59 protein-coding genes are annotated in these 47424 nt (G+C 67.7%); 8 read left to right on the top strand and 51 right to left on the bottom strand.

All coding sequences use genetic code 11. The features are described 5' to 3' along the window. Nucleotides 1-234: 234 nt before the first annotated feature. The 37 genes from truA to rpsL all read right to left on the bottom strand — a co-directional run bounded on the left by truA (nt 235) and on the right by rpsL (nt 23588). The gene (truA, locus tag ACFWGZ_RS11485) at nt 235-1026 is read right to left on the bottom strand and encodes a tRNA pseudouridine(38-40) synthase TruA (protein WP_382451382.1); all 792 of its coding nucleotides are present in this window, start codon (nt 1024-1026) and stop codon (nt 235-237) included. Nucleotides 1027-1085: 59 nt separating this feature from the next. Then, nucleotides 1086-1658, bottom strand: a complete 573-nt coding sequence (rplQ, locus tag ACFWGZ_RS11480) for a 50S ribosomal protein L17 (protein WP_382451381.1) — start codon at nt 1656-1658, stop codon at nt 1086-1088. A gap of 48 nt (nt 1659-1706) precedes the next feature. Further along, complete coding sequence (locus ACFWGZ_RS11475; RefSeq protein ID WP_382409890.1) at nt 1707-2765, bottom strand: DNA-directed RNA polymerase subunit alpha; 1059 nt, start codon at nt 2763-2765, stop codon at nt 1707-1709. A 151-nt stretch (nt 2766-2916) separates the two neighbouring features. Further along, nucleotides 2917-3522, bottom strand: a complete 606-nt coding sequence (gene rpsD, locus ACFWGZ_RS11470) for a 30S ribosomal protein S4 (RefSeq protein WP_382451380.1) — start codon at nt 3520-3522, stop codon at nt 2917-2919. Nucleotides 3523-3545: 23 nt separating this feature from the next. After that, nucleotides 3546-3953, bottom strand: a complete 408-nt coding sequence (gene rpsK / locus ACFWGZ_RS11465) for a 30S ribosomal protein S11 (RefSeq protein WP_033436732.1) — start codon at nt 3951-3953, stop codon at nt 3546-3548. A 37-nt stretch (nt 3954-3990) separates the two neighbouring features. Beyond that, the gene (gene rpsM, locus ACFWGZ_RS11460; protein ID WP_030478319.1) at nt 3991-4371 is read right to left on the bottom strand and encodes a 30S ribosomal protein S13; all 381 of its coding nucleotides are present in this window, start codon (nt 4369-4371) and stop codon (nt 3991-3993) included. A gap of 221 nt (nt 4372-4592) precedes the next feature. Further along, nucleotides 4593-4706, bottom strand: a complete 114-nt coding sequence (rpmJ, locus tag ACFWGZ_RS11455) for a 50S ribosomal protein L36 (RefSeq protein ID WP_010148647.1) — start codon at nt 4704-4706, stop codon at nt 4593-4595. Nucleotides 4707-4731: 25 nt separating this feature from the next. Next, nucleotides 4732-4953, bottom strand: a complete 222-nt coding sequence (infA, locus tag ACFWGZ_RS11450) for a translation initiation factor IF-1 (RefSeq protein ID WP_005166804.1) — start codon at nt 4951-4953, stop codon at nt 4732-4734. A gap of 122 nt (nt 4954-5075) precedes the next feature. Beyond that, on the bottom strand, nt 5076-5750 hold the full coding sequence (locus tag ACFWGZ_RS11445; RefSeq protein WP_382451379.1) for a hypothetical protein: 675 nt from the start codon (nt 5748-5750) through the stop codon (nt 5076-5078). 115 nt (nt 5751-5865) lie between these two features. Continuing rightward, nucleotides 5866-6648 carry a type I methionyl aminopeptidase gene (gene map, locus ACFWGZ_RS11440; RefSeq protein WP_382451378.1) on the bottom strand — a complete coding sequence of 261 codons (783 nt, stop codon included), beginning with the start codon at nt 6646-6648 and terminating at the stop codon, nt 5866-5868. Nucleotides 6649-6701: 53 nt separating this feature from the next. Further along, nucleotides 6702-7262, bottom strand: coding sequence for an adenylate kinase (locus tag ACFWGZ_RS11435; protein ID WP_382451377.1), 561 nt, complete (start codon nt 7260-7262; stop codon nt 6702-6704). Continuing rightward, nucleotides 7263-8573, bottom strand: a complete 1311-nt coding sequence (secY, locus tag ACFWGZ_RS11430) for a preprotein translocase subunit SecY (RefSeq protein ID WP_382451376.1) — start codon at nt 8571-8573, stop codon at nt 7263-7265. Nucleotides 8574-9048: 475 nt separating this feature from the next. After that, nucleotides 9049-9489, bottom strand: coding sequence for a 50S ribosomal protein L15 (gene rplO, locus ACFWGZ_RS11425; protein WP_382451375.1), 441 nt, complete (start codon nt 9487-9489; stop codon nt 9049-9051). Continuing rightward, on the bottom strand, nt 9486-9671 hold the full coding sequence (gene rpmD, locus ACFWGZ_RS11420) for a 50S ribosomal protein L30 (protein ID WP_045309828.1): 186 nt from the start codon (nt 9669-9671) through the stop codon (nt 9486-9488). The genes rplO and rpmD overlap by 4 nt, the downstream gene beginning before the upstream one ends. 2 nt (nt 9672-9673) lie before the next feature. Continuing rightward, nucleotides 9674-10282, bottom strand: coding sequence for a 30S ribosomal protein S5 (rpsE, locus tag ACFWGZ_RS11415; RefSeq protein WP_030473451.1), 609 nt, complete (start codon nt 10280-10282; stop codon nt 9674-9676). Nucleotides 10283-10316: 34 nt separating this feature from the next. Then, on the bottom strand, nt 10317-10718 hold the full coding sequence (gene rplR, locus ACFWGZ_RS11410) for a 50S ribosomal protein L18 (protein ID WP_166044654.1): 402 nt from the start codon (nt 10716-10718) through the stop codon (nt 10317-10319). Nucleotide 10719: 1 nt separating this feature from the next. Then, complete coding sequence (gene rplF, locus ACFWGZ_RS11405; protein WP_330854396.1) at nt 10720-11259, bottom strand: 50S ribosomal protein L6; 540 nt, start codon at nt 11257-11259, stop codon at nt 10720-10722. Between the two features lie 12 nt (nt 11260-11271). Beyond that, entirely contained in the window at nt 11272-11670 is a 399-nt protein-coding gene (rpsH, locus tag ACFWGZ_RS11400; RefSeq protein WP_030478309.1) for a 30S ribosomal protein S8, read from the bottom strand. A 122-nt stretch (nt 11671-11792) separates the two neighbouring features. Further along, nucleotides 11793-11978, bottom strand: coding sequence for a type Z 30S ribosomal protein S14 (locus ACFWGZ_RS11395; protein ID WP_030473455.1), 186 nt, complete (start codon nt 11976-11978; stop codon nt 11793-11795). Nucleotides 11979-11982: 4 nt separating this feature from the next. Then, the gene (rplE, locus tag ACFWGZ_RS11390) at nt 11983-12546 is read right to left on the bottom strand and encodes a 50S ribosomal protein L5 (protein WP_330854395.1); all 564 of its coding nucleotides are present in this window, start codon (nt 12544-12546) and stop codon (nt 11983-11985) included. Nucleotides 12547-12548: 2 nt separating this feature from the next. Then, nucleotides 12549-12863 (bottom strand): 50S ribosomal protein L24, encoded by a 315-nt coding sequence (rplX, locus tag ACFWGZ_RS11385; RefSeq protein ID WP_382451374.1) that lies wholly within the window; start codon nt 12861-12863, stop codon nt 12549-12551. 2 nt (nt 12864-12865) lie between these two features. Beyond that, nucleotides 12866-13234 carry a 50S ribosomal protein L14 gene (gene rplN, locus ACFWGZ_RS11380; protein ID WP_030473458.1) on the bottom strand — a complete coding sequence of 123 codons (369 nt, stop codon included), beginning with the start codon at nt 13232-13234 and terminating at the stop codon, nt 12866-12868. 71 nt (nt 13235-13305) lie between these two features. Then, nucleotides 13306-13587 (bottom strand): 30S ribosomal protein S17, encoded by a 282-nt coding sequence (gene rpsQ, locus ACFWGZ_RS11375; protein WP_030473459.1) that lies wholly within the window; start codon nt 13585-13587, stop codon nt 13306-13308. After that, on the bottom strand, nt 13584-13826 hold the full coding sequence (gene rpmC / locus ACFWGZ_RS11370; RefSeq protein ID WP_090094705.1) for a 50S ribosomal protein L29: 243 nt from the start codon (nt 13824-13826) through the stop codon (nt 13584-13586). The genes rpsQ and rpmC overlap by 4 nt, the downstream gene beginning before the upstream one ends. Next, a complete protein-coding gene (gene rplP / locus ACFWGZ_RS11365; RefSeq protein WP_030473461.1) occupies nt 13826-14245 on the bottom strand; it encodes a 50S ribosomal protein L16 in 420 nt (139 codons plus the stop codon). The genes rpmC and rplP overlap by 1 nt, the downstream gene beginning before the upstream one ends. A gap of 3 nt (nt 14246-14248) precedes the next feature. Further along, entirely contained in the window at nt 14249-15082 is an 834-nt protein-coding gene (gene rpsC, locus ACFWGZ_RS11360) for a 30S ribosomal protein S3 (RefSeq protein WP_330854394.1), read from the bottom strand. Continuing rightward, nucleotides 15082-15480: a 50S ribosomal protein L22 gene (gene rplV / locus ACFWGZ_RS11355; protein ID WP_089915295.1), complete on the bottom strand. Its 399-nt coding sequence runs from the start codon at nt 15478-15480 to the stop codon at nt 15082-15084. Before rplV ends, rpsC begins: the two co-directional genes overlap by 1 nt. A 35-nt stretch (nt 15481-15515) precedes the next feature. Then, nucleotides 15516-15797, bottom strand: coding sequence for a 30S ribosomal protein S19 (gene rpsS / locus ACFWGZ_RS11350; protein WP_030478300.1), 282 nt, complete (start codon nt 15795-15797; stop codon nt 15516-15518). 18 nt (nt 15798-15815) lie between these two features. Beyond that, a complete protein-coding gene (gene rplB, locus ACFWGZ_RS11345) occupies nt 15816-16649 on the bottom strand; it encodes a 50S ribosomal protein L2 (protein ID WP_030473464.1) in 834 nt (277 codons plus the stop codon). Between the two features lie 19 nt (nt 16650-16668). Beyond that, nucleotides 16669-16968: a 50S ribosomal protein L23 gene (gene rplW / locus ACFWGZ_RS11340; protein ID WP_030473465.1), complete on the bottom strand. Its 300-nt coding sequence runs from the start codon at nt 16966-16968 to the stop codon at nt 16669-16671. Continuing rightward, nucleotides 16965-17651: a 50S ribosomal protein L4 gene (rplD, locus tag ACFWGZ_RS11335; RefSeq protein ID WP_330854393.1), complete on the bottom strand. Its 687-nt coding sequence runs from the start codon at nt 17649-17651 to the stop codon at nt 16965-16967. The genes rplW and rplD overlap by 4 nt, the downstream gene beginning before the upstream one ends. Continuing rightward, nucleotides 17651-18301, bottom strand: a complete 651-nt coding sequence (gene rplC, locus ACFWGZ_RS11330) for a 50S ribosomal protein L3 (RefSeq protein WP_382451373.1) — start codon at nt 18299-18301, stop codon at nt 17651-17653. The genes rplD and rplC overlap by 1 nt, the downstream gene beginning before the upstream one ends. Before the next feature lie 27 nt (nt 18302-18328). After that, on the bottom strand, nt 18329-18634 hold the full coding sequence (gene rpsJ, locus ACFWGZ_RS11325; protein ID WP_003938093.1) for a 30S ribosomal protein S10: 306 nt from the start codon (nt 18632-18634) through the stop codon (nt 18329-18331). Nucleotides 18635-19221: 587 nt separating this feature from the next. Beyond that, the gene (gene tuf / locus ACFWGZ_RS11320; protein ID WP_330854392.1) at nt 19222-20415 is read right to left on the bottom strand and encodes an elongation factor Tu; all 1194 of its coding nucleotides are present in this window, start codon (nt 20413-20415) and stop codon (nt 19222-19224) included. A gap of 147 nt (nt 20416-20562) precedes the next feature. Continuing rightward, entirely contained in the window at nt 20563-22665 is a 2103-nt protein-coding gene (gene fusA / locus ACFWGZ_RS11315; RefSeq protein ID WP_382451372.1) for an elongation factor G, read from the bottom strand. A 78-nt stretch (nt 22666-22743) separates the two neighbouring features. Continuing rightward, complete coding sequence (gene rpsG / locus ACFWGZ_RS11310) at nt 22744-23214, bottom strand: 30S ribosomal protein S7 (RefSeq protein ID WP_330854390.1); 471 nt, start codon at nt 23212-23214, stop codon at nt 22744-22746. Next, nucleotides 23214-23588: a 30S ribosomal protein S12 gene (rpsL, locus tag ACFWGZ_RS11305; RefSeq protein ID WP_030473471.1), complete on the bottom strand. Its 375-nt coding sequence runs from the start codon at nt 23586-23588 to the stop codon at nt 23214-23216. The genes rpsG and rpsL overlap by 1 nt, the downstream gene beginning before the upstream one ends. A 309-nt stretch (nt 23589-23897) precedes the next feature. Here rpsL and ACFWGZ_RS11300 point away from each other — a divergent pair, with 309 nt between their 5' ends. The 7 genes from ACFWGZ_RS11300 (at nt 23898) to ACFWGZ_RS11270 (ending at nt 27493) form a co-directional block, all read left to right on the top strand. Beyond that, nucleotides 23898-24386, top strand: a complete 489-nt coding sequence (locus ACFWGZ_RS11300) for a hypothetical protein (RefSeq protein WP_382451371.1) — start codon at nt 23898-23900, stop codon at nt 24384-24386. 35 nt (nt 24387-24421) lie between these two features. Then, complete coding sequence (locus tag ACFWGZ_RS11295; RefSeq protein ID WP_382451370.1) at nt 24422-24889, top strand: hypothetical protein; 468 nt, start codon at nt 24422-24424, stop codon at nt 24887-24889. Next, nucleotides 24886-25335, top strand: a complete 450-nt coding sequence (locus ACFWGZ_RS11290) for a hypothetical protein (RefSeq protein WP_382451369.1) — start codon at nt 24886-24888, stop codon at nt 25333-25335. The genes ACFWGZ_RS11295 and ACFWGZ_RS11290 overlap by 4 nt, the downstream gene beginning before the upstream one ends. 22 nt (nt 25336-25357) lie before the next feature. Next, complete coding sequence (locus ACFWGZ_RS11285; RefSeq protein ID WP_382451368.1) at nt 25358-26182, top strand: phosphotransferase family protein; 825 nt, start codon at nt 25358-25360, stop codon at nt 26180-26182. 39 nt (nt 26183-26221) lie between these two features. Next, a complete protein-coding gene (locus ACFWGZ_RS11280; RefSeq protein ID WP_382451367.1) occupies nt 26222-26521 on the top strand; it encodes a zf-TFIIB domain-containing protein in 300 nt (99 codons plus the stop codon). Between the two features lie 91 nt (nt 26522-26612). Continuing rightward, nucleotides 26613-27059, top strand: coding sequence for a hypothetical protein (locus ACFWGZ_RS11275; protein WP_382451366.1), 447 nt, complete (start codon nt 26613-26615; stop codon nt 27057-27059). Further along, nucleotides 27056-27493: a hypothetical protein gene (locus ACFWGZ_RS11270; RefSeq protein ID WP_382451365.1), complete on the top strand. Its 438-nt coding sequence runs from the start codon at nt 27056-27058 to the stop codon at nt 27491-27493. The genes ACFWGZ_RS11275 and ACFWGZ_RS11270 overlap by 4 nt, the downstream gene beginning before the upstream one ends. Here ACFWGZ_RS11270 and ACFWGZ_RS11265 read toward each other — a convergent pair. Further along, nucleotides 27490-27660 carry a hypothetical protein gene (locus ACFWGZ_RS11265; protein WP_382451364.1) on the bottom strand — a complete coding sequence of 57 codons (171 nt, stop codon included), beginning with the start codon at nt 27658-27660 and terminating at the stop codon, nt 27490-27492. The genes ACFWGZ_RS11270 and ACFWGZ_RS11265 overlap by 4 nt on opposite strands. A gap of 95 nt (nt 27661-27755) precedes the next feature. Between ACFWGZ_RS11265 and ACFWGZ_RS11260 the strand changes: the two genes are divergently transcribed. After that, nucleotides 27756-28037: a DUF4287 domain-containing protein gene (locus tag ACFWGZ_RS11260; protein WP_382451363.1), complete on the top strand. Its 282-nt coding sequence runs from the start codon at nt 27756-27758 to the stop codon at nt 28035-28037. 139 nt (nt 28038-28176) lie between these two features. Here ACFWGZ_RS11260 and ACFWGZ_RS11255 read toward each other — a convergent pair whose 3' ends face one another. The 13 genes from ACFWGZ_RS11255 to ACFWGZ_RS11195 all read right to left on the bottom strand — a co-directional run bounded on the left by ACFWGZ_RS11255 (nt 28177) and on the right by ACFWGZ_RS11195 (nt 47245). Next, on the bottom strand, nt 28177-32073 hold the full coding sequence (locus ACFWGZ_RS11255; protein WP_382451362.1) for a DNA-directed RNA polymerase subunit beta': 3897 nt from the start codon (nt 32071-32073) through the stop codon (nt 28177-28179). 105 nt (nt 32074-32178) lie between these two features. Next, nucleotides 32179-35664 (bottom strand): DNA-directed RNA polymerase subunit beta, encoded by a 3486-nt coding sequence (locus ACFWGZ_RS11250; protein WP_382451361.1) that lies wholly within the window; start codon nt 35662-35664, stop codon nt 32179-32181. Between the two features lie 506 nt (nt 35665-36170). Next, on the bottom strand, nt 36171-37187 hold the full coding sequence (locus ACFWGZ_RS11245) for a hypothetical protein (protein WP_382451360.1): 1017 nt from the start codon (nt 37185-37187) through the stop codon (nt 36171-36173). 29 nt (nt 37188-37216) lie between these two features. Next, on the bottom strand, nt 37217-37717 hold the full coding sequence (locus ACFWGZ_RS11240) for a nuclear transport factor 2 family protein (protein WP_382451359.1): 501 nt from the start codon (nt 37715-37717) through the stop codon (nt 37217-37219). Continuing rightward, nucleotides 37717-38946 (bottom strand): MCE family protein, encoded by a 1230-nt coding sequence (locus tag ACFWGZ_RS11235; RefSeq protein WP_382451358.1) that lies wholly within the window; start codon nt 38944-38946, stop codon nt 37717-37719. Before ACFWGZ_RS11235 ends, ACFWGZ_RS11240 begins: the two co-directional genes overlap by 1 nt. Beyond that, a complete protein-coding gene (locus tag ACFWGZ_RS11230; protein ID WP_382451357.1) occupies nt 38943-40097 on the bottom strand; it encodes an MCE family protein in 1155 nt (384 codons plus the stop codon). Before ACFWGZ_RS11230 ends, ACFWGZ_RS11235 begins: the two co-directional genes overlap by 4 nt. Beyond that, nucleotides 40094-41260, bottom strand: coding sequence for an MCE family protein (locus ACFWGZ_RS11225; protein ID WP_382451356.1), 1167 nt, complete (start codon nt 41258-41260; stop codon nt 40094-40096). Before ACFWGZ_RS11225 ends, ACFWGZ_RS11230 begins: the two co-directional genes overlap by 4 nt. Further along, entirely contained in the window at nt 41257-42258 is a 1002-nt protein-coding gene (locus ACFWGZ_RS11220) for an MCE family protein (RefSeq protein ID WP_382451355.1), read from the bottom strand. Before ACFWGZ_RS11220 ends, ACFWGZ_RS11225 begins: the two co-directional genes overlap by 4 nt. Then, a complete protein-coding gene (locus ACFWGZ_RS11215; protein WP_382451354.1) occupies nt 42255-43286 on the bottom strand; it encodes an MCE family protein in 1032 nt (343 codons plus the stop codon). Before ACFWGZ_RS11215 ends, ACFWGZ_RS11220 begins: the two co-directional genes overlap by 4 nt. Further along, a complete protein-coding gene (locus tag ACFWGZ_RS11210) occupies nt 43283-44590 on the bottom strand; it encodes an MCE family protein (protein WP_382451353.1) in 1308 nt (435 codons plus the stop codon). Before ACFWGZ_RS11210 ends, ACFWGZ_RS11215 begins: the two co-directional genes overlap by 4 nt. Further along, entirely contained in the window at nt 44587-45396 is an 810-nt protein-coding gene (locus tag ACFWGZ_RS11205) for an MlaE family ABC transporter permease (protein WP_382451352.1), read from the bottom strand. The genes ACFWGZ_RS11210 and ACFWGZ_RS11205 overlap by 4 nt, the downstream gene beginning before the upstream one ends. Continuing rightward, a complete protein-coding gene (locus ACFWGZ_RS11200) occupies nt 45396-46181 on the bottom strand; it encodes an MlaE family ABC transporter permease (RefSeq protein WP_382451351.1) in 786 nt (261 codons plus the stop codon). The genes ACFWGZ_RS11205 and ACFWGZ_RS11200 overlap by 1 nt, the downstream gene beginning before the upstream one ends. Beyond that, nucleotides 46178-47245, bottom strand: coding sequence for an ABC transporter ATP-binding protein (locus ACFWGZ_RS11195; protein WP_382451350.1), 1068 nt, complete (start codon nt 47243-47245; stop codon nt 46178-46180). The genes ACFWGZ_RS11200 and ACFWGZ_RS11195 overlap by 4 nt, the downstream gene beginning before the upstream one ends. Between the last annotated feature and the right edge of the window lie 179 nt (nt 47246-47424).

Genomic DNA, 47424 nt, shown 5'->3' with positions numbered 1-47424 from the left:
GTCACGAGCAGTGCTGACACCCCTCCTCGCGCGTGGCTGCCTTGAGCACTGCTCGTGACGGGACCACCCCACACCGCAACCCAACTACGCAACGCGCAGCCGCCCAAAGCAACCGGCGTGCCATCAACCCGCAGACGGCGCTGCCCGGTCTTTGATCAGCTGGCGGGGTCCGGGGCGGAGCCCCGAGCAGTAAACCGGAACCCGAACACAAAACCCGAACACCAAACCAAAGAATCAAGACAAAGTACGAACCCGCCGCGTCACCTCAGCCCGAGCCCCCAACTCGGAATCGGCGGGAAAATCAACCCGAACCAGGCTCAACCCGTGAGCAGGAGCAACAGCCACCCCACTGGCCCGAGCACTCAACGACAACAGAGAAGCAGGCCAGGAAACATCCTTGCGCCCCTCCCCCACAGCCAACAACGCCCCGACGAGCGACCGAACCATGGAATGGCAGAAAGCATCGGCGGACACGAAAGCGGTGACCACCCCGTCATCGGAAGACCGCACCAGCTCGAGACGCTGCAGCTCCCGAATGGTGGTGGCACCCTCCCGCCGCTTGCAGAAAGCACAGAAGTCCCGCTCCCCCAGCAACAGGGCAGCGGCGGCGTTCATGGCGGACACGTCCAGGGGACGGGGCCAGGCGAGCGTGTCCCACCGCCGCATCGGTGAGGCCCCGAAGTCGGCGTCGGCGACCCGGTACTCGTAATGCCGCCGCAAAGCGGAGAACCGGGCGTCGAAAGCACCGGGAACGACCCGGGCCGAGAACACCCGGACGTCGGCGGGCAGCACCCGGGCCAACCGCCGGGCGAGTCCGGGCACGTCGACGGACGCCGGCAGGTCGACGTGGGCGACCTGGCCGGAGGCGTGCACGCCGGCGTCGGTCCGGCCGGCCACGGTCAGGACGACGTCCTCCCGCAGCACCATCGACATGGTGTCCTCGAGGACGCCGCACACGGTCCGGCGGGACGGCTGACGCGCCCAGCCGGAGAACTCGGTGCCGTCGTAGCCGAGGTCCAGGCGCACACGAACGAGCCCGCCGCCCTCAGGGAGAGGAACGACGGGCTCGTCAGCTGGAGAACCGCTCAGGACTCGTCCTTCTTGTCCTTGGCCTCTTCCGCCTTGACGTCCTCGGCCGACGGCTCGCCGTCGACCTCGACAGCGCCCTCGGCGGGCTCGTCGGCAGCGTCCTTCGTCGCGGACTCGGGCGCGTCGGCGTCCTGGTCGGCGACCGGGGCGGCCGGCTTCTCGTCCTTGGCGAACTTGGTCTTGCGCGCAGCCTCGGCCTCGGTGGAGACGAGCTTCTGCTGCACCAGCTCGATGATGGCCATGGGGGCGTTGTCGCCCTTGCGCGCCAGCGTCTTGGTGATGCGGGTGTAGCCACCGGAGCGGTCGCTGAAGAACGGACCGATCTCGGCGATCAGCTTGTGCACGACGTCCTTGTCGCGGATCACCTTCATGATCTCGCGGCGGTTGTGCAGGTCGCCGGCCTTCGCCTTGCTGATGATCTTCTCGGCGTACGGACGCAGCCGCTTCGCCTTGGCCTCAGTGGTCTTGATCCGGCCGTGCTGGAACAGCGCCGTCGCCAGGTTGGCGAGCAGCAGCCGCTCGTGCGCCGGAGACCCACCGAGCCGTGGGCCCTTGGTAGGGGTGGGCATCGCTTACTCCTGTAACTGAAAGAGATCCTCTAGCTCTGAGTCAGAGCGTCAGAGCTGCTCGGTCTCCGCGTAGTCCTGGCCGTCGTCGTGCGGGTCCAGGCCGGCGCCGGCACCCCAGCCGGTGTCACCGGCGTGGTAGTCGGACGCGGCCGCGGACGGGTCGAACCCAGGAGGCGAGTCCTTCAGGGCGAGGCCGAGGCCGACGAGCTTCATCTTGACCTCGTCGATCGACTTCGCACCGAAGTTGCGGATGTCCAGCAGGTCCGCCTCGCTGCGCGACACGAGCTCGCCGACGGTGTGGATGCCTTCCCGCTTCAAGCAGTTGTAGGACCGGACCGTGAGGTCGAGGTCCTCGATCGGCATCGCGAACGCGGCGATGGTGTCGGCCTCGGCCGGCGACGGGCCGATCTCGATGCCCTCGGCGTCGATGTTCAGCTCGCGAGCGAGGCCGAACAGCTCCACCAGGGTCTTGCCCGCGGAGGCAACCGCGTCCCTCGGGGTGATCGAGGGCTTGGTCTCCACGTCGAGGATCAGCTTGTCGAAGTCCGTCCGCTGCTCGACACGCGTCGCTTCGACCTTGTACGTCACCTTGAGAACCGGCGAGTAGATCGAGTCGACGGGGATGCGGCCGATCTCGGCGCCCGCCTGCTTGTTCTGGACAGCCGGGACGTAGCCGCGACCGCGCTCGACGACGAGCTCGATCTCCAGCTTCCCCTTGCCGTTCAGGGTCGCGATGTGCAGGTCGGGGTTGTGCACGGTGACACCGGCCGGAGGCACGATGTCGCCCGCGGTCACCACACCGGGGCCCTGCTTGCGCAGGTACATGGTCACCGGCTCGTCCTCCTCGGACGAGACGACGAGCTCCTTCAGGTTCAGGATGACGTCGGTGACGTCCTCCTTCACCCCGGGAACCGTGGTGAACTCGTGCAGCACGCCGTCGATGCGGATGCTCGTGACAGCAGCACCGGGGATCGACGAGAGCAGCGTGCGGCGGATCGAGTTGCCGAGCGTGTAGCCGAAGCCCGGCTCCAGCGGTTCGATGACGAACCGGGAACGGGTCTCGGAGACCGCTTCCTCGCCGAGCGAGGGGCGCTGGGAAATCAGCACTGGGTTCAACCTTTCTGCAACGACGCCCGCTATTTGACGCCGCCAACTTCAGCCAGTCGCGGAGACCGGCATGCGCACTCGGCGCACCCTTCGCGCCGATGCGGGACCCGACCCGAGCGACCGTCCGCAGTGGACGGCCGCTCGGAGAGGATCACTTCGAGTAGAGCTCGACGATGAGCTGCTCGGTGACAGGCGTGTCGATCTGCGCGCGCTCGGGCAGCTGGTGCACGAGGATGCGCAGGTTCGAGGGAACGACCTGCAGCCAAGCGGGAATCGGGCGGTCACCGAACGACGCGCGCGCGGCCTCGAAGGGCAGCGTCGGCATCGACTTCGGCTTCACGTCGATGATGTCGAACTTCGACACCTGGTAGCTCGGGATGTTCACCTTCTGGCCGTTGACGATGAAGTGGCCGTGGGCAACCAGCTGGCGAGCCTGGCGACGCGTGCGGGCGAGGCCCGCGCGGTACACCACGTTGTCGAGGCGGGCCTCGAGGATCTGGAGCAGGTTCTCGCCGGTCTTGCCCGGACGGCGAACCGCTTCCTTGTAGTAGCGGACGAACTGCCGCTCGAGGACGCCGTAGGTGTAGCGAGCCTTCTGCTTCTCCTGGAGCTGCAGCAGGTACTCGGACTCCTTGACCCGGCCCCGGCCGTGCTGGCCGGGCGGGTACGGACGGCGCTCGAACGCCTGGTCCCCACCAACGAGGTCGACCTTGAGGCGACGCGAGATGCGCGTCGCGGGTCCCGTGTAACGAGCCATTAGTTCTTACTCCTCCCCGTGCCTCAGACCCGGCGCCGCTTGGGCGGGCGGCAGCCGTTGTGGGGCTGCGGGGTCACGTCCTGGATGGTGCCGACCTCGAGACCGGCGGCCTGCAGCGAACGGATCGCGGTCTCACGGCCGGAGCCGGGACCCTTCACGAACACGTCCACCTTGCGCATGCCGTGCTCGGCGGCCTTGCGGGCGGCGTTCTCGGCAGCCATCTGCGCCGCGAACGGCGTGGACTTGCGCGAGCCCTTGAAGCCCACGTGGCCGGCGGACGCCCAGCTGATCACGTTGCCCATCGGGTCCGTGATGGACACGATGGTGTTGTTGAACGTGCTCTTGATGTGCGCCTGGCCGTGCGAGACGTTCTTCTTCTCCTTGCGCCGGACCTTCTTGACCCCGGCGCCCGTACGGGACTTGGGTGGCAAAACGAACTCCTAAGTTGAGGGCAGTAGACGCGAGGTCTTACTTCTTGCCGGCCTTCTTCTTGCCGGCCACGGTCTTCTTCGGACCCTTGCGGGTACGGGCGTTCGTCTTCGTGCGCTGTCCGCGAACGGGCAGGCCGCGACGGTGCCGAAGACCCTCGTAGCAACCGATCTCCATCTTGCGACGGATGTCGGCCGCGACCTCACGGCGAAGGTCACCCTCGACCTTGTAGTTCGTCTCGATGTGGTCCCGCAGCTTGGCGAGGTCGTCGTCCGTCAGATCCTTCACCCGGAGGTCCGGGGAGATCTCCGTGGCGGTGAGCAGCTCCTTGGAGCGCGTACGACCGATGCCGAAGATGTAGGTGAGCGCGATCTCCATCCGCTTCTCGCGGGGGAGGTCGACGCCAGCGAGTCGTGCCATGTGGCGGTTAACTCCTGTCGATTACTTCCAGGTCTGCTCCTCGTCCAGTTCCGGTGACTGACTCGCTGTGTGTCGTTCCGGCTGCTCTCACAGCCGGTGTCCCGGCCCCGGCCTGGAATCCGGGGGTGTCCGCACGCGGGAATGCACTGCGTGCGGCAGGTACGAGGAGGCTTCTCGTTACTGCGTCATCGAACGATCTCGACGAGCGCGAGTGGAACTGCTCAGCCCTGACGCTGCTTGTGGCGCAGGTTCTCGCAGATCACCATGACCCGGCCGTGACGGCGGATCACCTTGCACTTGTCGCAGATCTTCTTGACGCTCGGCTGAACCTTCACGCCTGAGATCTCCTGCTACTGGAGGTCACTTGTAGCGGTAGACGATGCGCCCGCGGGACAGGTCGTAGGGCGAGAGCTCCACGACGACCCGGTCCTCAGGGAGGATGCGGATGTAGTGCTGTCGCATCTTGCCGCTGATGTGCGCGAGTACCTTGTGACCGTTCTCCAACTCGACCCTGAACATCGCGTTGGGGAGCGGCTCGACTACGCGGCCCTCGACCTCAATGGCCCCGTCCTTCTTGCCCATGTCCTCCGCGTTTCGTGACGGTGATGAATACCTTCGGACGCGCGCCTGCCTGGTTCGATCTCACCTGCGAGGGCATGACAGAACCGGCGCGACAGATGCGCCACCTGACCAGTGTACGCAGTTCACTCGGGCAACCCAAATCGGGTCCGGTCCGGGCCGTCTCCCGGCCGCGCGCACCTCTCCAGCACGATCCGCAGCTTGGCGATCTCGCTGATCTCGGCCTCGTGGGCGCCGAGCACCGACTTGAGCGTCCGCACGCGCTGCGCGGCGACCGCGGTGCCGTAGCCGGTGTCGTCAGAACACCGCTGAGCTGCGTTTTCGAGCGCGACGTCCCCGTTGCCGACGCCGTAGCTGCGCAGACTCGGGTCGCCGGGCCCGCGCTGGGTGAACCCGGCCCGGTCGAGGCAGTGCAGCAGGATCGCGTCCACGGCCCTGCGCTGGGCGGCCTCGGGCCCGGAGGACAGCCGCCGCTCCCACTCGCGGACGACGGTGGTGTGCAGCGCCGTGATGCGGTTCACGGCGCCGGCGTACTCGGGCCCGGCAGCGGCACGGGCCGCACCCCCGCACCCTCCGTCGACGGACGGCGGCGGACCGGTGAAGTCGGGCCGCACGACCACCACGTCGCCGAACGGCGGATCGCAGTGCTCGACGGCGGCGATGGAGTCGGCCAGGAAGATCCGGTCGGCGATCTTGTCGGCCGGGACGTCCTGGTAGGTGAGATCGGTGGCCGGCTTCGCGGCAGCACAGCCCGAGACGGAGATCAGGAGAGCGGACAGGACGAAACGGGTTACCCCCACAATGCCCCCAAGCATTGGACTCGTTCGTCTGCCTCGACGGTATCGGCGGTGACAAACGAAATAACCCCGCCCGCCTCGGAAGGCGAACGGGGTCGGTCCGTGCGAGCGGTGGGGCTCAGTCCTCCTCGGGCGCGGTGAGCACCCAGGGGCCGTTCTCGGTGATCGCGACGCTGTGCTCCCAGTGCGCGGCACGCGTGCCGTCGAGCGTGATGACGGTCCAGCCGTCCTCGAGCTCCTGGGAGTCGTCGGTGCCCAGCGTCAGCATCGGCTCGATCGCGATGGCCATGCCGACCTTGAGCCGCGGGCCCTTGCCCGGCTTGCCGTAGTTCGGCAGGAACGGGTCCATGTGCATCTTGGAACCGATGCCGTGGCCGCCGTAGTCCGCGACGATGCCGTACTCGATGCCGTCGCGCTCCCCCGACTCGATCGCGGAGGACTCGATGGCGAACGAGATGTCCGTGAGGCGCCCGCCGGGCACCGCGGCCTCGATGCCCGCGAGCATCGACAGCCTGGTGGCCTCGGAGAGCTTGTGGTCGGCGGGCGAGAGCTCGCCGACGCCGACGGTGACGGCGGAGTCGCCGTGCCAGTCGTCGAGGATCGCGCCGCAGTCGATGGAGATCAGGTCGCCCTCGGCCAGCACCTGCTGCTTGCTGGGGATGCCGTGGACGATCTGGTCGTTGACCGAGGCGCAGATGCTCGCCGGGAAGCCGTGGTAGCCCTTGAACGACGGGACGGCGCCGGCGTCGCGGATGGTCTGCTCGGCGATCTCGTCGAGCTCCCACGTGGACACACCGGGCTTCACCGCCGCGACGACGTTCTGGAGCGCCCTCGCCACGACCAGGCCGGAGGCGCGCATCGCCTCCAGCTGGCCGGGCGTCTTGATCTCGATCTTGCTCATGCTGTCGCCGCCACCGGTGACGACAGTGCGGAGCCGGTCAAGCAGTCCACCTGTCACTTCTCGTCGCGCAACGAGTGCAGCGCCGCCAGCGCGCGCTCGCTGATCTCGTCGATCTCGCCGACCGCGTCGATGGAGACGACCTTCTCCGCGTAGTAGCTCAGCAGCGGGGCGGTCTCGTTGCGGTACACCTGCTGGCGGTGCCGGATGACGTCTTCCTTGTCGTCCGTGCGCCCGCGCGCGAGCAGCCGCTCCACCACGACGTCCTCGTCGACCCGGAACTCCAGCACCGCGTCGAGCTTGTGCCCGCCGACGGCCAGGAACTCACCCAGCTTGTCCGCCTGGGCGACGTTGCGCGGGAACCCGTCGAGCAGGAACCCGTCCGTCGCGTCGGACTCGGCCAGACGCTTGCGGACCATCTCGTTCGTGATGGAGTCCGGCACGAGCGCGCCCTCGTCGAGGATGCTCTGCACCTCGAGGCCGAGCTCGGTCTGGTTGCTGATGTGTGACCGGAAGAGGTCGCCCGTCGAGATGTGCGGCACACCGAGCTTGCGGCTCAGCACTTCGGCCTGGGTGCCCTTGCCCGCACCCGGCGGGCCAACGAGAACGAGTCGCATCTAGCGGAGGAACCCTTCGTAATTGCGCTGCATGAGCTGGCTCTCGATCTGCTTCACGGTGTCGAGTCCGACACCGACCATGATCAGAACCGCGGTGCCGCCGAACGGGAAGTTCTGGTTCTGGCCGTCGCCGGTCAGGTCCAGGAACAGGTTCGGCAGGATCGCCACGATGCCGAGGTAGAGCGAGCCGGGGAGCGTGATGCGCCCCAGGACGAACTTGAGGTACTCGGCGGTCGGGCGACCGGGTCGGATGCCGGGGATGAAGCCACCGAACTTCTTCATCTCGTCAGCGCGCTCGTCCGGGTTGAACGTGATGCCGACGTAGAAGTACGTGAAGAAGACGATCAGCAGGAAGTACGTGGCGATGTGCACCCAGCTCGACTGCTTGACCAGGTAGGTCTGGACGAACGTCGAGAACCAGTTGGGCTCGGTGGAGGAACCCTGGGTGAGGCGCACGATCAGGTCCGGCAGGTAGAGCAGCGACGAGGCGAAGATGACCGGGATGACGCCGGCCTGGTTCACCTTGAGGGGGAGGTACGTCGACGTACCGCCGTACATGCGGCGGCCGATCATGCGCTTGGCGTACTGCACCGGGATGCGGCGCTGGGCCTGCTCGACGTAGATGACGCTCGCGATGATGATGAGAGCGGCCACGATCACGAGCGCGAAGGTGATGCCGCTCTTGTCGAGGATGTTCTTGCCCTCGGCCGGGATGCGGGCGGCGATACCGGTGAAGATCAGCAACGACATGCCGTTGCCGATGCCCTTCTCGGTGATGAGCTCGCCCAGCCACATGATGACCGAGGTGCCGGCGGTCATGGTGATGACCAGCACGATGAGGGTGAAGATGCTGTCCTTGCCGGGAATGACGTCCTGGTCGCACTCACCGAACAGCTGCCCGCGCACCGCCAGGGCGACGAGACCGGTGGACTGCAGGATCGCGAGCCCGATGGTCAGGTAGCGCGTGTACTGCGTCAGCTTGCCCTGACCGGCCTGTCCTTCCTTCTTCAACTGCTCGAACCGCGGGATGACCACGGTGAGCAGCTGGATGATGATGCTCGCGGTGATGTAGGGCATGATCCCCAGCGCGAACACCGACAGGTTGAGCAGAGCACCGCCGCTGAACAGGTTGATCAGCGAGTAGATGTTCTGGCCTTCGAGCTGCTCGGCACACGCCCGCACGTTCTTGAAGGACACGCCCGGCGCGGGCATGGTCGCACCAAGCCGGTACACAATGATGATCCCGAGCGTGAACAGGATCTTCTTGCGTAGATCCGGCGTCGCGAGAGCCGAGCGGAATGCGCCGAGCACGCGAACCTCCTGAGCGTTGCCGACCCCCAGGGACCGGCACATGCGGTAGTTGGCAGGCCGCAGCAGGCAGCCACGACCAAGCAACCCGGAGGACATCCGGGTTCAGCCCGCGACTCTAACAGTCTCCCACGACCCCGCCGTACCCAGTGGCCAATCACAGGTTCCAACTCGTTGATCTCTCACCACACCACTAGGCCATCCGGGGTAGAAACTCCTTCATTTCCGTGCTACGAGCAGCCAAGACGTCACTCGCGAACGTTTGCGCCCACCCCGCTGTTCCCACCTACGGGGTCAATCTTTCAGCTGACCGCAGAACCCACCTGGAGCCTCACTCGCACGGGCGACAGACCCCGGCCGGTGGAAACACGACCCGGCGGCACCCACCCCGGAACCCGGCCGCCACCCAGCCACAGCGAGCCCCGAGAACGCCGAAGGGCCCCGAGCCAGAAGCCCGGGGCCCTTCAGACCAAAAGCATCACGCCACGGTGGAGGACCCACCAGCAGCAGCCAACTTCTCCGCAGCGGACTTGGAGAACTTGTCGGCGGTGACGTCGAGCTTGACGCTGACCTCACCATCGCCCAGCACCTTGACGAGCGAGCCCTTGCGGACCAGCCCGGCCAGCACCAGCGCGGCGACGTCGACCGAACCACCCTCGGGGAACGAGGCGGCGATGTCGGAGACGTTCACGACCTGGTACTCGGTGCGGAACGGGTTCTTGAAGCCCTTGAGCTTCGGGAGCCGCATGTGCAGCGGCATCTGGCCACCTTCGAAGCGCGGCGAGACGTTCTTGCGAGCGCCCGTGCCCTTCGTACCGCGGCCGGCCGTCTTGCCCTTGGAGCCCTCACCGCGACCGACGCGGGTCTTGGCGGTCTTGGCTCCGGGGGCGGGACGCAGGTCGTGGATCTTGATGGTCACGACTGGACCTCCTCAACAACCACCAGGTGACGCACGGCGTGGATCAGGCCGAGCACCTGGGGGGTGTCCTCACGCACGACCGACTGGCGGATCTTGCGCAGCCCGAGGGTGCGCATCGACTCGCGGTGGTTGTGCTTGGTACCGATGGTGCTGCGCACCTGGGTGATCTTGAGCTGAGCCATGATCACACCCCCTGGCCCGCGCGAGCGCGGATCATGCCGGCGGGAGCGACGTCCTCGAGGGGCAGGCCACGACGGGCCGCGACCTCTTCGGGACGCTGCAGGCCCTTGAGGGCCGCCACGGTCGCGTGCACGATGTTGATCGCGTTGTCGGAGCCGAGCGACTTCGACAGCACGTCGTGCACGCCGGCGCACTCGAGGACGGCGCGGACAGCGCCACCCGCGATGACACCGGTACCGGCCGAGGCCGGACGCAGCAGGACCACACCAGCGGCCTTCTCACCCTGGACCGGGTGGGGGATGGTGCCGGCGATGCGAGGAACGCGGAAGAAGTTCTTCTTCGCCTCCTCGACACCCTTGGCGATGGCCGCGGGAACTTCCTTGGCCTTGCCGTAGCCGACGCCGACCATGCCGTCGCCGTCACCCACCACGACGAGCGCGGTGAAGCTGAACCGACGACCACCCTTGACCACCTTGGAGACGCGGTTGATGGCAACCACGCGCTCGAGGTGGGGGGTCTTCTCCTGGGCCGCGCCGCCGCGGCCGCCGTCACGACGGTCGCGGCGCTCTCCGCGCTCGCCCCCGCCGCCTTCGCGACGCGTACGTCCTGGCATCAGGCGTCCCTCTCAATTCCGGTGTTGATCATTGTCAGAACTCCAGCCCCGCCTCGCGAGCGGCGTCCGCCAGAGCGGCGATCCGGCCGTGGTACGCGTTGCCACCGCGGTCGAACACGACCGCCGTGATGCCGGCGTCCTTGGCACGGGCCGCGGCCAGCTGGCCGACCTTGGCCGCACGGGCCTTCTTGTCGCCGTCCATACCGCGGACGTCGGCCTCCATGGAGGACGCGGACGCGACGGTGTGGCCCTTCAGGTCGTCGATGATCTGCACGGTGATGTGCTTCGACGACCGGTGCACGACCAGGCGCGGGCGCTCGGCGGTGCCGCTGACCTTCTTGCGGAGGCGGAAGTGGCGACGGGCCTTGGCAACACGACGCCTGGTGGAGATGTCCTTGCCCACCGGCTTGCGCTTCGTAACAGTCGACTCGCTCATGTCACTTACCCGTCTTTCCGACCTTGCGACGGATCTTCTCGCCCGAGTAGCGGACGCCCTTGCCCTTGTACGGGTCGGGCTTGCGCAGCTTGCGGATGTTGGCGGCGACCTCACCGACCAGCTGCTTGTCGATACCCGAGACGGAGAAGCGGGTCGGGGTCTCGACCGCGAAGGTGATGCCCGCGGGGGCCTCCACCTTGACGGGGTGCGAGTAACCGAGCGCGAACTCGAGCTCAGAGCCCTTGAGCGCGACGCGGTAACCGACGCCGTGGATCTCCATCTTCTTTTCGTAACCCTGGGTCACGCCGACGACCATGTTGTGCACGAGCGTGCGCGACAGGCCGTGGAGCGCGCGGTTGCGGCGCTCGTCGTTCGGGCGCTTGACCTCGAGAGTGCCGTCCTCGGCCTTCTCGACGACGATCGGCTCAGCGAGCGTCAGCGTCAGGAGACCCTTGGGGCCCTTGATGCTCACGTCCTGGCCGGCGATGTTCACGTCGACCCCGGAGGGGACAATGATCGGCTGCTTACCGATGCGCGACATGTCTACTCCCCCTTACCAAACGTAGGCGAGGACTTCTCCGCCCACGCCTGCCTTGTTGGCCTGGCGGTCGGTCATGAGACCGCCAGAGGTCGAAATGATCGCCACGCCGAGGCCACCGAGGACTCGGGGCAGGCCGGTCGACTTCGCGTACACGCGCAGACCGGGCTTGGACACGCGGCGGAGGCCGGCGATGCTGCGCTCGCGGTTCGGGCCGTACTTCAGCTCGACGACCAGGTTCTTGGCCACCTCGCCGTCCTCGTCGCGGTACGAGGCGATGTAGCCCTCGCGCTTGAGGATCTCGGCGATGTTCGCCTTGATCTTGGAGTGCGGCATCACGACCTTGTCGTGGTAAGCCGAGTTCGCGTTCCGCAGACGAGTGAGCATGTCTGCGATGGGATCGGTCATCGTCATGGTGACCTGGTCAACCTTTCTCGCTGCGGTTCACCGGCTCAGGGTCCAGACCCGCCCTCCCCCGTGCGGAGGAGGACAGGACGGTCGTGTGCGGGCCTACAGCGAAGTAATGAAGCTTGGAATTACCAGCTGGACTTGCTCACGCCAGGCAGCTCACCGCGGTGAGCCATCTCGCGCAGGCAGATCCGGCAGAGGCCGAACTTGCGGAACACCGCGTGGGGGCGGCCGCAACGCTGGCACCGGGTGTAGCCCCGGACCTTGAACTTCGGCTTCTTCGCGGCCTTGTTGATCAACGCCTTCTTGGCCATCGACTCAGTTCTCCTTGAACGGGAAGCCCAGGTGCTTCAGCAGCGCCCGGCCCTCCTCGTCGTTCGTGGCGGTGGTGACGACGGTGATGTCCATGCCGCGAGGCCGGTCGATAGCGTCCGGGTCGATCTCGTGGAACATCGACTGCTCGTTCAGACCGAACGTGTAGTTGCCGTTGCCGTCGAACTGCTTGCCCGAGAGGCCGCGGAAGTCGCGGATACGGGGCAGCGCGATCGTCAGCAGGCGGTCGAGGAACTCCCACATGCGGTCGCCGCGCAGCGTGACGCGCGCACCGATCGGCATGCCCTCGCGCAGCTTGAACTGCGCGATCGACTTGCGGGCCCGACGGACCTCGGGACGCTGGCCGGTGATGATCGAGAGGTCCTTGACGGCACCCTCGATCAGCTTGCCGTCACGGGCGGCGTCGCCGACACCCATGTTGACGACGACCTTCACGACGCCCGGGATCTGCATGACGTTGGCGAAGGAGAACTGCTTCTGCAGCTCGCCCTTGACCTCGTCGCGGTAGCGCGTCTTGAGCCGAGGGATGATCTTCTCTGCGGTGGTCATGATCAGATGTCCTTCCCGTTACGACGGGAAATGCGGACCCGCTTGCCCTCGTCGTTCGTCCGGTAACCAACACGGGTCGGCTTGCCGTCCGAGTCGACCACCATCACGTTGGAGACGTTGATCGGGGCTTCCTGGGTCACGATGCCACCAGACTGCGCGCCCCGCTGGGTCTGCGTGATCTTGGTGTGCTTCTTGATCCGGTTCACGCCCTCGACCAGGACCTTGCCGGTCTCCGGGTAGGCCATGATGACCTTGCCCTTCGCACCCTTGTCCTTGCCGGCGATGACGACGACCGTGTCGCCCTTCTTCACCTTCATGGTCAGAGCACCTCCGGAGCCAGCGAGATGATCTTCATGAACTTCTTGTCGCGCAGCTCGCGCCCGACCGGGCCGAAGATGCGGGTGCCGCGGGGCTCGTTGTCGTTCTTGATGAGCACGGCGGCGTTCTCGTCGAAGCGGATGTACGAGCCATCCGCGCGACGGCGCTCCTTGACGGTGCGGACGATGACGGCCTTGACGACGTCACCCTTCTTCACGCCGGCACCGGGGATCGCGTCCTTGACGGTCGCGACGATGATGTCGCCGATGCCCGCGTAGCGGCGGCCCGAACCACCGAGAACACGGATGCAAAGGATCTCCTTCGCACCGGTGTTGTCGGCGACACGAAGCCGCGACTCCTGCTGAATCACTTACCTGCTCCTTGACCATTCCTGGCCCGCCGGATTTCCGACCCGACGGGCTCGGTCTGTCTAGATGAGACTTACTTGGCCTTCTCGAGGATCTCGACGAGCCGCCAGCGCTTGGTCGCCGACAGGGGCCGGGTCTCCATGAGCAGGACGCGGTCGCCGATGCCCGCCGCGTTCTCCTCGTCGTGCACCTTCACCTTGGTGGTGGAGCGCATGATCTTGGAGTAACGCGGGTGCTTCTTGCGGTCCTCGAGCGCGACGACGATCGTCTTGTCCATCTTGTCGGACACGACGAGGCCCTCACGGACCTTGCGGTCGTTGCGCTTCTCGGTCTGGACTTCGTTGCTGTCGGTCATGCCGCACCCTCACCAGTGGAATCCGGCGAAGCGGAGAGCCCGAGCTCCCGCTCCCGCATCACGGTGTAGATCCGGGCGATGTCGTGCCGGACCGTGCGCAGCCGCCGGTTGTTGTCGAGCTGGCCCGTGGCCATCTGGAAACGAAGGTTGAAGAGCTCTTCCTTCGATTCCTTCAGACGCAGCACGAGCTCTTCCTCGGTGAGCTCACGCAGCTCGGAAGCGGTGGTACCCGCTGCCATCAGAACTCACCACCCTCACGCGTAACGATGCGGCACTTCATCGGGAGCTTGTGGATCGCGCGGCGAAGAGCCTCGCGGGCCACCTGCTCGTTCGGGAAGGCCATCTCGAAGAGGACGCGACCCGGCTTGACGTTGGCCACCCACCACTCCGGCGAACCCTTACCGGAACCCATGCGGGTCTCGGCCGGCTTCTTCGTCAGCGGGCGGTCCGGGAAGATGTTGATCCAGACCTTGCCGCCACGACGGATGTGGCGCGTGATGGCGATACGAGCGGACTCGATCTGCCTGTTGGTGACGTAGGCGGGCTCGAGAGCCTGGATGCCGTACTCACCGAAGGTGACCTTCGTGCCGCCCTTGGCAGCACCCGACCGCTTGGGGTGGTGCTGCTTGCGGTGCTTGACCCTACGAGGGATGAGCATGACTCAGCTCTCCGTCTTCTCTGCAGCAGCCGGGGCCTCGGCGGACGCGTTGGCGTCAGCCGCTGCACGACCGGCCTCGGTGCTCGTCGCGGTGGTGCCGCTGGCACCGGAGCGACGGGCCCGGTTCGGACGCTCGCCACGGTCGCGGCGCGGGGCGCGGTCGGCCTGCGAAGGCGCAGCCGCGTCGAGCGCGCGCTTGGCGGAGATGCCACCGACGATGTCGCCCTTGTAGATCCACACCTTCACGCCGATGCGGCCGAACGTGGTGCGGGCCTCGAAGAAGCCGTAGTCGATGTTGGCGCGGAGCGTGTGCAGCGGCACGCGGCCGTCGCGGTAGTGCTCCGAGCGGGACATCTCGGCGCCGCCGAGGCGACCGCCGCACTGCACGCGGATGCCCTTGACCTGCGGCGAACGCATGGCCGACTGGATGGCCTTGCGCATCGCGCGCCGGAAGGCGACGCGGTTGGACAGCTGCTCGGCGACACCCTGTGCCACGAGCTGCGCGTCCGACTCGGGGCTCTTGACCTCGAGGATGTTCAGCTGGACCTGCTTCTTGGTGAGCTTCTCCAGCTCACCGCGGATGCGGTCCGCCTCGGCACCACGACGGCCGATGACGATGCCCGGCCGGGCGGTGTGGATGTCGACGCGCACCCGGTCACGGGTCCGCTCGATCTCCACCTTGGAGATGCCGGCACGCTCCATGCCCTTGCTGAGCAGGCGGCGGATCTTGACGTCCTCCGCCACGTACTCGGCGTACTGCTTGTCTGCGTACCAGCGGGACTTCCAGTCGGTGGTGATCCCCAGCCGGAAGCCGTGCGGGTTGATCTTCTGGCCCACTACCGCGTTCCCTTCGCGCTGGTCTTCTTGGGACGAGACTCCACCTCGATGGTGATGTGGCTCGTCCGCTTGCGGATCCGGTACGCGCGGCCCTGGGCACGCGGGCGGAAACGCTTGAGGGTCGGACCCTCGTCCACGTAGGCCACCGACACCCAGAGGGTGGAGGGGTCCAGGGACAGGTTGTTCTCGGCGTTGGCCATGGCGCTGGCGAGCACCTTCGCGACCGGCTCAGAGGCGGCCTGGGGCGCGAACTGGAGCACGGCCAGGGCCTCGCTGGCGTTACGACCCTTGATGAGCTCGATGACGCGACGCACCTTCATGGGGGTGTCGCGAACGTAACGAGCCCGAGCCACGGCGCGCGGAAACTCCGCTGCCTCAGCGTCCTTACGGGCGTTCATCGCTGCTTTTCCCTTGCTCTTGTTCAGTTCGGCGCCTAGCGGCGACGAGACTTCCGGTCGTCCTTGATGTGGCCCTTGAAGGTGCGGGTCGGGGCGAACTCGCCCAACTTGTGCCCGACCATCGCCTCGGTCACGAACACCGGGACGTGCTTGCGGCCGTCGTGCACCGCGATGGTGTGACCCAGCATGTCCGGGATGATCGTGGACCGGCGGGACCACGTCTTGATGACGGTCTTCTTGCCCGCTTCGTTCTGAACGTCCACCTTCTTGAGCAGGTGGTCGTCGACGAAGGGACCCTTCTTAAGGCTGCGAGGCATCCTTCACTCCCTCCCTGCTCAGCGCTTCTTACCGGTGCGACGACGCCGGACGATGAGCTTGTCGCTTGGCTTACGGCGGCGGGTACGGCCTTCGGGCTTACCAGCCGGGTTGACCGGGTGGCGACCACCGGAGGTCTTACCTTCACCACCACCATGCGGGTGGTCAACGGGGTTCATGGCGACACCGCGGACGGTGGGCTTCTTGCCCTTCCACCGCATGCGGCCGGCCTTGCCCCAGTTGATGTTCTGGTGCTCCTTGTTGCCGACCTCGCCGAGCGTGGCGCGGCAGCGCACGTCCACGTTGCGGATCTCGCCCGAAGGCATCCGCAGCTGGGCGTACGGGCCGTCCTTCGCCACGAGCTGCACCGAGGCACCGGCGGAGCGGGCGATCTTCGCGCCGCCGCCGGGGCGGAGCTCGATCGCGTGGATCACGGAACCGACCGGGATGTTGCGCAGCGGCAGGTTGTTGCCCGGCTTGATGTCGGCCTTGGGGCCGTTCTCAACCGTGTCACCCTGCTTGAGCTTCTCCGGGGCGATGATGTAGCGCTTCTCGCCGTCCGCGTAGTGCAGCAGCGCGATGCGCGCGGTGCGGTTGGGGTCGTACTCGATGTGAGCGACCTTGGCCGGCACGCCGTCCTTGTCGTGGCGACGGAAGTCGATCAGGCGGTAGGCCCGCTTGTGACCGCCACCCTTGTGCCGCGTGGTGATCTTGCCCGACGCGTTGCGGCCGCCCAGCTTGTGCAGGGGGCGGATCAGCGACTTCTCCGGAGTCGACCGAGTGATCTCGGCGAAGTCGGAGACGCTCGCACCGCGACGACCGGGAGTCGTCGGCTTGTACTTGCGAATGCCCATCTCTACGCAGTCCTCGTCATCAGGCGGCAGGGCCGCCGAAGATCTCGATCGGCTTGCTGTCCGAGGACAGGGTCACGATCGCGCGCTTCGTGTCCTTGCGCTTGCCGAACCCGGTGCGGGTGCGCTTGCGCTTGCCCTGCCGGTTGATGGTGTTGACGCTGACGACCTTCACGCCGAAGACCTTCTCCACGGCGATCTTGATCTGGGTCTTGTTCGAACCCGGCGCCACCAGGAAGGTGTACTTGTTCTCCTCGAGCAGTCCGTAGGACTTCTCGGAGATCACGGGCGCGAGCAAGATGTCCCTGTGGTCGGGGATCACTTCGAGGCCTCCTCGTCCACCACGACCGCCGTGGCCTCGGCCGAGCCGGAGCCCTGCTGGCCCTTGCTGGCGAGGAACACGTCGAGCGAGTCCTTGGTGAACACCACGTCGTCGTTGACGAGCACGTCGTAGGTGTTGAGCTGGTCCGGCGCGATCACGTGCACGTGCTGCAGGTTGCGCACGCTGACCCACGCGACCTCGTCGGTGCGGTTGAGCACCACGAGAACGCGACGGGCCTGGGTGACCGACTCCAGGACCTTGCGCGCGGTCTTGGTCGACGGGGTGTCCCCGTCCACCAGGCCGGACACGACGTGCACCTGGTTGGCGCGAGCCCGGTCGGAGAGGGCGCCACGCAGAGCGGCGGCCTTCATCTTCTTGGGGGTCCGCTGGGTGTAGTCACGCGGCTGCGGGCCGTGGACGACGCCACCGCCGGCGAACTGCGGCGCACGGGTCGAACCCTGGCGGGCGCGACCGGTGCCCTTCTGGCGGTAAGGCTTCTTGCCACCACCGGACACCTCGCCGCGGGTCTTCGTCGAGTGCGTGCCCTGGCGCGCGGCGGCCTGCTGGGCCACGACGACCTGGTGCAGCAGCGCGACGTTCGCCTGCGCGTCGAAGACGGAAGCCGGCAGCTCGACCGAGCCGGCGGACTTGCCGTCCGGGGTGCGGATCTCAACGGTCGACATCAGGCACCACCCTTCGCAGCAGTCCGGACGAACACCAGACCACCCTTGGGGCCGGGAACAGCGCCCTTGATGAGCAGCAGGCCGTTCTCGGCATCGATCTTGTGCACCTTCAGGTTCTGGGTCGTGACGCGCACGTGGCCCATGCGGCCGGCCATGCGCAGACCCTTGAAGACGCGACCCGGGGTGGCGCAGCCGCCGATGGAACCCGGCGAGCGGTGCTTGCGCTGGGTGCCGTGGCTGGAGCCGAGACCCCGGAAGTTGTGGCGCTTCATGACACCCGCGGTGCCCTTGCCCTTGCTGGTGCCGGTGATGTCGACAACAGCGCCGGCCTCGAACACCTCAGCGGTGATCTCCTGGCCGACCGTGTACTCGCCGGCGTCCGTCGTGCGCAGCTCCACCAGGTGGCGGCGGGGCGTGACCCCGGCCTTGGCGAAGTGGCCCGCGACGGGCTTGTTGACCTTGCGCGGGTCGATCGCGCCGGCCGCCAGCTGGACGGCGGTGTAGCCGTCCTTCTCCTCGGTGCGAACCTGGGTGACGACATTCGGCTCAGCCCTGACGACGGTCACCGGGACGACCCGGTTGTTCTCGTCGAAGACCTGAGTCATGCCGAGCTTGGTGCCCAGGATGCCCTTCATCTGCCTGTCAGACATTGGTCCGTTACTCTCCGCGCCCAACGCTTACTGGATGTTGACGTCGACGCTGGCCGGCAGGTCGATGCGCATGAGCGCGTCCACCGTCTTCGGCGTCGGGTCGAGGATGTCGATCAGCCGCTTGTGCGTGCGCATCTCGAAGTGCTCGCGCGAGTCCTTGTACTTGTGCGGCGAGCGGATGACGCAGTACACGTTCTTCTCAGTGGGCAGCGGCACTGGCCCGACAACCCGAGCGCCGGTGCGCGTCACGGTCTCCACGATCTTGCGTGCAGACGCGTCGATCGCTTCGTGGTCGTAGGCCTTGAGCCGGATGCGGATCTTTTGTCCCGCCATGATGGCTTGCCGTTCCTCTGCTTCTCGTAACCGCTGCGGTGCGGTGCCTCGGATGAGGCCTGCTACAGCCTCTTGGCGCGCTCCGCCCCTGTTGAAGTGTCATGGTGCCCGGTCCACGCGGTCGGGCGTGTCGCGCCCGGTGCGCATACCGGTCCCACTCAAGGTCTCCCCGGTGGGATTGGGCCTACCACAGCCCATGCACCCTGATGCCCATCTCCGCAAGGAGGCGTTCACTAACAGGGCGCGGACGCTCGGTCGAAGGGATCGGACACGCACGGATGCGACCCGGCCTTCGTCGAGCAACCCGTAAAGGATGCCACACGGTCGCGAGGCGTTCCAAATCGGGGTGGGCGAGTTGGAGCCAGATCACGTCCGGATCTTGGCCGGTGAGCCGTACCGTCCGTCCCGTGTGGAGCGACGGCCGCGGCGGTTCCGTTGCCCGGCAACGGGATCCCCGCGAGGCCGCCACTCCCCTGCGACCGACGACGACCCGGCGTGAGCTGTCGCACAACTTCGCCGGAGAACGACGAAGGCCGGGCCAACGAAGATCGTTGGCCCGGCCTGTCGCCGAACTGGGTCGAGCTAGGTCACTTGATGATCTTGGTGACCGAGCCGGCGCCGACGGTGCGGCCACCCTCGCGGATCGCGAAGCGGAGGCCCTCGTCCATGGCGATCGGCTGGATCAGCTTGACCGACATGCCGGTGGTGTCACCCGGCATGACCATCTCGGTGCCCTCGGGCAGCGTCACGACGCCGGTCACGTCCGTCGTCCGGAAGTAGAACTGCGGACGGTAGTTGTTGAAGAACGGCGTGTGGCGGCCACCCTCGTCCTTCGACAGGATGTAGACCTGGGCCTCGAACTCGGTGTGCGGGGTCGTGGTGCCCGGCTTGACGATGACCATGCCGCGCTCCACCTCCTCGCGCTTGATGCCGCGGAGCAGCAGCGCGGCGTTGTCGCCCGCGCGGCCCTCGTCGAGGAACTTCTTGAACATCTCGATCGAGGTGACCGTCGTCTTCTTCGACGTCTCCTTGATACCGACGATCTCGATCTCGGAGTTCACGTTGATGATGCCGCGCTCGATGCGACCGGTCACGACGGTGCCGCGGCCGGTGATCGTGAAGACGTCCTCGACGGGCATGAGGAACGGCTTCTCGGTGTCGCGCTCCGGCTCCGGGATCGCCGAGTCGACGGCGGCCATGAGCTCGAGAACCGACTTGCCCCAGGTCTCGTCGCCCTCCAGCGCCTTCAGCGCCGAAACGCGCACGACCGGCAGGTCGTCGCCCGGGAACTCGTACTCGGAGAGCAGCTCGCGGACCTCGAGCTCGACGAGCTCCAGGATCTCCTCGTCGTCCACCATGTCGGCCTTGTTGAGCGCGACGACGATGTAGGGGACGCCGACCTGGCGGGCCAGGAGGACGTGCTCCTTCGTCTGCGGCATCGGGCCGTCGGTCGCCGCGACCACCAGGATGGCGCCGTCCATCTGCGCCGCACCGGTGATCATGTTCTTGATGTAGTCGGCGTGACCGGGGCAGTCGACGTGCGCGTAGTGACGGTTCTCCGTCTGGTACTCGATGTGCGCGATCGAGATCGTGATGCCGCGCTGCTTCTCTTCCGGCGCCTTGTCGATCTGGTCGAACGCGAACGAGGCGTTCACATCGGGGTACGCGTCGTGCAGAACCTTGGAGATCGCCGCGGTCAGCGTGGTCTTGCCATGGTCGATGTGACCGATGGTGCCGATGTTGACGTGCGGCTTCGTCCGCTCGAACTTCGCCTTGGCCACTGGATTGTCCTCCTGGACTTCTTTTTTGCTGGTCCGGCGGGCATCTGTGGCCACCCGCCGGACTTACACGTCAGGGTCTGAAAGTAGCGGACCCCAGGGATCACCCCCGGAGAGCCCGCGGTCGAACTGCGGTGCTCCGGTGGGGAGTTACTCCCCGGTCGCCTTCGCGATGATCTCCTTCGAGACGTTCGCGGGAACCTCTGCGTAGGAGTCGAACACCATCGAGTAGTTGGCGCGACCCTGGGTCTTCGACCGCAGGTCACCCACATACCCGAACATTTCCGACAGCGGAACCAGTGCCTTGACGACACGGATGCCGCTGCGCTCCTCCATGGCCTGGATCTGGCCACGGCGGGAGTTCAGGTCGCCGATCACGTCGCCCATGTACTCCTCGGGCGTCGTGACCTCGACGGCCATCAGAGGCTCGAGGATCGCGGGAGACGCCTGACGGGCGGCTTCCTTGAGGGCCATCGAACCAGCGATCTTGAACGCCATTTCCGAGGAGTCGACCTCGTGGTAGGCGCCGTCGAGCAGCGTCACCTTCACGCCGACCAGCGGGTAGCCCGCCAGCACGCCGTACTGCAGCGCGTCCTGCGCACCCGCGTCGACCGACGGGATGTACTCGCGGGGGATGCGACCACCGGTGACGGCGTTGACGAACTCGTAGAGCGCGCCGTCTTCCTTCTTCTCCAGCGGCTCGACGGTGACGAGCACCTTCGCGAACTGGCCGGAGCCACCGGTCTGCTTCTTGTGGGTGTAGGAGTACTTCTCCACCGCCTTGCGGATGGTCTCCCGGTACGCCACCTGAGGCTTGCCGATGTTGGCCTCGACCTTGAACTCGCGGCGCATGCGGTCCACCAGGATGTCCAGGTGGAGCTCGCCCATGCCGGCGATGATGGTCTGGCCCGTCTCCTGGTCGAGGTTGACCCGGAACGTCGGGTCCTCCTCGGCCAGCTTCTGGATCGCGGTGCCGAGCTTCTCCTGGTCCGCCTTCGTCTTGGGCTCGATGGCCACCTGGATGACGGGCTCGGGGAAGGTCATCGACTCGAGCACGATCGGGTGCTGCGGGTCGCACAGGGTCTCACCGGTCGTGGTGTCCTTGAGACCGATCACGGCGTAGATGTGCCCCGCGATGGCCTCGGTGACCGGGTTCTCCTTGTTGGCGTGCATCTGGAAGATCTTCCCGATGCGCTCCTTGCGGTCCTTGGTCGCGTTGACGACCTGGGTGCCCGCAGCGACCTTGCCCGAGTAGACCCGGATGTAGGTCAGCTTGCCGAAGAACGGGTGCACGGCGATCTTGAACGCCAGCGCCGAGAACGGCTCGTCCGTGGACGGGCTGCGCTTGACGACGGTCTCGCCGTCCTGCAGCGTGCCCTCGACCGGCGGGAGGTCGAGCGGCGACGGCAGGTAGTCGATGACCGCGTCGAGCATGGGCTGGACGCCCTTGTTCTTGAAGGCGGAGCCGCACAGGATCGGGTACGCGGAGCCCGCGGCGACGATCTTGCGGAGGCCGGCCTTGATCTCCTCGACGGAGAGGTCGCCCTGCTCGAAGTACTTCTCGGTGAGGTCGTCGTCGGTCTCGGCGACGGCCTCGAGCAGCTGCTCGCGGAACTCCTGCGCCCTCTCGAGCAGATCCGCGGGGATCTCCTCGATCGCGTAGTCCTCGCCCTTCTGGACTTCGCCGCGCCAGGTGAGCGCGCGCATCTCGATCAGGTCGACGACCCCGATGAAGTCGCTCTCGGCACCGATCGGGATCTGGAGCGGCAGCGGCTTGGCGCCGAGCCGGTCCTGGATCGTCTTGATCGTGAAGTAGAAGTCCGCGCCGAGCTTGTCCATCTTGTTGACGAAGCAGATGCGCGGGACGTCGTACTTGGTCGCCTGCCGCCAGACCTGCTCGGACTGCGGCTCGACGCCCTCCTTGCCGTCGAAGACGGCGACGGCGCCGTCGAGGACGCGCAGGTTGCGCTCGACCTCGACGGTGAAGTCGACGTGGCCCGGCGTGTCGATCAGGTTGATCTGGTGGTTCTTCCAGTAGCAGGTCGTCGCGGCCGACGTGATCGTGATGCCGCGCTCCTGCTCCTGCTCCATCCAGTCCATCACGGCCGCGCCGTCGTGAACCTCGCCGATCTTGTAGCTGATCCCCGTGTAGAAGAGGATCCGCTCCGTCGTCGTGGTCTTGCCCGCGTCGATGTGCGCCATGATCCCGATGTTGCGGACCATGGAGAGATCAGTGAGCACGTCCTGTGCCACGGGTCTTTCCCCTGTCTTGAGCTTGTGAGCTCACTAGGGCTGGGAGAGCCCGGCCAGGTGGTGCGGCCGGGCGTCGGATCACCAGCGGTAGTGGGCGAAGGCCTTGTTGGACTCGGCCATCTTGTGCGTGTCCTCACGGCGCTTGACGCTCGCACCGAGACCGTTGCTCGCATCGAGCAGCTCGTTCATCAGACGCTCGACCATGGTCTTCTCACGGCGCTGCCGGGAGAAGGTGATCAGCCAGCGCAGCGCCAGCGTGGTGGAGCGGCCGGGCTTGACCTCGATCGGCACCTGGTAGGTGGCACCACCGACGCGGCGGCTCTTGACCTCGAGAGCCGGCTTCACGTTGTCCAGCGCGCGCTTCAGCGTGACGACCGGGTCGGTGCCGGTCTTCTCGCGAGCACCCTCGAGGGCTTCGTAGACGATCTTCTCGGCCACGGAGCGCTTGCCGTCCACCAGCACCTTGTTGATGAGCTGGGTCACGAGCGGCGAGCTGTAGACCGGGTCAGAGATAAGCGGCCGCTTCGGGGCCGGTCCCTTGCGGGGCATCAGCTCTTCTCCTTCTTCGCGCCGTAGCGGCTGCGAGCCTGCTTGCGGTTCTTGACACCCTGCGTGTCGAGAGAACCACGGATGATCTTGTAGCGAACACCCGGCAGGTCCTTCACACGACCGCCGCGCACGAGCACCATCGAGTGCTCCTGGAGGTTGTGGCCCTCACCGGGGATGTAGGCCGTGACCTCGATGCCGCTGGTCAGCTTCACGCGAGCGACCTTGCGCAGTGCGGAGTTCGGCTTCTTGGGGGTGGTGGTGTAAACGCGGGTGCACACACCGCGCCGCTGCGGCGAGCCCTTGAGGGCCGCCGTCTTCTGCTTCGCCACCTTGTCCTGGCGGCCCTTGCGGACCAGCTGCTGGATCGTTGGCATTCGCCGGCTGCTTCTTCCGTCTTTTTGAGGGATCTCCTTGCGGTTCACCCTCGTGTTTCTTGATCCCTCTCTGCACCCGAGGTCGGGCGTGTCGCCCGCTCCCCAGGTCCGCGAGCGCCAGCCTCAGCCCAGCAAGAGCCTCAACTGCCACCGCGAGTGGAGGACACCGCGGCCTCACGGGCACGCGGAGCGGCCCGACATGGGTCGGGCACGAGTAGCAAAGATACCCGTCCACGTCTACCCGGGTCAAAACGGGGGTGCCGCGGGCCCGGCTGCAGTAGACATGGTGCCGCCACCGACGGTACTCGCGTGACGGAGAACGCGTTGAAGCTCAAGCTGCTGGTCTACGGCATCGCCGCGCTCGTGATCGGGATCCCCGCGTTCTTCATCGCGCGGGACCTGCTGACGAGCGTCGAGGTCGGCGAGTGCGCCCGGCCGTCCGCCTCCTCGGACGGCGGGTTCGACATGACTGAGACCGATTGCACATCCGCGGACGCCTCGTACCGGCTCGTGAAGCTCGAGCAGAGGAGGTCGTGCCCGTCCGGCGACTACCTCACGCAGACCGAGCGCAAGGCCGGCCGGTCGGGCGGGTCCAAGCAGTTCTGCTACGTCCTCAACGTCCGGGAGGGCGACTGCCTGAAGCGGTCCGAGGCGTTCCACGAACGGGTGGCCTGCGGCGCGGGCGCGACCCAGCGGGTGTCCAAGGTGTCCGCGGGCGACGACCGGGCGCTGTGCGGCGGCGCCGAGGCCCGCACCTACCCGGACCCGGCCACGACGATCTGCCTCGAGAACGTGTGAGAGCCGGGGCCTGGCGGCAGTGGATCGTGCCGTCCGTGCTCGCACTGCTGTGCATGGCGGGGATCACCGCGCTGGTGCAGCAGTGGCAGCGCGAGAACCCGGAGCCGTCCTGCTACGCGCTCCGCGCCGCGCGGACGTCGACCGACATGAGCGCGGTGGACTGCGGGGCGTACAACGCCACGTACAAGGTCGCGCTGCTCGTCGACTCCCCTGACGAGCGCACGCCCGGCAGGTGCCCGCTCGGCCCCTACTCGGTCGCGGACGACCCCTCCGGCGGGACGCGCTGCCTGATGCTCGACGTCGAGGCGGGCGACTGCCTGCAGACCCTGACGGCGCGCAGGAAGGGCCGCGAGCACAGCGCGCTCGCGCGGGACGAGTGCGGTCCCCGTTCGCAGGAGAGGGTGACCGCGGTCGTCACCGGTCCGCAGAGCGGCTGTGCGCCCGAGGAGAAAGCGATCCACTACTCGCAGCCCGCCACCACGATCTGCTTGGGGAAGCCATGAGGGTCACCGTCCTGCTCGCCGCGCTCGTCCTGGTGCTGTCCGGCTGTTCCGGCTTCACCGACCAGGCCGGCGTCGGCGAGTGCGCGAAGCAGTCCGACCTCTCCGACCCGAGCGTCGACATGGTCGAGGTCGACTGCTCGGCGCAGGACGCGGTGTACCGGGTGTCTTCACGCGAACGGCGGACGATGTGCCCGACCGGTGACTACCTGGACGAGTCGTCCGGCCGCACGCGGGGAACAGGTAAGACGCGGTACTGCTACGTGCTGAACGTGCAGGAGGGCGACTGCCTCAAGGCGGTCAACCAGTACTTCGAACGGGTGGCGTGCGGCGCCGGCACGCGCAGGGTGACGAAGCTCGTCGAGGGCGAGTCCGACCGCTCGCTGTGCGCGGGCGACGACTCGAAGACCTACACGCAGCCGATGATGACCATCTGCATCGCGAGGTAGCCCGCGCTGGTTCACTGTGCGCGTGGACGACCTGATCGCGGCGATGGCCTCGCTGACCGGCTCCTCCGCCGACCCCGAGGTGCTCGGCGGCGACCGCGGCGACGTGGTCGTCGTGCGCGTCGGCGACCTGGTGGCGAAGGCGCACCCCGCGGACACCGACGTGGCGGCGCTGCGGCAGCGCGTGGAGATCGCGGCGGAGCACCCCGACCTCCTGCTGCCGCCGGCGAAGCCGCTGCAGTTCGTGGACGACCGGCCGGTGACGGTGTGGCCGTACGGGACGCCGGTGAGCCAGGCGGACCCGGACGGGGCGCCGTGGGAGCAGAGCGCGGAGCTGCTCGCGAAGCTGCACGCGCTGCCGGTGCGGGGGCCCGTCGCGGGCACGCCCGACCGGATCGTGCGCGCGATCGAGGCCCTGCCGCCCGGCCTGCCGCACGCCGACGTGGTGCTCGCCGCCTACGAGGTCCTGCCGCCGCTGACCATGGGCGGCCGGGCCCTGATCCACGGCGACTGGCACCTGGGCCAGCTCGTGCACAGGGGCGCGTGGCGGCTGATCGACGTGGACGACCTGGGCGTGGGCGACCCGGTGTGGGACCTGGCGCGACCTGCGGCGTTGTTCGCGGTGGGGGTGCTGCCGCACGACCTGTGGGCGAGGTTCCTCAACACCTACCGTGAAACGGGTGGTGTGGCCGTGACGACATCGGAATGGGATGTCCTCAACATTCCGGCTCAGGCGTACGTTGTCCAGATGGCAGCGCGGGCACTCATGACCGGCCTGCAGGCAGTGGAACCGCTGGTCGAGGCATGTAGTCGGATCGTCGCGACGCACGGCTACGGCGACCGCGGCTAGTATCGTTTTTGTCCGGTCTTACCCAGGAGGCTCACCACGATGCAGTGTCCCAAGTGTCATGCGAACATGCGCACGTTCGACCGCATGGGCGTCCACATCGAGCAGTGCGACGGCTGCCGCGGGGTCTTCCTCGACTACGGCGAGCTCGAGTCCATCACGCGCCTCGAAGCCCAGATGCAGGCTCCGCCGCCCCCGCCGCCCGCCGCGTACCCGGCGCCGGCCCAGCCCGCCTGGGGCGCCGCGCCGCAGCAGGTCCACCACCACCACGGCGGCCACGGGGCCTACGGCTACGGCCACCGCAAGCACCGCGGCCTCGGCGGCCTCTTCTTCTCCTCCTGATCTCGTGCGACGGCCCCGGACCACCGGTCCGGGGCCGTTGACGGCTACCGAATTTCTGCGCGATAATCGGTAGTCAACGGGAGGAGCAACCATGTCTGTCGCGACCGAGGCCGCCCAGATCCGGGATCTCTTCGAAACGATCGAGGAGATCGAGTCCGTGGCGTCGTCCCTCGCAGAAGACGACGAACGCCGCCGCAAGCTCGACGGCGTGGTGGCCCGCACGCTCCGCCAGGCCCCACCGGTGCGCCCGGTGGTGGCGGGCGAACTCCTCGAGCTCACCGAGAAGACCGTGAAGGCCTGGGCCCGGGAAGGCGTCCTCGCCATCCACAGCCAAGAACCGCGCATGCTCCTCGACACCGTGCGCCTGCACGAGGTCCTCCACCTCGTCGCAGACCTCCGCCGCGCCGGCAAGACCCGCGGCCTGATCGACGAAGTCCACCGCCGCCTCAGCGACCAGTCCCTCCTCGACAGGTCCGACCTCGCCACCTCGCTGGACGAGATGCGCAGCGGCAGGGGACGCGTGGTCCGCACAGCTTGATCCAGGTAGTAGAGACCCACACCGCACACGCCCAGGCCAACGGCCTGCGCGGCCGCGCCCGCCTGGCCTACGAACGTTTCCTCGACGAACTGGCCCACTCGGGCTGCGCCGCCCTGGGCTACCGCGTGACGGGCCCGGAACCCCTCCCCCGCCTGTGCGTGAAACATCTCAGAGGCGCCGACAGGGTCGTGGTCGCCTTCCCCACCCCGGACACGGTCTGGGTCCTGCTGGTGGGCCCGCACGACGACGACCCGGGCCTGGACCTCTACGAGGCCCTGTACGAGATGGCAGGCGTCCGCCCCAGGCTCTCCGAGAAGCGCACGAAGCCCCGCTGCTGCACCGACGAGTCCGGCGTCCCACCCCTGGTGGACGAACACCTGGTGGACGACCTGGTGATCAGGGCAAGGGCCCTGGCCAGGACTCGCCGCCGCTAGGGCGACCTGACCACGAACACGTCACGGGCGGGCCCGCGCAAGAACACACCGAGCATGCCCACCCGCTTCGGCCCCCTCAACTGCCGGACGTCGACGCACCCGTCGTGCAGGCACCCGTTCTCCGACACGAACCACCCGCGAACGTCCTCCCACCGCAGCTCACCCATGCCCTCGATCGAACCAGCCACCTCACCGACAAATTTTCTTGTCAAGACAACCGGCTTTGTCCTAAGCTCGTCCCACCAGAAGAACGGAGACCACGATGTCCTTCCAGGCCTACCTCGACGGCGCGGAGAAGAAGACGGGCAAGACCCCGGCCGACCTGCTGGCAGCAGCGGCGGAACGCGGCTACGACGGCACCACGAAGGCGGGCGTGTTCCTGGAATGGCTGAAGACCGACTACGACCTGGGCAGGGGCCACGGCATGGCGCTGTACCACGTGCTGAAGAACGGCACGGAGATCAGCGAGAAGCACGTGGGCACCGCAGGAACCCACAGGGACGAGTCGACAACGCTACGACTCGACGGCATCGCCAACCGCTAGCGAAGCAACCGCTGGCGAAGCCGAAGGCGCCGGCCGGTCTTCGATCAGCTGGCGGGGTCCGGAGCGGAGCCCCGAGCAGGAAACGAAAACGGCCCCCGGAGCACGAAGCTCCAGGGGCCGTTCCCGACTTCACCGACGACTAGCGGTAGTCCCGCCCGAAGTCGTAGTCGTCCAGCGGCACAGCCGCACCGGTCCCGGTGCCGAACACGTCGGGCGTGTAGTACCCGTCGTCGTAGGAAGGAATCGCGTAAGCAGCGGCGCGAGCTTCCTCGGTCGGCTGGACCTGGATGTTGCGGTACCGGTTGATGCCCGTACCAGCCGGGATCAACTTACCGATGATCACGTTCTCCTTCAGACCGATGAGCTTGTCCGAACGCCCGTTGATGGCGGCGTCGGTCAGCACACGCGTGGTCTCCTGGAACGACGCCGCGGACAGCCACGAGTCGGTCGCCAGCGAGGCCTTCGTGATACCCATCAGCACCGGACGTCCGGCGGCCGGCTCGCCACCCTCGGCGACGACCGCGCGGTTGCCCGACTCGAAGTCCGCGCGCTCGACCAGCGAGCCCGGGAGGAACTCCGTCGCACCCGAGTCGATGATCGTGACCCGGCGGAGCATCTGCCGGACGATGACCTCGATGTGCTTGTCGTGGATGGCCACACCCTGGGCGCGGTACACCTTCTGCACTTCCTGCACCAGGTGCAGCTGGGCCTCGCGCGGGCCCATGACGCGCAGGACCTCGTGCGGGTCCGGAGTACCTTCCAGCAGCTGCTGGCCGACGGCCACGTGGTCGCCGTCCTGCAGCGGGCCGGTCGCCGTGTTCGCGAGGCGCTGACGCTTCGACAGCTTCTCGAACACGATCTCCTCGGAACCGTCGTCCGGGATCAGCGTGATCTTCCAGAAGCGGTCGCCGTCCTCGATGCGGACGCGGCCGTCGACGTCGGCGATCGGCGCCTTGCCCTTCGGGACGCGGGCCTCGAAGAGCTCCTGGACACGGGGCAGACCGGTCGTGATGTCGTCACCGGCCACACCGCCCTGGTGGAACGTGCGCATCGTCAGCTGCGTGCCCGGCTCACCGATCGACTGGGCGGCGACGATGCCGACGGCCTCGCCGACGTCGACCAGCTGGCCGGTGGCCATCGAGCGGCCGTAGCAGGACGCGCACACGCCGACCGCGGACTCGCAGGTCAGGACCGAGCGGACCTTGACCCGGATGACCCCGGCCTCGACCAGCGACTGCAGAGCCGGGTCGCCGAGGTCGTCGCCGCGGTTCAGCACGAGGTTGCCGGACGCGTCGAGGATGTCGTCCGCGACCGTGCGGGCGTAGACCGAGGTCTGCGCGAACTCGTGCAGGCCGACCTTGTCGCCCAGCTGCTCGCCGACGGTCATCTGGACACCACGGGTGGTGCCGCAGTCGACCTCGCGGATGATGACGTCCTGCGAGACGTCCACCAGACGACGGGTCAGGTAGCCCGAGTCGGCGGTACGCAGCGCCGTGTCGGCCAGACCCTTGCGGGCACCGTGCGTCGCGATGAAGTACTCGAGCACCGACAAGCCCTCGCGGAACGAGTTCTTGATCGGGCGCGGGATGTACTCACCCTTCGGGTTGGTCACCAGACCACGCATACCCGCGAGCGAACGGACCTGCGTCATGTTGCCGGCAGCGCCGGACTGCACGATGACGCGGATCGAGTTGTCCTCGGGGAAGTTGTCTTCCATGATCTCGTGGACCTGCTCGGTGGCCTTGGTCCACACCTTGACCAGCTCGGAGTTGCGCTCCTCGTGGGAGAGCTGACCGCGCTGGTAGCGCTTCTCGACGGCGTCCGCGAGGCGCTCGTGCTCCTCGAGGATGTCCTGCTTCGCAGCCGGGACGAGGACGTCCGAGATCGCGACCGTGACACCGGAGCGGGTGGCCCAGTGGAAACCGGCGTCCTTCAGCTTGTCCAGCGTCCGGGCGACGGTGACCATCGGGTACCGCTCGGCGAGGTCGTTGATGATCACGGCCTGCCGCTTCTTGGGCATGACCTCGTTGATGAAGGCGTAGTCCTGCGGCAGGATCTCGTTGAACAGCACGCGACCCAGCGTGGTCTCCGCGAGCCACGGCTGACCGGGCTCCCAGCCCTCGGGCTCCTGGCCCTTCGGCGGGTTCTTGTCGGAGACGCGGATCTTCACCATCGCCTGCAGGCCCAGGACCTTGCGGTCGAACGCCATCAGGGCCTCGGCGGGCGACGAGTAGAAGTGGCCCTCGCCGATGTCGCCGGCCTTGTGCCGGGTCAGGTGGTACAGACCCGTCACCATGTCCAGACGCGGCATGGCCAGCGGCTTGCCGGACGCCGGGGACAGGATGTTGTTCGACGACAGCATCAGGACGCGGGCCTCGGCCTGCGCCTCGGCGCTCAGCGGCAGGTGGACTGCCATCTGGTCACCGTCGAAGTCGGCGTTGAACGCTTCACAGACCAGCGGGTGCAGCTGGATGGCCTTGCCCTCGACCAGCTGCGGCTCGAAGGCCTGGATGCCGAGGCGGTGCAGCGTGGGTGCGCGGTTGAGCAGCACCGGGTGCTCGGTGATGACCTCTTCCAGCACGTCCCACACGGCCGGGCGCGCACGCTCGACCATCCGCTTGGCGGACTTGATGTTCTGCGCGTGGTTGAGGTCCACGAGCCGCTTCATCACGAACGGCTTGAAGAGCTCCAGGGCCATCTGCTTGGGCAGACCGCACTGGTGCAGCTTGAGCTGCGGGCCGACCACGATGACCGAACGGCCGGAGTAGTCGACGCGCTTGCCGAGCAGGTTCTGGCGGAACCGGCCCTGCTTGCCCTTCAGCAGGTCGGACAGCGACTTGAGCGGGCGGTTGCCCGGACCGGTCACCGGCCGGCCGCGGCGGCCGTTGTCGAACAGCGCGTCGACGGCCTCCTGCAGCATCCGCTTCTCGTTGTTGACGATGATCTCGGGCGCGCCGAGGTCGATCAGTCGCTTGAGGCGGTTGTTGCGGTTGATCACGCGGCGGTACAGGTCGTTCAGGTCGGACGTGGCGAAGCGGCCACCGTCGAGCTGCACCATCGGGCGCAGGTCCGGCGGGATGACCGGGACGCAGTCCAGCACCATGCCCTGCGGGTTGTTGCGGGTCGCCTGGAAGGCGGCAACGACCTTGAGGCGCTTGAGCGCGCGCAGCTTCTTCTGGCCCTTGCCGCTGCGGATCGTCTCGCGCAGGACCTCGGCCTCGGCGTCCACGTCGTAGTCACCCAGGAGCTTCTGGATGGCCTCGGCGCCCATGGCACCGGTGAAGTAGTCGCCGTAGCGGTCGTACAGCTCGCGGTAGAGCAGCTCGTCCGCGATCAGCTGGGCCTTGTCCAGCTTGGTGAACGTGGACCAGATCTCGTCGAGGCGGTCCAGCTCGCGCTGGGCGCGGTCGCGGAGCTGGCGCATCTCACGCTCGCCGCCCTCCTTGACCTTGCGGCGCACGTCGGACTTGGCGCCCTCGGCCTCGAGCTCGGCCAGGTCGGCCTCGAGCTTCTGGGCGCGGGCCTCCACGTCGGCGTCGCGGCGGTTCTCGACGCGCTTGCGCTCGACCTGCATCTCGCTCTCGAGCGTCGGCAGGTCGTTGTGGCGCAGCTCGGCGTTCACGCCCACGATGACGTAGGCGGCGAAGTAGATGATCTTCTCGAGGTCCTTGGGGGCCAGGTCGAGCAGGTAGCCCAACCGGCTGGGGACGCCCTTGAAGTACCAGATGTGCGTGACCGGAGCGGCGAGCTCGATGTGGCCCATGCGCTCACGACGCACCTTCGCACGGGTCACCTCGACGCCGCAGCGCTCGCAGATGATGCCCTTGAAGCGCACGCGCTTGTACTTGCCGCAGTAGCACTCCCAGTCCCGGGTGGGACCGAAGATCTTCTCGCAGAACAAGCCGTCCTTCTCGGGCTTGAGCGTGCGGTAGTTGATGGTCTCGGGCTTCTTGACCTCGCCAAAAGACCACTGGCGGATGTCGTCCGCGGTCGCGAGACCGATGCGGAGCTCATCGAAGAAGTTGACGTCGAGCACGTCTACTCTCTTCCCCTTTTTAGATCGGTGGCAAAAGGAGCTGGTCGGGAGGGCCGGAGGGAGGGCGACGCGGGAGGCGTTGCCCTCCCCCGACCGGCGAGGTGACTAGTTGACGACGTCGTCCACGGAGGGCGACTCGGACCTCGACAGGTTGATGCCGAGGTTCGCGGCCGCGCGCTCCAGGTCCTCGTCGTCGCCGTCGCGCATCTCGATCGCGGCACCGTCCGAAGACAGGACCTCGACGTTGAGGCAGAGCGACTGCAGCTCCTTGAGCAGCACCTTGAAGGACTCCGGGATACCGGGTTCCGGGATGTTCTCGCCCTTGACGATGGCCTCGTAGACCTTCACGCGGCCGAGCACGTCGTCGGACTTGATGGTGAGAAGTTCCTGCAGGGTGTACGCGGCGCCGTACGCCTGCATCGCCCAGCACTCCATCTCACCGAAGCGCTGACCACCGAACTGCGCCTTACCACCCAGCGGCTGCTGCGTGATCATCGAGTACGGGCCGGTCGAACGCGCGTGGATCTTGTCGTCGACCAGGTGCAGCAGCTTCAGGATGTACATGTAGCCGACGGACACCGGGAACGGGTACGGCTCGCCGGAGCGGCCGTCGAAGAGCTGCGCCTTCCCGTTCTCCTTGACCATCCGCTCGCCGTCGCGGTTCGGGATCGTCGAGCCGAGCAGGCCCGTGATCTCCTCTTCCTTCGCGCCGTCGAACACGGGGGTCGCGGTCTTGGTGCCGGGCTCGACCTCCAGCAGCTCCTCGGACAGGTTCTTCGCCCAGTCCGGGTCGCCGTTGATGCTCCAGCCCTGCTTGGCGATCCACCCGAGGTGGGTCTCCAGCACCTGGCCGATGTTCATACGACGCGGAACACCGTGCGTGTTCAGGATGATGTCGACCGGCGTGCCGTCCTCGAGGAACGGCATGTCCTCCACCGGGAGGATCTTGCCGATGACGCCCTTGTTGCCGTGGCGGCCGGCGAGCTTGTCGCCGTCCTGGATCTTGCGCTTCTGGGCCACGTACACGCGCACGAGCTCGTTGACGCCCGGAGGCAGCTCGTCGTCGTCCTCGCGCGAGAACACGCGGATGCCGATGACCTTGCCGTACTCGCCGTGCGGCACCTTCAGCGACGTGTCGCGCACCTCGCGCGCCTTCTCACCGAAGATCGCGCGGAGCAGGCGCTCCTCCGGCGTCAGCTCGGTCTCGCCCTTGGGCGTGACCTTGCCGACGAGGATGTCGCCCGGCTGGACCTCGGCACCGATGCGGATGATGCCGCGCTCGTCCAGGTCGGCCAGGACCTCCTCGGAGACGTTCGGGATGTCCCGGGTGATCTCCTCGGCGCCGAGCTTCGTGTCGCGGGCGTCGATCTCGTGCTCCTCGATGTGGATCGAGGTGAGAACGTCGTCCTGCACGAGGCGCTGCGACAGGATGATCGCGTCCTCGTAGTTGTGGCCTTCCCACGGCATGATCGCCACGAGCAGGTTCTTGCCGAGCGCCATCTCGGCGTTCTCGGTGCACGGGCCGTCGGCCAGCACCTGGCCCTGCTCGACGCGGTCGCCCTCGTTGACGATGGGCTTCTGGTTGATGCAGGTGCCCTGGTTCGAGCGGCGGAACTTGTGCAGCGCGTAGGTGTTGCGCGCACCGTCGTCGGCCATGACGGTGATGTAGTCGGCGGAGACCTCCTCGACCACACCCGTCTTCTTCGCGACGACGACGTCACCGGCGTCGACCGCGGCGCGCAGCTCCATGCCGGTGCCGACGAGCGGCGACTCGGAGCGGAGCAGCGGCACGGCCTGGCGCTGCATGTTCGCACCCATCAGGGCGCGGTTGGCGTCGTCGTGCTCGAGGAACGGGATCATGGCGGTCGCGGCCGACACCATCTGGCGCGGCGAGACGTCCATGTAGTCGACGTCGGTCGGGTCGATGAACTCGACCTCGCCGCCCTTCTTGCGGACCAGGACGCGGTCGTCGGTGAAGTTGCCCTCGTCGTCGGTCGGCGAGTTCGCCTGCGCCTTGACGTAGCGGTCTTCCTCGTCCGCGGTCAGGTAGTCGATCTGGTCGGTGACCCGGCCCTCGACGACCTTGCGGTACGGCGTCTCGATGAAGCCGAACGGGTTGACCCGCGCGTAGCTCGAGAGCGACCCGATCAGGCCGATGTTCGGGCCTTCCGGCGTCTCGATCGGGCACATGCGGCCGTAGTGCGACGGGTGGACGTCGCGGACCTCCATGCCGGCCCGCTCACGGGACAGACCACCGGGACCCAGCGCCGACAGGCGGCGCTTGTGGGTCAGACCCGCGAGCGGGTTGGTCTGGTCCATGAACTGCGAGAGCTGCGAGGTGCCGAAGAACTCCTTGATCGCCGCCACGACGGGACGGATGTTGATCAGGGTCTGCGGCGTGATCGCCTCGACGTCCTGCGTGGTCATGCGCTCGCGGACGACGCGCTCCATGCGGGACAGGCCGACGCGGATCTGGTTCTGGATCAGCTCGCCGACCGTGCGCAGGCGGCGGTTGCCGAAGTGGTCGATGTCGTCGACCTCGACGGGCACGTCTCCACCGGCGGCGGCGTCCATGACGGTCTCACCGGCGTGCAGGCGGACGAGGTACTCGATCGTCGTGACGATGTCGTCCTCGGTCAGCACACCGGTGTTGATGTCGGTGTCCAGGCCCAGCTTCTTGTTGACCTTGTACCGGCCGACCTTCGCCAGGTCGTAGCGCTTGTCCTTGAAGAACAGGTTCTCCAGCAGGGCCTGCGCCGACTCCTTCGTCGGCGGCTCGCCCGGACGCAGCTTGCGGTAGATGTCGAGCAACGCCTCGTCGGTACCCGCGGTGTGGTCCTTCTCGAGCGTGGTCAGCAACGTCTCGCTGAACGCGAACCGCTCGCGGATCTGCTCCGTGCTCCAGCCCAGAGCCTTCAACAGCACCGTCACCGGCTGGCGACGCTTCCGGTCGATGCGGACACCGACGGTGTCGCGCTTGTCGACGTCGAACTCCAGCCAAGCACCCCGGGACGGGATGATCTTGACGCTGAAGACGTCCTTGTCGGTCGTCTTGTCGACCGCGGTGTCGTAGTACACACCGGGCGAACGCACGAGCTGAGAGACCACCACGCGCTCAGTGCCGTTGATGATGAACGTGCCCTTGCTCGTCATCATCGGGAAGTCACCCATGAACACCGTCTGGCTCTTGATCTCGCCAGTGGTGTGGTTGGTGAACTCCGCCGTGACGAACAACGGTGCCGCGTACGTCATGTCCTTGTCCTTGCACTCTTCCGTCGAGGCCTTGACCTCGTCGTAGCGCGGATCGGAGAAGGACAGTGACATGGAGCCGGAGAAGTCCTCGATCGGCGAGATCTCGTTGAGGACCTCTTCGAGGCCGCCCGTCGGGTTCTCGTCGCCGGCGTCGATGCGGCGCTGGAACCACGCCTCATCGCCGGTCAGCCACTCAAAGGACTGGATCTGCAGGTCAAGCAGGTTGGGCGTCGAAAGCGGCTCGTGAATCTTCGCGAACGAGACCCGCTTCGGCGCTCCAGGGATCCCCGACGTGGAGTTGGTCGCAGCAGTGGCCTTGGTCGCGCGAGAGATCGCCAAGATGCGTCCTTCCAGGGACAGGTAGCTGGCTAGAGCGAACTAGCACGGCTGTCAAGGGTGCGGCGATGCCCGCATAATCCACGCTCTCGGCGAAGGGCAAGCGGAAAATGGGCAGCGCAAAGGGGCAGTCTAGCCACGCGCACGGCGACTGTCGAGAGGCACCTGGAAGGACCCTCCTCTTGCTCACCGACAGAGTGACCCTGCATGAGCGCGCAGTCAAGATGTTGAAGTCCGATCCACCCTGTGGATGGAGCGACGTTTACTGTCAGCCACCCATGTGACCTGCACAAACACGCATGCGGCCGATGCGGTGGGAAGTTGACGGCTTCAAGTCTTCTTACAGAGCGCCACAAGATTCGTGTGACCGAGATCACGCGTGTCGGGGCTGGCGGGAGGTGTGTTCCTGGTGCTTCCCGGGCACTTCCAGGGGTTGTTGATCTTAGGGCAGGGCCGGGGCCGGTCGTGCACCGGCCCGGCCCAAACGACCAACTGCCGCGGGGCCCCGCTCAGCAGCCCTGCAACTGGCGGTTCTGCTCGGCCGTCGCGCCGAACATCTCCATGTTGTCGATCTTCCAGCGGCCGCTGTCGTCGACGGCGCTCACGCGGAGCATGGCCGTGCCGCCGCCCGTCTGGTTGTCGGTGGTGCGGGTGGTGACCTGGTCGGCGAAGACCAGCACGGTGGCGCGGCCGTCCTTGAGCGACGACACGGCCGACGACACCACGCGGACGGTCACGACCAGCTTCTGCTGGGGCGCAACCTCCCTGACCGGCCCGAACACCGCGTTGTACTGGCACAGGGCCCTGCCGGTCAGGAGCTCCTTCGCGGCCTTCTCCGTGGCGGCCACGTCGGCGAAGTTGTAGGAGAACGACTTCTCGACGGCCTCGCGGACCTGGCCGTTCACCGCGGAGGTGGTGCCCGCGTCGACCAGGGCCGCGTCGTAGGCCACCGCGCGCGACTGGACCAGGAAGAACGTGCCCAGCGCGCCCAGCAGCACGGCGGTGACGAGCAGGGCCGCCGGGAGCAGCCAGGCGTTGCGGGAGGGGGTCTGCTCGGTCTCGTCCGGCGCGTCCTGCTCCTCCCCGGCGGGCTCCTCGGCGGACTCGGGGGCCGCTTCGGGGTCGGCGACGGGCGCGGCGGTGGACTCGGCCGGCTCGGCCGCGGGGTCGGCGGGCGGCGCTGTCTCGGGCTTGGCGCTCGGCTCGGCGGCGGGCTTTGCGGCGGGCGCGACCGCGGTCTCGGAAACCGGCTCGGCGGCAGGCTTGGCAGCGGGCTCGGTGACCGGCTCAGCGACAGGCTTGGCGACCGGCTTGGCGGCAGGCTTGGCAACCGGCTCGGCGGCGGGCTCGGTGACCGGCTTGGCAGCGGGCGCAACCGCAGCCTCGGCCGCCGGCGCGACCGGCTCGACCGCGGGCGCGACCGGCTCGGCGGCCGGGTCCGCGGTGGTGCGGCGGTTCAGGCCGGCGACCTTCGGGCGGCCTCCTGCCGGGGGCGTGGGGATGGGGCGGCGGCGGGATGGGGGCACGAGCACTCTTCCAATCAGCTCCGGCCGGGTCAGACGCCGGCCCGCAGCGGGCCCAGCTGACTCAGCTTCCAGCCGTCGTCCGTGCGGGTGAGCTCGGTCAGGTACCGGTTGATCTTGGTGACCTTCTGGCCGCCGTCGGGTGTCACGGCGCTCTCCACGACGGCGATCATCGACGCGGTGCCGCTGCGCTCGTCGAGCTCGGTGATCGCCGCGTCGAGGACCTTCGACGTCGTCACCGACTTGGCGTCGACCAGCTGCTTCTTGCGCGAGTCCTTGTCCTTGTCGATCTCCGCGCGCAGCTCGCCGGTGGACGAGTTGAGCCAGCGCTGCAGGTCCTCGTCGACCTTGCGGTAGTCGAGGGTCAGGAAGTTCGTGATGCCCACCTGACCCGAGCGCAGGGCCTCGTCGCGGGCGGAGGCGAACTCCGACTCCGACGAGTGGGAGGCCGAGTACCAGGCCACGCCGAAGTACGCGGCGTACCCGAACGTCAGGACCGCCAGCACGGCGGCCACCACGGTGAAGATCCGCACTACTTCTTCTCCTCCGGCAGACCCAGCAGCTGGCCCAGCGACGTCAGCAGCGGCAGTTCCGGCACCGTCTGCTGCCCGGCCGGCTCCTGGCCCGGCTGGGTCGTCGCGTTGCCCACCGGCGTCGTCGGCGTGCCGCCGTAGGGCGCGTTCTGCGAGCCTCGCACCGACGTCGCCGACCCGCGCGCCAAGGCGCAGTAGGCCTGCGTGTTCAGCGGTGCGGGCGACGTGTCGTTGCCCGTCCTGATGGTCGTTCCCTCGTACCCGACCGTGCACGGCATCGGGTCGAAGACGTTCAGCGCGAGCCCGAAGTGCGCCGTCCCGTCGCCCGGCGCGACGGTGAAGCCGCCGGCGACCGCGATCGGGTACGTCACGGCGATCTGCTCCAGGCCGGCACGCCTCGTCACGAGGATGTTCGAGGTGGTCAGCAGGTTCGCGAAGACCACCCCGAGGTTCGGCCCGCTCTCCTTCAGCAGCGCCGAGACCTGCTCCGACGCCGGCGGCACCGCGACGATCAGCCGCCGCAGGTCGCCGTCGGAGGCCTTGAGCTGCTCGGCGAGCAGCCGCAGGTCACCGCTGAACGAGCGGATGGCGCCGCTCTGCGCGGCCTGCGTGGCCAGCACGATCCGGCCGTCCTGCAGCAGCTGCGTGGTCTGCGGCAGGTGCTCCCTGGCGGCGGCCGTGAACGCCGCGGTGTTGTCGATCAGCACCTGCAGGTCGCCGCCGGTGCCGTTGAAGGCCGTGTGCAGCTCGTCGACGACGGTGCGCAGCGAGTCCGTGGGCACCGACGACGCGAACGCGTCCAGGTTCGACAGCAGCCCGTCCACCGGCGGGGGCGTGCGGGTGGCCGAGCGCGGGATGACCGAGCCGGCCTCCAGGTACGGGCCGTCGCCCGACTTCGGCCGCAGGTCCACGAACTGCTCGCCGACGGCCGACCGGTTGGCCACCACGGCCTCGGTCGCGGCCGGCACGGGCGGCGCGTCCGCGTCCAGCTCCAGGTCGGCCTCGATGCCGTCGGAGGTCAGCCGCAGCTGCCCGACCCGGCCGATCGTGACGCCGCGGTAGGTGACCTCGGCGTTGGTGAAGATGCCGCCGGAGTCGGCGAGCTGCATCGTCACGACCGTCGACGCCGGCTTGAACAGGCCGATGTAGGTCGCGCTGACGTAGGAGATGCCCAGCAGCGCGACCAGCACGAACGCGCCGATCTTGAGCTTCGTCGACCGCAGGATCACTTGCGCCCGCCTCCCAGCAGTCCGCCGAGCAGGTCGCCCAGCCCCGATCCGTTCGGTTGCCCGAGGTTCGGCAGCGGGATGTTCGGCAACGGGATGTTGGGCAGCGGCAACGGCGTGCCCGGAGTCGGCAGCAGCGAGTCGACCGGCGACTGCCGCGAGCGCCCGAGGTTGTCGAGGACCGTGCCCAGGTTCAGGTCGAGGTCGATGAACGCGTTGGTGTAGTCGCCCTTGATGCCGTCGAGCGCCTCGTCCGGGAACGGGTAGGTCAGCAGCAGCTCGAGCGACTTCGGCAGGTTCTGGCCCGACTCGACGAGCTTCGTCAGGGTCGGCTGCAACGCCTTCAGGTCCGCGACGATGTCGTCCCGGCTGCGGTTCACCGTGTCCGTCGCGACGTCCGACAGGGTGTTCAGCGACTTCAGCAGCGTCACGAGCTGCGTGCGCTGCTCGGCCAGCACGCGCAGACCGGGCTCCAGGTCGGTCAGCGCCACGGCGATCTTCTCGCGCTGCTGCGCGAGCGTCCCGCCGAGCCGGTTGATCAAGTCGAGCGCGCGGACGATCTCCGCCTTGTGCTTGTCGAGCTCCCCGACGAACGTGTCCAGGTTGCCCAGCAACGAGCGGATCTCCTGCTCGTTGCCCTCCATCGCGGCGTTGAGCTCCTTGGTGATGTTCTGCAGCTGCGCCACGCCACCGCCGTTGAGCAGCATCGACAGCGCGCCGAAGACCTCTTCGACCTCGGGGTTGCGGTTCGTCTTCGACAGCGGGATCACGGCGTTGTCCGCGAGCTTGCCCGTCGCGTCGGCAGGCTTCCCGAGCTCGACGAACTTCTCGCCCAGCAGAGCGGACTGGCGCAGCTTCGCGAACGCGTTGGCGGGCAGCTGCACGTCGCCGTTGACCAGCATGGTGACCTCGGCGGTCCAGCCGTCGGAGCCCAGGTCGATCTGCTCCACGCGGCCGACCGGCACGTCGTTGACCTTCACGCCGGCCTGCGGCACGAGGTCGAGAACGTCTTGGAACTGCGCCTTCACCCGGTACGGGTGGTCGCCGACGTCGGCGCCGCCGGGCAGCGGCAGGGTGTAGACGCCGTCGAACCCGCCCGAGCCGCAGCCCGAGACCAGCAGCACCGCCGTCAGTCCGATGACCAGCTTCCTCACTGGGGCACCCCCGCGAGCGGCAGGGGCAGCGGCAGCTTGCCCGCGTTCAGGTCGCTGATCACCTCGGCGGGCGACTTCAGCGGAACCGCGCCGGTCAGCAACGGCTCCAGCTGCTTGCACGTCTGCGCCAGCACCGGTGGCACGTTGTTCGGCGTCGCCTGCTGGACCAGCTTGCAGACCAGCACGATCGGCGGCTGGTTGAGCTCGTTGATGTTCGCGCGGGTGTCGAGCGTGCCGGACGCCGCGTTGTAGGAGTTCTGCAGGTTGCCCAGGGCCAGCGGCGCCACGTCGAGCGTCTCGGCCAGTGCCGCCCGCTGGTTCACGAGCACCTGCGTGATCGAGGCGAGCTTGTCCACGTTGGACTTCAGCACCTCGCGGTTGTCCTTGACGAAGCCCTGAACCTGGGCCAGGGCCGTCGCCAGCTCGTTCAGCGCCGCGCCGAGGTCGCCGCGCTCGTCGGCGAGCATCTTCGACACGTCCGCGAGCTGCTGGTTGAAGTCGCGCACCTGGCTGTCGTTCGCGGCGAGCATCGCGGTGAACTTCTGCAGGTTGTCGACGGTCGCGAAGAGGTCCTCTTTGGACCCCGACAGCGTCCTGGTGGCCTGGCCGAGGTTCTTCAGCGTGTCGTTGAGCGCCTGGCCGTTGCCCTCGAGGTTGCGCGCCGCCGAGTTGAGCAGGTCCGCCAGCGCTCCGTCGGCGTTCGCGCCGTTGGGGCCCAGTGCGGTCGTGAGCTTGTCGAGCGACGAGTACAGCTCGTCCAGCTCGACGGGCGTCGCCGTGCGCTCGCGCGGGATCAGCGCGTCGTCGCCGAGCGTCGGACCGCCGGTGTAGGCGGGCGTGAGCTGCACGTACCGGTCGCTGACGACGCTCGGCGCGACCACGACGGCCTGCGCGTTCTCCGGCACCCGCACGTCGCGGTCGACGGTGAACACGACCTTCACGGTCTTGCCCTCGGGCGTGACCTCGTCGATCGTGCCGACCTTCACGCCCAGCACCCGCACGTCACCGCCGGGGTAGACGCCGACGGCCGCGGCGAAGTGCGCGGTGACCCTGCGCCCGTTCATGGCGGCGAAGACCCACCAGAGCCCGGCCGTCACGACCAGCGCCAGCACGCACGCGATCGCGATGAACCGGCCGGCCCTGGACTGTGCGACTCCCGTCATCGCTGCACCCCCGGAGGCAGGCAGCCTTCCTCGTTGAACCCGACGACGCCGAGGTTCACCGCGGGAGGCAGCAGACCGCAGATGTAGGTGTCGAACCAGCGCCCGTTGCCCAGGGTGTTCGCGAACACCCGGTAGAACGGCGCCATCAGCGCGAGGCTGCGGTCCAGGTTCTCCTGGTTGCGCTCGAGGATCGTGGTGACCCTGCCGAACTGCTCCAGGGCGGGCTTGAGCTGGTTCTGGTTGTCCGTGACCAAGCCGCTGAGCTCGCGGGAGAGGGAGCGCGTGCCGTCCAGCAGCGCGCTGATCGCCTCGCGGCGCTTGCGCAGCTCGCCCAGCAGCAGGTTGCCGTCGGAGAGCAGCTTCTCGAACTCGGCGTTGCGGTCGGCGAGGGTCTTGCTGAGCTGCCGGGTGTTCTCCAGCAGCTTCGCCAGCTGCTCGTCGCGCGAGGAGATCGTCTTCGACAGCGCGGACAGCCCGTCCAGCGCGCCGCGGACGTGCTCCGGCGAGTTCTTGAAGGTGTCGGACAGGACCGTGAAGCTGTCCGCGAGCTGCTTGGTGTCGATCTGGCCGACGGTCGTCGCGAGCCCGTTGAACGCCTCGTTCACGTCGTACGGCGCGAGCGTGCGCTCCTTCGGGATCGGGTCGCCCGGCGACAGCGGCTGGCTGCCCTGCGGGTCCAGCGCCAGGAACTTCTGGCCCAGCAACGTCTTGATGCGGATCATCGCGGTCGTCCGGTCGCCCACCCAGGCGTCCTTGACCTTGAACGTGACCCGCACGCGGTCGCCGTTGAGCTTCACCTCGGTGACCTTGCCGACCTTCACGCCGGCGACGCGGACCTCGTTGCCGGGCACCAGTCCCGCGGCCTCGCTGAAGTCCGCGGCGTAGCTCGTGCCGCCGCCGACGATCGGCAGGTCGTCGGAGTAGAAGGCGGCGAGCAGCAGCAGGGCGATCAACGTCAGGCTGATCGCGCCGGTCCTGATCGGGTTCGAGGTCTTCATCGGCGGCACCTCTGCTGGGTCACCGGCAACGCCGTGATCGGGATCGGGTTGGTGATGACCGGCGGCACGGCGACCTGGCCGCTGGCCTCGCACAGGTAGAAGTTGAACCACGAGCCGTAGGTCGCGGTCCGCGTGATCGTCTCCAGCTTGTTCGGCAGGCGCTGGAGCGTGCCGTCGACCAGCGCCTCGCTGTCGCCCAGCGTCTTCGAGACGATGCCGAGCTGCGCGATGTCGTTCTTCAGCGGCTCGCGGCCCTGCTCCAGCAGGCCGGACGTGGCCTGGGTGAGGTCGCCGAGCGCGGTGATCGCGTCGCCGATCGGCTGGCGGTCCTGGGCGAGCCCGGAGACCAGCGTCTGCAGCGTGACCACCAGGTTGTTGAAGTCCTGGTCGCGCGAGTTCACGGTGTCGAGCGCGGTGTTGAGGTTGTCGACGACCTCGCCGATCACCTTGTCCTTGCTCGCGAGCGTGCTGGTCAGCGACGCCGTGTGCTGCAGCAGGCTGTCGATCGTGCTGCCCTCCCCCTGCAGCACCTGGATGATCTCGAACGACAGCTTGTTCACGTCCTCCGGCGACAGCGCCTGGAAGAGCGGCTTGAAGCCGTTGAACAGCACGGTGAGGTCGAGCGCGGGCTTGGTGCGGGCCACCGGGATCGTGCCGCCCTCGGGCAACACCGCCCCGGTGTCGCCGGTGCCCGCCTCCAGGGCGATGTACCGCTGGCCCACCAGGTTGCGGTACTTGATCGTCGCGGTCACCGACCCGGGCAGCTTGCGGTCGCCGTCGACCGAGAACTCGACCTCGGCGGTCTTGCGGTCGACGACCTTGATCGCGTCGACCTGCCCGACGCGGACGCCGGCGATGCGGACGTCGTCGCCCTCGTTCAACGCCGTCACGTCGGTGAACTGGGCCTTGTAGTCGGTGGCACCGCCCAGGTTCACGTTCGCGATGGTCACCGCGAGCAGCGACGTGGCGAGGATCGTGACGACGGCGAACGTGATCAGCTTGAGCAGCGGGGCGAGCACGCCTTTCACTTGACCGTCACCTCCGTTCCGCGGACCAGCGGCCCGAGCAGCAGGCTCGACCAGCCGGGCATGTCCTGCGGCTCGACGCCGACGCGCGGGCCGAAGAGCGCCGCGATCAGCCGGGCCTCCTCCGGCGAGTTGGCGAGGTTGACGCCGTTCCGCGCGGACGACGGGATGGTGGCGCCGGGCGGGATGATCCCGTCGGAGCTGGACCGGGCGGGCGGCGGGGAGCTGGTGCCGTCCTGCACCGGGCCCTCCGGCGGGTACTGCGGGAACGGGTCGGGCCGCGGGACCAGGTCGTAGCAGCGCGGCCCGCGCGTGTCGGCGTACTCGGGCTCGTCGAGGTTCGGCTTGTACTTGCCGCGGTTCTGCGTGATCTCCAGCGTGAGGTGCAGGCCGGGCTTGTCGGTGCCGGCGCCGAACGCCTTGCTGATGATCGGCTCGAACTCCGCGAGACCCTTGATCAGGCACGGGTACTCGGGCGCGTACTTCGCGAGCAGCTCGAGCGTCGGGCGGCTCGTGTCCGCCAGGTTGATGATGTTGTTCTTGTTGACCGTGACGAAGCTCGTGAGGTCCTGCGACGTCGTGGTCAGCGTGCCGTAGAGCGACAGCAGGTTGTCGCGCTGCTCGACGATCGTCTTCGTCGTCGTGGTCATGTCGTCGAGCGCCTGCAGCAGGTCCGGCGCGGCGTCGGCGTAGACGTTCGACACGTCCGCGAGCCGGGAGATGTTCTCCTTCAGCGCGGGCAGCTGCGGGTTGAGCTCGCCGAGGTAGGCGTCGAGCGACACCAGCGTCTCGCCGAGCGGCTTGCCCCGGCCGTCGAGCGCCTGCGACAACGCCGTCAGCGTCGTGGCGAGCTTCTCCGGCTGGATCGCCTGCAGCACCGGCATCAGGTTGTCGAGCACGCGTTCCAGCTCGATCGCGCTGCTGGTGCGGTCCTGCTCGATGACCGCGCCGTTCGCGATGGCCGCGCTCTTCTGCTGCGGCAGCACGAGGTTCACGTACCTCTCGCCGAACAGCGTCTTGGGCAGCAGGCGCGCGCTGACGTTGGCGGGGATCTGCTCGACCTTGTCCGGCAGCAGCGCGAGCTCCAGCTCGGCGCCGTCCCCGCTGGTGCGCACGGCCTTCACCGACCCGACGATCAGGCCGCGGACCTTGACGTCGCTCGCGGTCTGCAGCTGGTTGCCGATGTGGTCGGTCTTGAGCGTGACCTTCACGTAGTCGCTGAAGGCGTCCTTGTAGAGCGCCACCGTGAGCGACAGGAACATGGCGATCGCGAGGAGGAACGCGATGCCCAGCACGCGCTTCTTCATCCGGCGATCCTCACCGTCGTGGTAGCGCCCCAGATCGCGAGGCTCAGGAAGAAGTCGAGCAGCGCCGTCGTGACGATCGCGGTCCGCACCGCGCGCCCGACCGCGACACCGACACCGGCGGGGCCACCCGAGGCCCGGTAGCCGTAGTAGCAGTGGGTCATGATGATCACGACCGCGAAGACCAGGACCTTGCCGAACGACCAGAGCACGTCGATCGGGGGTAGGAACAGGTTGAAGTAGTGGTCGTAGGTACCCGCGGACTGCCCGTAGAACTCCACCGTGATGGTTCTGGCCGCCAGGTAGCTCGTCAGCAGGCCGATCACGTACAGCGGGATGATCGCGACGAACCCGGCGATGATCCGCGTGGTGACGAGGAACGGCAGGCTGGGGATGCCCATGACCTCCAGCGCGTCGATCTCCTCGGAGATCCGCATGGCGCCGAGCTGCGCGGTGAAGCCGGACCCGACGGTCGCGGAAAGGGCGAGACCGGCGACCAGCGGCGCGATCTCGCGGGTGTTGAAGTAGGCGGACACGAAGCCGGCGAACGCGCTCGTGCCGATCTGGTTGAGGGCCGTGAAGCCCTGCAGGCCGACGACCGTGCCGGTGAAGACCGACAGCCCGACCATCACGCCGATCGTGCCGCCGATGACCGCGAGCGCCCCGGACCCGAAGCTGACCTCGGCCAGCAGCCGCAGCGTCTCCTTGGAGTACCGCTTGAGCGCGCGCGGGGTCCAGGCCAGCGCCTTGAGGTAGAACGACAGCTGGTCGCCGAAACCGTCCAGGGTGGACAGCACCTTGTTCGCCATCAGCTCCCCTTCGCGGGCACGACCTGGAGGTAGATCGTGGTGAGGACGAAGTTGACGAAGAACAGCAGCAGGAACGTGATGACCACGGCCTGGTTGACCGCGTCGCCGACGCCCTTCGGCCCGCCCGCCGGGTTGAGCCCCCGGTAGGCGGCCACGATGCCCGCGATGAACCCGAAGATCAGCGCCTTGATCTCGCTGATCCACAGGTCGGGCAGCTGCGCCAGCGCGCTGAAGCTCGCGAGGTAGGCGCCGGGCGTGCCGTCCTGCATGATCACGTTGAAGAAGTACCCGCCGAGCACGCCGACGACGCTGACCATGCCGTTGAGCAGCACGGACACCAGCATCGCCGCCAGCACCCGCGGCACCACGAGCCGGTGGACCGGCGAGACGCCGAGCACCTCCATCGCGTCGATCTCCTCGCGGATCTTGCGGGAACCGAGGTCCGCGCAGATCGCACTGCCGCCGGCGCCCGCGATGAGCAGCGCCGTCACGATCGGGCTGGCCTGCTGGATGATCGCGAGCACGCTGGCCGCGCCCGTGAACGACTGCGCGCCGATCTGCCGGGTGAGGCTGCCGAGCTGCAGCGCGATGACCGCGCCGAACGGGATCGAGACCAGCGCCGTCGGCAGCACCGTGACGCTGACGATGAACCAGCTCTGCTGGATGAACTCCCGCAGCTGGAAGGGCCGCCGGAACGACGTCCGCACGACGTCGATCCCGAGCTGGCAGAGCTTGCCGGTCTCGCGCAGCGCACCGGCGCCGGGGAAGGTCGTGGGGGTGCTCACAGCGCACCACCCCGGCGCGGCCAGGGGCTCGGCGTGGGAGCCGCGACGGGCGCACCGGCGTGCACGCCGTACCGCAGCTGCTCCTCGGCCGTGAGGCTCGCGATGATCCCCTGCTGGGCCTCGTGCGGCAGCTGGTGGATGATCGACATGACCCGGTCCTTGCGCCTGCGCACGGCGTCCCGGTGCGGAAGCCCCGGCGTCGGCTCCAGCTGCGGCACCACCCCGCGCATGTCCTCGTCGGGAGACCCGTCGGAGTGCCCGGCGTCCGCGTGCGCCTGCTCGGCGGCCATGGTGGCCTGGTCCTTCTCCTCGGACATGCCGATCGGCCCGAGCCGCCGCCCGTTGAGGAACTGCTCGACGACGGGCTCGTCACTGGTGAGGAGGACTTCCCTCGGCCCGAACATGACGAGTTCCCGCCGGAACAGCATGCCGAGGTTGTCCGGCACGGTCCGCGCGATGTTGATGTTGTGCGTGACGATCAGGATGGTCGCGTCGATCTGCGCGTTGAGATCGATGAGCAACTGGCTCAGGTAGGCCGTGCGCACGGGGTCGAGCCCGGAGTCCGGCTCGTCGCACAGGATGATCTCGGGGTCGAGCACCAGCGCCCGCGCCAGCCCGGCGCGCTTGCGCATGCCGCCGGAGATCTCACCGGGGAGCTTCTTCTCCGCGCCGACGAGACCGACCATCTCCATCTTCTCGAGCACGATCCGCCGGACCTCGGCCTCGGTCTTGCGGGTGTGCTCGCGCAACGGGAACGCGATGTTGTCGTACAGGTTCATCGAGCCGAACAACGCGCCGTCCTGGAACAGCACGCCGAACATCTTCCGGATCTCGTACAGCCTGTTCTCGGAGCACCGCACGAGGTCCGTGCCGTTGATGACGATCTTGCCCTGCTCCGGCTTGAGCAACCCGACCAGCGACTTCAGGAAGACGCTCTTGCCGGTGCCGGACGGCCCGAGCATCACGCTGACCTCACCCGGCGGCAACGTGAGCGTGACGTCCTGCCAGATGGTCTGCTTGCCGAAGGACTTGGTCAGACCCTCGACGACCACCTCGACACCCATCCACGCACCTCCGCACACGCCCCGAGGACGCCGTGGCGATCGGCGTCACACTGGGGCAACGAGTTCGTCCGCGGCAGGTTACTCACCAGTTGGGCTAACGCCGGTTGCGTTCAGATAACAGCACACAGCGTGACCTCGCAAAACGGGCACACACGCAGAACGGGCGCGCACCCCGGAAG

The organism is Lentzea sp. NPDC060358 (assembly GCF_042725365.1).
Taxonomy (GTDB): Bacteria; Actinomycetota; Actinomycetes; order Mycobacteriales; family Pseudonocardiaceae; genus Lentzea.
Note: the sequence above shows the minus strand (reverse complement) of the source record. Positions and strands in the feature narration are given on the sequence as shown.

Excerpts from the sequence above, each read along its gene's own strand:
- rplQ (WP_382451381.1), bottom strand. The coding sequence starts at position 1,658 with ATGCCCACCCCTACCAAGGGCCCACGGCTCGGTGGGTCTCCGGCGCAC.
- rpsD (WP_382451380.1), bottom strand. The coding sequence starts at position 3,522 with ATGGCTCGTTACACGGGACCCGCGACGCGCATCTCGCGTCGCCTCAAG.
- rpsM (WP_030478319.1), bottom strand. The coding sequence starts at position 4,371 with ATGGCACGACTCGCTGGCGTCGACCTCCCCCGCGAGAAGCGGATGGAG.
- infA (WP_005166804.1), bottom strand. The coding sequence starts at position 4,953 with ATGGGCAAGAAGGACGGGGCCATTGAGGTCGAGGGCCGCGTAGTCGAG.
- map (WP_382451378.1), bottom strand. The coding sequence starts at position 6,648 with ATGAGCAAGATCGAGATCAAGACGCCCGGCCAGCTGGAGGCGATGCGC.
- ACFWGZ_RS11435 (WP_382451377.1), bottom strand. The coding sequence starts at position 7,262 with ATGCGACTCGTTCTCGTTGGCCCGCCGGGTGCGGGCAAGGGCACCCAG.
- rpmD (WP_045309828.1), bottom strand. The coding sequence starts at position 9,671 with ATGGCTCAGCTCAAGATCACCCAGGTGCGCAGCACCATCGGTACCAAG.
- rpsE (WP_030473451.1), bottom strand. The coding sequence starts at position 10,282 with ATGCCAGGACGTACGCGTCGCGAAGGCGGCGGGGGCGAGCGCGGAGAG.
- rplR (WP_166044654.1), bottom strand. The coding sequence starts at position 10,718 with ATGAGCGAGTCGACTGTTACGAAGCGCAAGCCGGTGGGCAAGGACATC.
- rplF (WP_330854396.1), bottom strand. The coding sequence starts at position 11,259 with ATGTCGCGCATCGGTAAGCAGCCGATCATTGTCCCCTCCGGGGTCGAC.
- rpsH (WP_030478309.1), bottom strand. The coding sequence starts at position 11,670 with ATGACGATGACCGATCCCATCGCAGACATGCTCACTCGTCTGCGGAAC.
- ACFWGZ_RS11395 (WP_030473455.1), bottom strand. The coding sequence starts at position 11,978 with ATGGCCAAGAAGGCGTTGATCAACAAGGCCGCGAAGAAGCCGAAGTTC.
- rplE (WP_330854395.1), bottom strand. The coding sequence starts at position 12,546 with ATGACCACCGCAGAGAAGATCATCCCTCGGCTCAAGACGCGCTACCGC.
- rplX (WP_382451374.1), bottom strand. The coding sequence starts at position 12,863 with ATGAAGGTGAAGAAGGGCGACACGGTCGTCGTCATCGCCGGCAAGGAC.
- rpsQ (WP_030473459.1), bottom strand. The coding sequence starts at position 13,587 with ATGACCGACAGCAACGAAGTCCAGACCGAGAAGCGCAACGACCGCAAG.
- rpmC (WP_090094705.1), bottom strand. The coding sequence starts at position 13,826 with ATGGCAGCGGGTACCACCGCTTCCGAGCTGCGTGAGCTCACCGAGGAA.
- rplP (WP_030473461.1), bottom strand. The coding sequence starts at position 14,245 with ATGCTCATCCCTCGTAGGGTCAAGCACCGCAAGCAGCACCACCCCAAG.
- rplV (WP_089915295.1), bottom strand. The coding sequence starts at position 15,480 with ATGAACGCCCGTAAGGACGCTGAGGCAGCGGAGTTTCCGCGCGCCGTG.
- rpsS (WP_030478300.1), bottom strand. The coding sequence starts at position 15,797 with ATGCCTCGCAGCCTTAAGAAGGGTCCCTTCGTCGACGACCACCTGCTC.
- rplB (WP_030473464.1), bottom strand. The coding sequence starts at position 16,649 with ATGGGCATTCGCAAGTACAAGCCGACGACTCCCGGTCGTCGCGGTGCG.
- rplD (WP_330854393.1), bottom strand. The coding sequence starts at position 17,651 with ATGTCGACCGTTGAGATCCGCACCCCGGACGGCAAGTCCGCCGGCTCG.
- rplC (WP_382451373.1), bottom strand. The coding sequence starts at position 18,301 with ATGTCTGACAGGCAGATGAAGGGCATCCTGGGCACCAAGCTCGGCATG.
- rpsJ (WP_003938093.1), bottom strand. The coding sequence starts at position 18,634 with ATGGCGGGACAAAAGATCCGCATCCGGCTCAAGGCCTACGACCACGAA.
- rpsG (WP_330854390.1), bottom strand. The coding sequence starts at position 23,214 with ATGCCCCGCAAGGGACCGGCCCCGAAGCGGCCGCTTATCTCTGACCCG.
- rpsL (WP_030473471.1), bottom strand. The coding sequence starts at position 23,588 with ATGCCAACGATCCAGCAGCTGGTCCGCAAGGGCCGCCAGGACAAGGTG.
- ACFWGZ_RS11290 (WP_382451369.1), top strand. The coding sequence starts at position 24,886 with ATGAGGGTCACCGTCCTGCTCGCCGCGCTCGTCCTGGTGCTGTCCGGC.
- ACFWGZ_RS11280 (WP_382451367.1), top strand. The coding sequence starts at position 26,222 with ATGCAGTGTCCCAAGTGTCATGCGAACATGCGCACGTTCGACCGCATG.
- ACFWGZ_RS11275 (WP_382451366.1), top strand. The coding sequence starts at position 26,613 with ATGTCTGTCGCGACCGAGGCCGCCCAGATCCGGGATCTCTTCGAAACG.
- ACFWGZ_RS11265 (WP_382451364.1), bottom strand. The coding sequence starts at position 27,660 with ATGGGTGAGCTGCGGTGGGAGGACGTTCGCGGGTGGTTCGTGTCGGAG.
- ACFWGZ_RS11260 (WP_382451363.1), top strand. The coding sequence starts at position 27,756 with ATGTCCTTCCAGGCCTACCTCGACGGCGCGGAGAAGAAGACGGGCAAG.
- ACFWGZ_RS11225 (WP_382451356.1), bottom strand. The coding sequence starts at position 41,260 with ATGACGGGAGTCGCACAGTCCAGGGCCGGCCGGTTCATCGCGATCGCG.
- ACFWGZ_RS11220 (WP_382451355.1), bottom strand. The coding sequence starts at position 42,258 with ATGAAGACCTCGAACCCGATCAGGACCGGCGCGATCAGCCTGACGTTG.
- ACFWGZ_RS11210 (WP_382451353.1), bottom strand. The coding sequence starts at position 44,590 with ATGAAGAAGCGCGTGCTGGGCATCGCGTTCCTCCTCGCGATCGCCATG.
- ACFWGZ_RS11205 (WP_382451352.1), bottom strand. The coding sequence starts at position 45,396 with ATGGCGAACAAGGTGCTGTCCACCCTGGACGGTTTCGGCGACCAGCTG.
- ACFWGZ_RS11195 (WP_382451350.1), bottom strand. The coding sequence starts at position 47,245 with ATGGGTGTCGAGGTGGTCGTCGAGGGTCTGACCAAGTCCTTCGGCAAG.